A 57671-nucleotide genomic window follows, 5' to 3' on the forward strand; every position below is an offset into this window, starting at 1 on the left:
TTGGATGAAAATCCTACCGGCTCGCTTACGCCATCGTCCAGTGTTACCAGCCCCGAAATTGCCCGCGCTTTTGCTAACTCCGCTTACTCCGAGCTTACTACCCTCGATCAGGGTTCGGGTGGCTATGGTGGCAATACGGCAGAATTAATGGAGTTTATGTCTGGTAAAGCATTTGGTAATGCCCAAACCGAAAGCTTCAGGTTTTACAACCTTACCTACGATGCACAATCGTTTTATATTGACACCTGGTGGCAAGGGCTTTTTTATGGTGTAGCCAACTGCAACCTGGCTTTGCAAAAAATTGCTGATATACCTATGGATACGGCCACTAAAGCAAACCTGCTGGCAGAAGTACACACGTTAAGAGCTTTCTACTACTTCTATCTCGTAAGGATGTATGGTGATGTACCCATTATAACTGATGTGGTATCGGACCTGAACAATGTAAATCCACAGCGCAATCCTGTAAAAGATGTGTACGACCAGGTAATTATCCCTGACCTGCTGACTGCTGAAGCTTCTACGCTGCCCTGGCAGGATAACACCGGAAAGGTATCTATGGGCGCAGTTAAATCGTTATTGGCCGATGTGTATCTGACCTATGCTGGCTACCCGGTTCAGGGCGGCGATCAGTATTATGCAGAATCGGCTAAACGATCAAAAGAAGTAATGGATAACGGTGGCTTTATTTTATTTCCCGAATATACCGACATGATTCAGCCGGCTAATAAAAACAAAGGCGAGTTCATCTGGCAGGTACAGTTTGCTGCAGGGCTGAGTGACAACGATCTTACTGCAAAGGCATTGCCTCAGTACCAGGATATTGCGGTATATTCAGATGAATTTGGCGGGCTGGTGCCTACCACCCAATTTGTAAAAAGCTATCCTGATGGTGATAAACGTGTGCAGGAAAGGCAGTTTTATTATACTAAATATCCAAGAAATGGCACTACTACCGACACCGTTGTTTTAGGCGGATACTACATTTACAAATGGTTTGATGTAAGTGCCGTAACCAATACTGCACACTCCGATCTGAATTATACCATTTACCGGCTGGCAGATGTAATGCTGATGTATGCAGAAGCATCTAACCGCGCAGAAGGCAGTCCTAACGCAACTGCTATTGCAGCTGTAAATGCCATACGCCAAAGAGCCAAATTACCGCCAATCAGCGCCATGAGCCAGGACGAATTTGAAAAAGAGGTATGGACACAACGCTATCTCGAGCTGGCGTATGAAGGCAAGATCTGGTTTGACATGCTTCGCACAAGAAAGGTACGGAATGATATTACCAAACAATTTGATGACTTTGTTGGACATACCACTGTTTGGGGCAAGACGTTTACGCAAAATCAGTTATTATTTCCTATTCCACTTCGCGAAATAAACAACAATCCTAATCTGGTGCAAAACCCAGGATTTTAAGCAGGATTGAACATGATACAATGTTCACATAATTATACTTGATTCTTCTTGATGTAATTTAATATCATTACAACAGGAAGAATCAGGTGCCATTAATGATACTTAACAGCGCCCATAGGTACGCCAACACCTATGGGCACTGTTTTTGGGATAAATTTGTTGATTTTTAGTATAGTCTCCGCCGTGCACTAACTGTTTAGAGAAGGCGTTTGAACCATAAACCTACCCTGCTGTTAGACAAAGTGCACAGAGAACAATTCACGGTGCTTCTTAAAAATTTGGTAACCTGCGGTAAAGAATACCTGGTAAAAGTTAGCCTCCAATAGTGTTAGAACCCTGCGCCCTTACGAGTGTGAGGTACGAAGCAGGAGGCAATCTGTGGATAGTAGAAAGTTCAAAATGAGCCATCAATATTAGTTTTAAGCTCAGCACAAACTGCTTCGCGCTGCCTGCAGAGACGTTTGTTGCACCATTTTAACACTTGAAATCATGTTTAGAACAGGTATAGTTAGTCTTTTGCCACTGTAGTTTCATTCTACCGCAATCCTAAACAGCACCTGAATTGTTTGATGACTAAGAATAGTGTTTCTCAAAAACCGATAAGTCCTCTTCTAATGCTTTACGATTCCAGTTGCCTGTTTCGGCAGCGGCTTCGTAGGTAGATTGAAGAAATTGCAGCAGGTAATTTTCGGGGTCTGCAGATGTTATAACATCCTTATAAGAGAGAAAAAACTCGCCCATTTCATGGCTATAAAATGCTTCCTTTGGTTGTACTGCCATTTTACTAAATGCTTCTGGTGTGGGATAACAATAGGCGTAAAAAACAGGATAAGGGAACTGATCGTTTCCCACCCAAAAACCACAACTGCTCACTTCATGTGAATAGGCTTCCTGCATTACCCGTAGTGGTATATTAGGCGAGCCGCCGGGGTGCAGGGGTGCTCTACGGCCTGAAAAACGTGTAACTGCCAAATCAAAAGCGCCCCAGAATATATGTACCGGGCTGCATTTTCCTATAAACTTTGCTCTGAACTTTGTAAATACAACATGAATATGTATCCAGGCTTGCCACAGTGCATGCATTTGTTCCGGATTGTATTCTCTATGGGTATTATCCATTGCAAACGGAATTACCGGATCCAGCTCGTTTGGACTGGCATAAATAGTTGCTTCAATACCCAGCTTATTTAATTTCTCCATAAATACCTTATAAAAATCAGCAACCGGGCGGGCATATAATTGCATAGTATCTTGCTTTCCGGTACTGGTAGTAATAGATAAGGTATGTTGTATGAAATCAAAATCTATTTGGAATAGTCCCTCACTATAAGGCACACTGCCAGTAGTTATTCCACTTGCGGAGAGATACAAGGTTACATGCCAGGAATGATTAATCCAGGGCATCTTTACAAGCCGTACCTTACCTACAATTTGCGCCCATAACTGTACAGTAGCTACTGTGTCTTTCAGCGCTTCGTATGTCAATTCCGGCCAACTATTGCTCATGTTGTACGTTTTAGTATTCAACAAATGCATCATCTTCATAACAAAACAGCCATCTTTCGTGTGGCTGTGCAGAGGCAACCACCGGATGTTGCGTTGCATGATAATGTGTGGTCATGTGTTTGTTGGGTGAGCTATCGCAGCATAAAGTAACACCGCAGGTTTGGCAAGTTCTTAAATGCACCCAGGTATCTCCTGCTTTAATGCATTCCTCACATACGAGTTGTTGGGGATGTTTAATTTCTTGTATGCTTTTTATATGTCCGCAAATTTGTTCTGTATTCATTATATTTGTTTTTGGTTGTATAATATTTTATTTTTTTAAAAATACGGTTTATACTACAGTGGCAACAATCAACAACACAACAAAAGTGTAACAATCAAACTGAATTAAATAAAGAAACTAATAACGAAGTAATAAACATAATAATATCCTGAAAGCACCTTGTGTTAAAGATACAATAGTCTGGTTGTACAATCCTTCAATAAATTATGAGACTTTGCAATCTCAGCAGGGTCTTCCAGCGGAAACCCAAACGAAAATAGTTTAACACCCAAAAGAAGTGATAGGATGCAACTAAATAATCATACCCTGTTGAAATAAAAATAGCCTTGTATAATTATACAAGGCTATCGAAAGCGGCTGTGGAGCTGAGGGGAGTCGAACCCCTGTCCAAACATCATTACCATAAGCTTTCTACATGCTTAGTCCATTATTATTTGTCGGGATGTGGCAGGAAACAGACCAACCAACCACTTCCTTAGCTGAATGTATCTTTTGCAGCAGTCACAGCCTTCTGCTGCAGCAGCCTGTGTTTGTTTTGAGTCGGCGGCAAAACCTGGCAACAGGCAAGCCTGTTTTGCGGCCCAAATGACTAACTAATCACTGATTAGGCAGCCATGGCATACTGTGTATTGCCATTTAATGTTTGAATCTTCAGATTTAAGTGCTAATGATACAACGCACTGCATGCTTACACCTACCGCAACGTATGCTGTCAAAACCAGGTACAGCCCCGGTTGAATATGCAAACGTACATTTGCAGTTTTTTGGGACAGCAAATTTACATCATTTATTTCTTTTTTTAAATATTGAGTGGCACCGGCATGAATAATTATGATTCTGTTATAGCAATTTACCAGCAGCGGATAGCGACATTTAAGAAGGCATTACAACAAATTAATAAAAAGCGCACACGCATTGCCTGGCTGCGCTTTACCGTGGTTGTGATAACCCTGTTTGCAGTCATTTATGGATGGAAAAGCCAACATGCCACTTCTTTATTAATAGAAGTGCTTGCCGGCATGAGTGTGTTTTTATTCATTGTATCAAAAGATATGAACGCAAAAGCCGCTGCCGAAAACCTGCAGCGGTTGATTGACATTAATGAAGCGGAAATAGCCATTCTCAACGGCAATTATGCCAACAGAGAAACCGGAGTTTCCTTTTTGCCAGCACACCACAGCTACGCCAATGATTTAGACATTTTTGGTGAATATTCCATTTATCAGTACCTCAACCGCTGTACATCGGAACAAGGCAAAAACTTGTTGGCACAACGGCTGCTGCAACCGCTTATAAAACCGGAAGTTGAACAGGAACAGCAAGCTGTAAGAGAAGCAATCAACACCATAGACTGGCGACAACAATGGTGTGCCGACGGAATAGAAAGTGCGCTCACAATAGCTACGCAGCAAAGAATAGCAGCCTGGATGCAACAACCGCCGGTATATGACGCACCAATATGGAAGTGGCTAAGGATTGTTTTCCCCGTGGTAAGTTTGAGTACGATATTGCTGTATGTGTATGATGTAATTCCTGCAGCTATTTTATATGCAGCTATCTTTATTTTTTTCCTGTTTGCCTCTTCGTTAAGTAAAAAAATAAATTCGGTTTGGGTGTTATTATCACGCATCGCTAACGAAATGAGTACGCTGCAAAAACTCCTGGCATTAATAGAAAAACAAACTTTTACCAATGAAAAATGCAGGGCTGTAAAAAGCGCACTTACAAGTGAAAATGGCGACTATGCTTCCTCACAGGTTAAAGAATTAAAAAGTATTCTCAACCGCTTTGATGTACGATTGAATGTTTTTGCCTTCTTTATTTTAAATACATTTTTCTTGTGGGATCTGCAACAAGTGCTCCTGCTAAATAAATGGAAGAAAAGCAATGAAAATACAATACATAAATGGTTTGCTGCTATTGCCGAAACAGAAGTATTAGTGAGCATTGCTACACTTGCATTCAATCAGCCGCACTGGTGCTTCCCACAAATTGCGGATGCACATTTTACGTTGGAAGGCACTGGGATTGGGCATCCGCTAATTGCACAAACAAAAAGAATTGATAATAATTTTGCAATACAGGGCAGCGGTAAAGTAGCCATTATTACGGGTTCCAATATGGGTGGCAAAAGCACTTTTCTGCGTAGTGCAGGTGTGAACATGGTGCTGGCGTTTATGGGTGCGCCGGTATGCGCTAATACGTTTGCAGTTTCGGTGGTACACCTCATGAGCAGTATGCGGGTAACGGATAATTTAGCTGAGAGCACTTCAACTTTTTACGCAGAACTGAAGAAACTGCAAACCATTATTCAGGCTGTAAAAAGAAAAGAACAAATATTTATTTTACTGGATGAAATACTGCGCGGCACCAACTCTTTAGACCGGCATACCGGCTCGGCGGCCTTGATAAAACAATTATTGCATTACGATGCCGTTGCCGTTATTGCCACGCATGATGTAGAGCTCGCCAACCTGGAAACTAAGTATCCGCAAGCGATTGCCAACTACCATTTTGATGTGCAGGTAGCGGGCAATGACTTGTATTTCGATTACAAACTAAAACACGGCATTTGCCAAAGTATGAATGCTTCTATTTTAATGAAGAATATTGGTATTGAAATGGAGTGATTTTTTTTCACCGCGGAGAACAGGAGTAAATGGAGGTTTCGCGGAGAGAGTAGAAGACAGTGCAAAAAACCTTGTTGAAACAGAGGTTATATTAACTATAAAAAACAGAGGTTTTGCAGCATAAAAACATGCTCTGCGAAACCTCTTTAAACTTTTGTTCCCTGTCTGCCGACAGGCAGGTCTGCGGTAAAAGAAAAAGCTTATTTAAACAACCGCCAGAAATCCAGCCCTAACGCATACGCCATCAGGCCAAGCAGTAACACCATGCCCACCATTTGCGAAATTTCCATAAAGCGGTCACTCGGTTTGCGCCCGGAAACCAATTCGGCTACCGTAAACAGTGCATGACCACCATCCAAACCTGGAATAGGTAAAATATTCATCAAGGCTAAAACTAAAGAAAAGAATGCAGTAATGCTCCAGAAGCTTTGCCAATCCCACTCCGACGGAAACATTTTACCAATGCTTATTACACTGCCCAATGACTCATTCGTATTCACTTTTCCACTAAAAATGAGCTTTAACTGCAGCCAGTAAGACACCAGCGTTTCCCAGCTTTTTTTAAAGCCTGCCGGAATAGATTCTAAGAAGGTATAATTAATGGTTTTAACCTGAAAAAATTTAGATGGCTCACCGTTGCTAATACCTATCATACCCGATGCAGGCACATGCAACTGTACAGTACTGGTATCATTTCCGCGCAAAATTTTCAGGTGAATGGTTTTATTTTTATTATGCTGAAGAAGAATTCTAAAGTCATTCAAAAAAGCAACACTCGTATCATTTACACTCAATATCTGGTCACCTTTCCGCAGTCCTGCTTTATAAGCGGCAGTCGTATCACCCGAAATACTGTCTATAGGAGCCAGCGGCACCCTGATATCAATAAAGTTGATGTCTTTATAGCTAATCAGTTTGCCCGGAAAATCTTCGGGAATAACAATGTTTACCGGCTGCCCGTTGCGTTGCACCTGCACCGTTTTGGCAGAATTTAGAACAACCGCCAATGGTATTTTACTAAAGCGATCAATATATTCACCATCGGCACTTACCACTTTATCGCCGTTTTTAAAACCTACGCTTTGCGCCAGCGAATCGGCAGCAATACCATACGTCATTTGGTTGGTAGGAATATATTCTTCGCCCCAGTGCCATAGCATCATGGCATAAATAAAAAAGCCTAATAATAAATTAACCACCACACCGGCAACCATAATAATCAATCGCTGCCAGGCGGGCTTGCTCCTGAATTCATACGGCTTGGGTGGCTGTTTCATTTGCTCTTTATCCATGCTTTCGTCTATCATGCCGGATATCTTTACATAGCCTCCAAACGGTACCCAGCCAATACCATATTCCGTTTCACCAATCTTCTTTTTCCAGAGCGAAAACCAGGGATTAAAGAATAAATAAAACTTTTCTACCCGGCATTTAAAAATGCGGGCAGCTACAAAATGTCCCAGCTCGTGCAGGGTAACTAATATTGAAAAAGAAAGAATGAACTGTAATGTTTTTACACCTGCTACTGTCCAGTCTATAGCTAATAATGTTGTCATTGTAAAATACGCAATCTTGTTAAATGCTTGATAGTTTGCGGCAATGCCGAAAAAAATCGTGCAATGATAATCATTTATGAAGCAGCAATAAAGAAGGATGTTGGATGAAGGGAAAATTTAAGATTTTCTATTTGAACTATAATGGCACAAAGAATAATTGATAAGGAAAAAGTACGTCTTGTACCTCTGTGCCCCTTGTGATTCTGCGATTCTGTGGTTCAAAAAGCAGTTCAAATTATTTTTTTGCCTCTGTGGGCACTCTTCACCAACCGATATTTATTTGCCGGTGAAGAACACCGGCAAAGGCTTTAAGAAAAGAAAAAACTTTGTGTAACTTCCTTTCTTCATGGTTCCAAAAAACTTACATCTGAATCATAGAAGCCGCAAAGCTGCGGGCTTCACCATCGGTATAATAATATTCTTCCAGCGTAGGATGGTTGATATACTGCACCTTACCCATAGCCTGCTCCACTACTTCGGTAATATCCATAAAGCCAATACGGTTGCGGAGAAAAGCATATACTGCAATCTCGTTGGCAGCATTTAAAATACAAGGCATGTTGCCGCCTTTGTGCATGGCTTCAATTGCCAAAGGAAGATTGCGAAAGGTCTTTGTATCCGGCTCTTCAAATGTAAGGGTAGCCGGGTTTTTAAAATTATAACGCGGAAAGTCACTCTTGATGCGCCTGGGAAAACTCAATGCATATTGTATCGGCAGCTTCATATCGGGCAAGCCCATTTGCGCTTTGATGCTGCCATCTTCGTACTGCACCATACTATGGATAATACTTTGCGGGTGTATCAGCACTTCTATTTGCCTGGGGTCCAGGTTGAACAGCCATTTTGCTTCAATCATCTCCAAACCTTTATTCATCAGCGTGGCAGAGTCGATTGTTATTTTGGCGCCCATGCTCCAGTTGGGGTGCTGCAAAGCGTGATCGCGCTTTACATTCATTAAATAATTAGGTTTTTTACCCCTGAACGGACCGCCACTGGCAGTAAGAATTATTTTTTCAATTTTATTCCGCCCCTCTCCTATCAAACATTGAAAAATAGCCGAATGTTCACTATCTACAGGTATTACCGGAACTTTTTTTTCATACGCTTTACGCATCACAATATCCCCGGCTACCACCAATGTTTCTTTATTGGCAAGCGCAATTGTTTTACCTGCATCAATGGCATTGAGTGTAGATTGCAAACCGGCATACCCTACAATGGCTGCCAGCATCAAATCGTAGCAATCTATAGAGGCTACTTCATTAATAGATTGTTCACCGGCAAACACTTTTACATCAGTTTTTGCCAGCGCATCCTTTACCATTTTATATTTCCGATCATCCCCAATTACCGCTATGTTGGGCTTAAATTTCAATGATTGTTCTATCAGGAGTTCGGCATTGGTATGCGCAGTTAATACTTCGGCACTAAATTTATCGCTGTGTGCCTCTATTACTTCCAGCGCCTGCCGCCCAATAGAACCTGTAGAACCAAATATGGCTATGCGTTTAATCATCAACTGGTTTTAGAAAAATGGGGTAAAGATAAATAATAACCGGCCTGCATTAGCAAAACCATTGCCAGCTTTGTCCAGCTTACCCTTTTTTAAAAGCAGTGCAAAATAAGACAAGGATGATTAACATTTATCTAAAAAACAGGTGGTATTATTTAAACTGTTTACTGTAATTTCGGGCGCCCCGAAAGGAGTTGCTAACTTTTGCCCGCCATTATCATTTTTTAAAGATAACCAATGGATGTATCTGCCAACAATGCGCTACAGCATTTTAGAAACCTTGTAGGAGTCAGGTTTCAATTGTACAACAGTTTATTTACTTCGCTGCCATTTCACCGTATCGAAAAAACCGGTGTGTTGCTCTCGCTTTTTTTAATTCAGTGCGAAGAAGGTTTTAAAAAGAACCAAAGCCCGGTAGAAATTATTGATTCTTTTTTGCAACAATACACCGGCTACCAGCAAACAAGGGAACAGTTGGATTTGCTCTTTCGTTTCGTGCAATATGCCGAAAGACAAGTAGTATTGTTTGATGCACTGGAAGATGCAGCCTTTACCCAGATTAATGATATGAATGGTTCGGGTACGGTAAAACAGTTGCAGTCTGTTGTGTACCAGTCTGATAAAGAAGACGAACTGGAGAATAAGCTGAAAGATTTTGGCGTTCGCATTGTGCTTACGGCGCATCCTACTCAGTTTTATCCCGGCGAAGTGTTAGGCATTATTCACGATTTGTCTAAAGCATTAATGAATGAAAATGCGGCACTCATCAATTCTTATTTACAGCAATTGGGCAAAACGCCGTTTTTGCGTAAGCAGAAACCAACGCCGTATGATGAAGCAGTAAGCCTGATATGGTACCTGGAAAATGTATTTTACCCTGCCTCCGGCAAAATATTAGCGGAGATGAAAAATTATTTTCCACATGCGGTATCATCAAAAAATCCGGTAATACAAATGGGCTTTTGGCCCGGCGGCGACCGCGACGGCAACCCGTTTGTGACTGCCGAAACCACGCTAAAAGTTGCCGAGGCCTTGCGGGGTGCTATTGTAAAATGTTACTACCAGGATGTGCGCAAACTCAAGCGTCGCCTCACTTTTAAAGGTGTGGAAAATGTAATTGCAGAGTTAGAGAGAAAATTATATGCTAATTTGTTTCTCACAGCCGACCGCACTGACCTGAATAAAGAAGATATTTTGGAAATGCTGCGCCAGGTAAAAAACACCATTAAATACGAACACAATGGGTTATTCCAGTATGCAGTAGAAAACCTGATTAGTAAAATAGAAATCTTCGGGTTTTATTTTGCTGCACTGGATGTGCGGCAGGATAGCTCGATACACGAAAAAGTGCTGCAACATATTGCAGAACGGACAGACCTTTTACCCGACAATTACCAATCGCTCCCGGAAGCGGAAAGGATAAATGCCTTGCTAAATATCAGCAGCGAAGTAGATACGAACGTGCTGGATAACGAAGTGGAAAAAGATGTAATTGCTGCAATGCGGGTCATTAAAACTATTCAGCAGGCGAATGGCGAACCCGCTTGTAATCGCTATGTCATCAGCCATGCCGTAAGCGCATTGAGTATTATAGAAGTGTTTGGATTGTTTTTATTGAGTGGCTGGCAAAAAGAATCGCTCACGGTGGATATTGTTCCACTTTTTGAAACGATAGATGATTTGCAAGCTGCAGCGCCGGTAATGGAAAGCTTGTATCAAAATGAAATCTATCGCAATCATTTACGCAGGCGCGGCGATACGCAAACCATCATGCTCGGCTTTAGCGACGGCACCAAAGACGGCGGCTACCTCATGGCAAACTTTAGTATTTACAAGGCCAAAGAGCAATTAACTGCCGTTAGCAAAAAGTACGATATAGATGTGATTTTCTTTGATGGCCGTGGTGGCCCTCCTTCGCGCGGCGGTGGCAAAACGCATAAGTTTTATGCCTCGATGGGACATAATATTTCCAATAAAGAAATACAGCTTACCATACAGGGACAAACCGTAAGCTCCAACTTTGGTACAATTGATTCTGCGCAATACAACATCGAGCAGTTGATTCATGCGGGTATTATCAATGATATTTCTTTGAGCAGAAAACTAACACTTAACGAAAGTGAAGAAGTGTTGCTGCAACAATTATCTGAGGTGAGTTATGAAGCCTATTCTGAACTTAAAAATCATCCATATTTTATTGATTATCTCAGCCAGGCAAGTCCGCTGCGTTTTTATGCCGAAACAAATATTGGCAGCCGTCCAACCAAGCGGGGCGGTTCCCGGCTATCGCTGGATAGTTTACGGGCTATTCCTTATGTTGGCGCCTGGAGCCAGTTGAAGCAAAATGTAACCGGCTATTACGGCGTGGGTACAGCTTTGCAAAAGCTGGAAGAACAAGGTAAATGGAAAGAAGTGCAGCAGTTGTATAGAAACTCCTTATTTTTCAAAACGCTGATTGATAATTGTGAGATGGTGATGAAGAAATGCTTTTTCCCGCTTACTGCTTTCTTAAGTAAAGATGAGCGGTTTGGCGAAATATGGAAGATGGCTTATGAAGAATTTGAACTCACCATTAAATATGTATTGCGCTTATCAGGCAATACAGAGTTGATGGAAGATTATCCAGTGGAAAAATTGTCTATTCAAATGCGGGAACGTATTGTGCTGCCGCTGGCAACCATTCAGCAATATTGCATCAGTAAATTGCGCGAGCACGAACAGAAAGGCACACCATCACCATTGAAAGACATTTACGAAAAGCTCATTATCCGGTGCTCTTTCGGAATTATCAATGCGGGAAGAAACAGTGTGTAAGAACGGAGGCTGCAGCTTTGAGTTACGAATTGTGAGCTGGTATGGCTTAATTTAATTGGAAAAATAGCAAATGAATAGTTTGGCTTAAGCATTATCTCTTAAACCAAACTATTGAATAGCGTTATAAAAAGCAAGCGGCTCTTGTATCAGGAGCAGCTTGCTTTTTTATTTGCCATAAAACCCATTAAAAACAGAATATAGTTAAAAATGGTAAGTGGCGGCCAGTATTCCGCTTAAAGTGGTTTTAGCTGGGCTGCCATCGTGTTGAACAAACACTTCTTCTTTAGCAGCATCCAGCCGCAGTTCGGGGATAATGGTCAGGTTGCCTATTTTGAAATTAGGGGAAAGCGTTACATCAAAAATACTGGTTGCCGGTGCACTTGCCACCTGCTTTTGATTATCAAAATATTCACCCCGCAATGTAATGCCGAAAGTACTGGTTGGATCAAAATTCAAATACAAAGCCGAACCCCACCAATTATTGGCATTGCCGTTTTCTGGCTTTACCAATTGCACCGTACCATTATAACCAATGCTAAACCGGTCGGTAATTTTTCCGTTCAGTACCAAATCAAACTGGGTGAGGCCATAGCTGCCACCATAAGAACCCTGGTAATTGATGTAAGCTTTCAATTGATCATTATTTGTGCCGGTGCTGAACTGTGCAATGGCGTACTTGCGCGATGATAATGTTGTTGCCTGATCGGTTGGGTTGGTTACACCCACCATCAAAGCACTCTTATTACCCAAACCGATATCCGCTTTTAAACCCGTATGTGAGAACGGACCGTACGAAAACAGGTAGCTCATGCTGTAGTTGCGGTTTAAATAGGCATCTACCAATTCGTAGCCAATGTGCGTAGCCCATTTACCCATAGTTAGTTTAAATTTGTCACTTATTGCATAGCTTACATTTAATTGCTTTACTGCTGCAAGGGTAGTATAGCCATTTTTGCCCGAACCAATGTTGCCGTCTGGATAATTGAATTCTTCTGCTCTTCTTCCAAATCCTACATCAATAAAAGCACTGGCTTTGCCAAAATTATGCGTAGCCTGTATGCTTGCCATGCCCAGCTCAAAAGCATTTTGTGAATTTGTAAAACTGGTGTAATTGTTTGTTACCGGGTGCCCACCAGCATCTGTAGTGTTGGCAAAATTGTAGCGGTAATACATATCGAGCGAGCCGGTAATTTTTACACCTGCCACTTCCACGCCCGAAGTATTTGTTTTAGTCGCAGTGGTGTCTTGTGCATAACATACATGAAAGCCAGCCAGCACGGACAAACAAAGAGCGGTTCTTTTCATAAGAAATAGTTTTTAGGTTAATGATAAAAGAATACAATTTCCAGGCAGGCAATATCAGAAGCATAAAATGCATGATATGTTCAAAAGCATCATCGTAAACACATTAGCAGATGGGAAGCATAAGTAAATGCACAACCAGTTAAATATATTTTGTTTTAATCACCAGATTTAGGATAGTAAGCCATCCGCCGATTGAGGAAATAGCCAGAAACCGGTAAATGGAAAACAGGCGATTTAAAAAGCAAGAGAAGCATTCCATAATTTAGGAATGCTTTTCCGAGTAGAAGGGTCGTTTAGATGTTAAAGGCTCTCAATCTCAGCTTCCTTTTCGTACACCATACCATTGGTAGCTGTTACGATGAGTGTACCCTGTGTATATTTTTCATTATGCTGACTTTCATCCAAGCCAGCTTCCTCTTCCGCTTCGCTCACGCGCAATGGCAGAATGAAGTTGATGAATTTGAAAATAAGAAACGAGGCTGTAAAGCTGTAGGCTACTACTATCAGCAAAGCCTTACACTGGATAAAAAAGAAATCGAAATTGCCATAAAACCAGCCATCATTACCGGCAGCGTTTACTGTTTTAGTGGCAAAAATGCCGGTGAGCAACATACCAACCATACCACCAATGCCATGACAGGGAAATACATCCAGCGTATCATCCAATACGGTTTTCTGCTTAAGATGAACGGCAATATTGGAAATAAGTGCCGCTACAAAACCAATGAAGATACTTTGCGGAATAGCTACAAATCCAGCACCCGGTGTAATAGCCACCAAGCCTACAACTGCACCGATACAAAAGCCCAGCACCGAGGGCTTCTTGCCACGAATAGCGTCAAAAAACATCCACGACAAACCAGCAGCACCAGCAGCTGTATTGGTAGCTGCAAAAGCCGAAACAGACAACATATTGGCACCTAATGCCGAGCCGGCATTAAACCCAAACCACCCAAACCACAGCAGTCCCGTACCAATTAATACGTACGGTATATTTGCCGGCGGTACTTCTCTATGCTCCATGTGCACTTTCCGGCGCTTGAGTACCAATGCACCCGCCAGTGCTGCACAACCTGCCGAAATATGAACTACCGTACCACCAGCAAAGTCGAGCACGCCCATTTTGTACAAAAAGCCCTGTGGATGCCACGACCAGTGTGCCAAGGGCGCATACACCAGCAAGCTGAAAAGACAAATAAATAAAATATAAGAAGTAAAACGAATACGTTCGGCCACAGCGCCTACTACCAAGCCTGGTGTAATTATGGCAAACATCAACTGAAACAATGAAAAAAGCAGTAGCGGAATCGTCATGGGCGTACCGCCTTGCAATACGGGCGCACCGGAGAACACATTTTTAAAGAACAGAAAGGTAGTTGGATTGCCAATTACTCCGCCAATGGTATCGCCAAAGCAAAGACTAAAGCCTACCACTACCCAGAGTACGCTTACTACGCCGGCTGCTACCACGCTTTTCATCATAGTGGATAGTACGTTTTTACGGTGCACCATACCACCGTAAAAGAAAGCTAGCCCCGGAGTCATTAAAAACACCAGTGCGGTAGCTACAATAATCCAGGCAGTATCTGCCGAGTTGTATTCGACACCTGCTTTTGGCACATAAGAAGGAATAAAAAGCGACGCGACAGAGATTACAGCTAAGACCAAAAAAGGTGCAATTTGTTTGAAGGTTTGCCTTGCCATAGGATGATTTTTAAAAAATAACTCAGAAATATTTATAGCAAGGTATAATTTTTTAGGATAAATTATAAAATAATAATACATATTTTTTATTATTATGTATTATTATGATGACTTTATTGCAGAAAACCTGTCGGGTGCTAATCTTATATTTAAGATATAAAAGCCATTAAGGTACCCGTCCGCATATCGGAACAGAGGGAAATCAACCATTCTAATTGACAAACAGCAGTTACAAAGTATTTTAGCTTTTGGTTATATCTTCCTATACTTTTGTTTCGAAGTCCAAATTTTTATATCCTTTTTTTACAAACTGCAAGCAATAAAAAAGGCAGCCTTAAGGCTGCCTTTTTACAATATGTATAGTAATTTAATATTACTGTGCTACCAAAATACTTTTTTCTTTGCTTTCCAGCAATGAATAACCCATTAAAAATTCATCTGCTCTGCGTGCACATTCCCTGCCTTCGCTGATTGCCCAAACTACCAATGATTGTCCCCGGCGCATGTCACCACAGGAAAATATCTTAGGAATGCTGGTTTGATAATCCTTTTCAGTTGCTTTTACATTACCTCTTTCATCCAGTTCTACTTCTAATTGCTCCAACATACCTTTTTGTTGTGGGCCTGTAAAACCCATTGCCAGCAGTGCCAACTGGCAAGGCATTTCTCTTTCGCTGCCCGGTACTTCTACAAACTGTGCCGGACGACCGTCTTCCGCTATTTTCCATTCTAAGTCCACTACTTTTAAAGCCTGCAGATTGCCTTTCTCGTCCCGTAAAAATGCCTTGGTAGCAATTGCCCAATGCCTGTTGGCACCTTCCTCGTGCGAAGATGTGGTTTTCAACAGCATTGGGTAAGTTGGCCAAGGCATATATTGTGTACGGCTATGTGGCGGTTGGGGCATCAGCTCAAATTGTGTAACCGAGAGGGCACCTTGCCGGTTGGATGTACCCACGCAGTCGCTGCCTGTATCGCCGCCGCCAATCACAATTACGTGTTTGCCTTTGGCGGATAAATCTTCCTTAATCAAATTGCTCTCTGAGGGCGCATCGCCCAACGGATTTCTGCCAGCCACCCTTTTATTCTGCTGTTTCAAAAATTCCATTGCAAAATAAACGCCTTTAGCATCCCTGCCGGTTACCGGCAAATTGCGGGGTACAGTAGAGCCGCCGGCTAATATAATCGCATGGTTTTCGCGCAGCAAATCATTCACACTTACATTTACCCCTACATGCGCATTGTATTTAAATATCACGCCCTCTTCTTCCAGGAGCGCAACACGGCGGTCAATCACCCATTTTTCCAGCTTGAAATCAGGAATACCATAGCGAAGTAAACCACCAGCAGCATCGTCCCTTTCGTAAACGGTCACTGTATGCCCCGCATGGTTCAATTGTGCTGCTGCTGCCAGTCCCGCAGGACCAGAACCTACTATTGCAATCTTTTTTCCGGTACGCACATTGGGCTTGCGGGCTTTTACCAAGCCTTTGCTGAAAGCGATTTCAATAATATGCTTCTCAATTTCTTCGATGGTAATCGGTGGTTGATTGATGCCCAGTACGCAAGCACTTTCGCAGGGCGCCGGGCAAATGCGTCCGGTAAACTCCGGAAAGTTATTCGTTAAGCTTAGTATTTCGTAAGCTTCTTGCCAGTTTTTGCGATACACGGCGTCGTTAAACTCCGGAATAATATTGCCGAGCGGACAACCATGATGGCAAAACGGTACACCACAATCCATACAGCGCGAGGCTTGCTGATTCAGCTTCTCTGCCGGGAACAATTCTATAAATTCCCGGTAATCGTTTATACGCTCATCTACCGGGCGCTTTGCCGGTAATTCTCTGGTAAATTCTAAAAAACCTGTTATTTTACCCATGTATCAACGTTGATTTTTGCGCTTCGCAAAATGTTTATAAAGTTTGTACAAAACAAGGCTTTCAACTTGTTACTTAATTTTTACCCCTTGTAATCTCATGCTCACCTTGCAGCTTGATACCTGCCTTTTACAGCCTTAATCTTTCAGTTCTTCACCCATTTCCGCCAGCATTTTTTTCCTTTTTTCTTCCAATGCCTTCTTGTAATCGGTTGGGAAAACCTTTACAAAATGCTGCAACTGGTTATCAAAATCGCTCAGAATAAAGTTGGCTATTGTGCTGCCAGTGTAAGTATAATGTTTACTAATCATCTCCTGCAATTGCTGAGTATCTTCTTCTGTCAGCGATTCGAGGTTCACCATTTCTTTGTTGCACAGGGTATCAAACTGACCAGTCACATCGTACACAAAGGCAATACCACCGCTCATGCCCGCTGCAAAGTTGCGTCCCATAGCGCCAAGTATTACAACGGTACCACCAGTCATGTACTCGCAACCATGATCACCCACACCTTCAACTACCACTTGTGCACCTGAGTTGCGCACGCAAAAACGCTCACCGGCTTTACCTCTTATATAAGCTTCGCCGGAGGTAGCGCCGTAAAAAGCTACATTGCCAATAATGATATTTTCTTCCGGCACAAACGTAGCTTGCTTAGAAGGATATACAATTAGTTTAGCACCGCTTAAACCTTTACCAAAGTAATCGTTGGCACCACCCTCCAGTTCCAGCGTTACACCTTTAGTATTAAAAGCACCAAAGCTTTGTCCGGCTGTCCCGGTGAGTTTAAAGTGAATGGTATCGTCTGGTAAACCTTCTCCCTTATAAATTTTAGTAATTTCATTAGAGAGTATAGTACCGGCTGTTCTGTCGGTATTTTTTATTTTAAAAGAGGCGGTAACTTCTTCACCATTTTCCAGAGCGGGCTTTGCCGCTTCCAGGAAACGCCAGTCCAATACATTTTTCAGGCCGTGGTCCTGCTCTTCTATTTTGTAGAGGCCGGTTTGAGCTGATGCCGGATCTTTATATAAAATTGAGGATAAATCCAATTTGCTGTATTTCCAGTGCGATACATTCTGGCGTATTTTCAGGATATCTACCTGCCCAATCATTTCATTCACTGTTCTAAAGCCAAGTTCAGCCATAATCTCACGCAATTCCTGTGTGATAAATCTGAAGAAATTAACCACATGCTCCGGATCACCGGTAAAGCGCTTGCGCAGTTCAGGATTTTGAGTTGCCACGCCTACCGGACATGTATTCAGATGACACTTGCGCATCATAATACAACCTTCTACTATTAAAGCAGCAGTAGCAACCCCCCATTCTTCAGCACCGAGCAATGCGGCAATCGCAATATCACGCCCGGTTTTCATTTGTCCATCCGCCTGCACCGTTACACGGCTCCTCAGTTTATTTTTTACCAGTGTCTGATGCGTTTCTGCCAGTCCTAATTCCCACGGCAAACCAGCGTGCTTAATAGAACTGATTGGCGATGCACCGGTACCACCATCCATACCGGCAATCAATACCACATCTGCTTTTGCCTTGGTAACGCCGGCAGCAATGGTACCTACGCCAGCTTTAGATACTAGTTTTACATTGATGCGCGCAGCACGATTGGCATTTTTCAAATCAAATATTAACTGTGCCAAATCCTCAATAGAATAGATATCGTGGTGCGGTGGTGGCGAAATTAAGCCTACACCCGGCGTAGAGTGGCGCGTTTTACCAATCCAATCATCTACTTTATGTCCGGGCAATTGTCCACCTTCTCCCGGCTTTGCGCCTTGCGCCATTTTTATCTGCAATTCATCGGCTTCCGTTAAATAATAGCTCGTTACGCCAAAGCGTGCAGAAGCTACCTGTTTGATAGCCGAACGCATAGAATCACCATTAGGCAAACGCTGGTAACGTATTTCATCTTCGCCACCTTCGCCGGTATTGCTTTTACCACCGAGACGGTTCATTGCAATGGCCAATGTAGTATGTGCTTCCCACGAAATAGAGCCGAAGCTCATAGCTCCGGTGGCAAAACGCTTGTAAATGTTTTCTGCCGGTTCTACTTCATCAATAGAAATAGAGGGACGATTGGGAGCAAATTCAAACAGGCTGCGCAGGGTTACTGCTTTTTCCGATTGATCATTTACCAGCTTACTGTATTTTTTAAATACATTGTAATCATTCATCCTGGTAGAATACTGTAACAGATGAATGGTTTGCGGATTAAACAAGTGGAATTCCCCTTTGCGCTTCCACTGGTAAACACCACCTTCGGGCAAGCGGCTGACGTCCACATCTTTTTTGCGGAAAGCAAAGAAATGTTTAGCTAATACTTCTTTGGCAATTTCATCCAGGCCCATACCTTCTATGCGCGAAGTAGCACCGGCAAAGTAGCGGTTTACCACATCTTTATTAATACCAATAATCTCAAAAATCTGCGCACCCTGGTAAGACTGTAAAGTAGAAATACCCATTTTGGAGAATACCTTCAGCAAACCATCACACACCGATTTTACATAGTTCTTTTTTAAAGTTTCTACGTCCAGGTTTGTTTGCAGCTTGCCACTCAATTTTATATCGCGGATAGTAGAAAGTGCGAGATAAGGATTGATAGCTGTAGCGCCAAAACCAAGCAGGCAGGCAAAATGGTGAACTTCCCACACATCGCCGGCTTCTACTACCAATCCTACACGGCCACGTAACCCTTTGCGGATAAGGTGGTGATGCACTGCAGATACTGCAAGCAATGAAGGAATAGGTGCATGCTCGCTGTCTATTGCCCTGTCTGATAATACTAATACTTCAAAGCCATCATTTACAGCATCAACTGCATAGCGGCAAAGGCGGTCTATACCAGCTTTTAGGGAACCGGTTTTTCCATCTGCCCGGAAATATGTTTGTAAAGTTTTTGCCTGGAAAATGCCGGTATCTATACTACGCAGTTTTTCAAGCTCATGATTATTTAAGATGGGATGCTTGAGTGCAACGGAATGGCAGGTAAGCGGATCTTCTTCCAGCAGGTTGCCATTATTACCTACAAATGTAGCCAGCGACATTACCATACGTTCACGAATCGGGTCAATGGGTGGATTGGTAACCTGTGCAAACAACTGTTTGAAATAGCTGCTTAAATGTTGCGGCTGATCGCTTAATACCGCCAGCGGTACATCGGTACCCATAGAGCCAATCGGCTCTTTGCCATCGGCAGCCATTGGGGTAATAATAGTCTCCAAATCTTCAATAGAATAACCAAATGCTTTCTGGTATTTGAAAATCTGGTCATGTTCCAGATGCGTAAACTGTACGCGTGGCTCCGGCAGTTCTTCCAGTTTGATTTTATATTTATTCAGCCAATCGCCATACGGCTTTTGTGAACATATAGTATGTTTTAATTCATCATCACTAATGATTCTGCCTTGCTCCATATCCACCACAAACATTTTTCCCGGCTGCAGGCGCCCAAACTCTTTTACCAAGGTGGGATCTATTGGCAATACGCCAGTTTCGGAAGCCATAATTACACGATCATCGTGTGTTACGCAGTAGCGCGACGGGCGCAGACCGTTTCTATCCAGTGTGGCACCTATTATTTTACCATTGGTAAATGAAATAGAAGCTGGTCCATCCCAAGGCTCCATCAGGCAGGCATGATATTCATAAAATGCCTGTTTAAGCGGGTCCATTTGCGTGTTACCGTCCCATGCTTCCGGTATCAGCATCATCATTACGTGTGGCAAAGAGCGACCACATAAAGTGAGCAATTCTATCATATTGTCCAGACAAGCAGAATCGGATTGTCCTTCAAAAATGATAGGCAACAGCATGTCTAATTCTTCTTTACTGAAGTAAGAAGAAATAAAGCCTTTTTCATTGGTCTTCAGCCAATTCAGATTGCCTTGCAGCGTATTGATTTCGCCATTGTGTGCTATATAGCGGAATGGCTGTGCCAGGTTCCAGGAAGGAAAAGTATTGGTAGCAAAACGTGAATGCACCAACCCGAAAGCTGATACTACCCGTTTATTATTTAAATCGGTGAAATAACCACGCACCTGCTCGGAGGTGAGTTGTCCCTTATACGAAACTGTTTTGTAAGAAAGTGAAGCTATGTAAAAAGCAGTGGCGCCTTTACGCACTGTATCCTGAATGGTATGTGTAGCATAATTGCGCAGCACAAATAACTTGCGCTCAAATGCCTCAGGGTCAGTAATATGGTCAGGACAGGCAATAAACACCTGCTCCATTTCCGGCTCCACGCTTAATGCTGTAAAACCAATTCCATCAGGATTTACCGGCACACGGCGATAGGTAAGCACCTCCAGCCCCAGCGTCTCAGCAGCACGGTTAAAGCTCTCACGGCATTCTTCGCGCAGTCGTATTTCTTTTGGAAAAAAAATAACACCTACCCCATACTTACCATAAGAGGGCAGGTGAACACCGAGTTTTAAACATTCATCGAAAAAAAACTCGTGCGGCATCTGAAGCATAATGCCCGCACCATCGCCGGTATTGCTCTCGCAACCGCAGGCACCACGGTGCCCCATGTTCTCCAACACGGTCAGTGCATCCGAAATAATCTGGTGAGATTTATGGCCTTTTATGTTGGCAACAAATCCAATTCCGCACGCATCATGCTCAAAAGCAGGATCATATAAACCTGCCAATGGCTTTTCTGAATAGCTTCTATTCATGCATCAAAGACATTTAATTGTTAATTACTATAAGGGCAGGCAATCGCATAAAATTAGACAAAAAAATGAAAAAACATCATTTATGGTGTTTAATCGTTTCAATAAAATGTTAATACATTTAAAATCAGGAAAACAAAAAATAGAAATTATTCATTTTTAAGGCACTGTACTTAGAAAATATTAATTATGATACGGCATAAAAATCCCTTGTTTGGAAAATTTGTAAACTTTTTAAATTGTGAAGAATTTTATAGCACCCGGAGGGATAGACTGAAGCGTGAATTTTTTTACACGAATTTGCATAGCACATAGATAACATAGCAGTGGCATGGATGAGAAGGGTGTGTATTAAGCGAGTTAATCAGATGAATCATTGGCTGTTTATCAATACAATCCTTCAAAATAAATATGTACTACAGTCAATGTCATCCGTGTACTATAGATACACATCTTCAATCATATAAAACTCGGCAGGACCGTTGTATCGCAATGTAATTGCCAGCACATCAAATTGTATAAAATTCCATTGCGGGTTTTGGTATTGATATTCTTCGGCAGCATTCATCAGGTTGTCCATTTTTTTCTTACTGATGCTTTCTTCAGGTTTGCCATAGGCTGAAGAAGTGCGTGTTTTTATTTCTATAAAATGCAAGAATTTTCCTTTATTAGCAATAATATCCACCTCCCAATTCTTAAAGCGCCAGTTGCGGTGCAGGATGGTATAGCCATGTGCTATTAAATAATCTACAGCCATATCTTCTCCTTTATTGCCTGTAACTTTGTTGTTCATTGGTTGTTGTTTAATATTGCAAACTTATGAGCCTGGTACAAGATAAAATATTACTGCTAAGAGGCAAAGTGCAACCCTACGCATGGGGTGGTCACCATTTTATTGCAAACTGGCTAGGCACCGGAAATACGCAGCATCAACCTTTTGCAGAGTATTGGATGGGGGCGCATCCCTCTGCCTCTTCATTGGTGGTTACCCGCAATGGCGAGTTATCGTTACACCAATTAATTCACGATTACCCGGAAGAGTTTCTGAGCACACATGTGCGCCAGCATTTTAATGAATTACCATATCTTTTTAAAATACTGGATGTAAAAGATATGCTGAGCATACAGGTACATCCTACCAAGGAAGCAGCTGCCAAAGGCTTTCACGAAGAAGAAGCAGCAGGCATTACCTTAGGCGCGCCTAACCGCAATTATAAAGATAAAAACCATAAGCCCGAAGTGATGGTGGCATTAAGCGACTTTTGGCTCCTGCATGGTTTTTTACCCGAAGAAAAATTGTTGCATGTATTGCAAACCGTACCAGAATTTGCAGGGTTGGAAGCTATATTTAAAGAGGGTGATTACAAGGCGTTGTACCAGCACGTAATGAGTATGCCTCAGGAGGAGGTAAACGAAATGCTTCTTCCACTGGTGCAGCGGGAATTGGAAAGAAAGAAAAATGGCAAGCTAACCAAGGCAGACCCGGGCTGGTGGGTAGCCAAATTGTTTGAAGGCAGTGACCAAATTGATGATATTGACCGTGGCGTGTTCTCTATTTATTTTTTTAATATTGTGGAAGTACACGAGGGCGAGGCTATCTTTCAGGGGGCAGGCATACCGCACGCTTACCTCGAAGGACAGAATGTAGAGTTGATGGCAAACAGTGACAATGTACTACGTGGCGGACTCACGCCCAAGCACGTAGATGTACCGGAGCTGCTAAAACATACCGCTTTCAAAGGTGTTGAGCCCAACGTAATGAAAGGCGAGGAAGTAAGCCCTGCTGTTACGGCTTATCCTTGCCCGGTGCCTGATTTTGGTATTCAAAAAATTGAGTTATCCACAAATGAAAGTATAGAAAGTAAGGCAAGTTCTTTAGAGATTTGGGTATTGATAAAAGGTATAGCTAATTTTGAATGGGATGGTAAAAGTATAGTGGCAGGTAAAGGGCAGGCTGTGGCTATATTGCCTAATGATAAATTTACCGTAACAGCACAGGAAAATACTTTGATATATAAGGCATTTGTGCCGGAAGCGGAATAAATAAAATTTAAACACTTAATGATATGAAGATTACTAAACGAATTGTTGTTGCGCTGGTATTATTAACTGCCGTATGCGCATTGTACCGTATTATTCCGGGCCGTCCATGGGGCTTTGCACCGCAGATTGCAATGGCTGTTTTTGGCGGGGCAATTTTCATAAACAACAAAAAATGGGCATTTGCAGCGCCTTTACTGTCTATGTTTTTGAGTGATGTGTTGTATGAGGTATTGTACCATGCAGGCATAAGCGTTATGCCGGGCTTTTATGAAGGACAATGGCAGAATTATCTTTTATTCGGACTGCTTACAACAGTTGGTTTTTTAGTAAAGAAAATAAATGTGTTGAATGTGTTGCTGGCTTCCATTGCGGCACCTACCGTTTATTTTATCATATCCAACTTTTTGGTGTGGACAGCCGGTGCAGGATGGAGCCGCCCAAAAACATTGAGCGGACTGATGATGTGCTATAACGATGGATTACCGTTTTATCCAAATAGTTTGTATTCAACTGTGTTCTTCTCGATAGTATTGTTCGGTGGATATTACTTGATACAAAAAAGTATTGCAAATAAATCAAACCAGTTAGCTTAAACAGCTTTTAAAGCATAAAGAAAAAGAGAAGCACCCTGCCAGTTGGCAGGGTGCTTCTCTTTTTCTTTATCCAAAGTCCGTACATTATGAGAGGTCTTTGTGCTCCTATGTATCATTGCCATGGCGGGAAGGTAGGACTGTGATTCAAAATGGATTCATTTACGTTATAAAGCAGATGCTTCGTGCGTTTCGTACCATTCATCTATCAATAAATTATTACCATCTGCTGCAGTAGTTGCCAATACATCGCAGCGGTTGTTGTAAGGATTAGTTGCATGCCCCTTCACCCATTTAATAGTAATGGTAAAAGCTTTAGCCAGCTGATAAAAGCGCATCCATAAATCCTTATTTTTTTTGCCACCTTTAAAATCTGTTTTTATCCAGTTGTCCAGCCACTTCTTTTCTATACTGTTTACTACATACTGGCTATCAGTATAAATAGTAACGGGAATATGTTTTTGTTTCAGTGCTTCCAACGCAGTAATAACTGCCAGCAACTCCATACGGTTGTTGGTAGTAAGGCGATAACCAGCAGATAACTCCTTTTGTTTGTTGCCATACATCAAAATAACGCCATAACCACCACGCCCCGGATTGCCTCTTGCCGCACCATCGGTATAGATCACTAATTTATTTTCCTGCATATTTTTTATTAATAACTCGCTGCGGGTGCATGTAAGATCGGCGTTATTTTTTGCTGTACCAGAATTCGGAATAACAAAGGCAATGAGCAGTCGCAACATTAAATATAAAAAGCAACCCAGCACTTCTTTTAAAAAACTTTGCACTACTCAGCAACAACAGGCTTATTTTCCTCTGTAAAAAAAGTACCTTTTAAATACGTTACCACTTCGCCACGCATTAAGACCCTTTCCCCTCTCAACTCACAATCCAGATAACCTTTGCGTTTTGAAAGCTGGGTGCTTTTCAATTGGTTTTTACCTAATTGTTTTGCCCAATAAGGAATGATAATGGTATGTGCGGAGCCGGTAACCGGATCTTCATTAATGCCACTTTGCGGATAAAAACAACGCGCCACCACATCGCTCGCTTCTCCTTTGGCAGTGCAAATAACACCACGTGCTTTTACCTTGGCCAACTCACTAAAAGCCGGTTGCAAATCTTCCACCGCCTGTTGCGATGGTAAGACCACCATGTAATCGAAGGAGCTTTTAAAAACAGGTGCATGCGCTATTTTTAAACCTTCAAACAATCCTTCCGGCATGTCCGTTACTTCTTCACAGGTATTCGCCGGAAAGTCAAGCTGGTATTTATTTTCGCCCACTTTTGTAACCACCAGTTTTCCACTGGCAGAGAGAAAAACAATTTCTTCTTTATCGTAACTAAGTTCGGTGTACATAATGTGTGCAGCCGCTAAGGTAGCGTGTCCGCAAAGCTTCACTTCAACTGTTGGGGTAAACCAGCGGACAGTAAAAGCTCCATCTTGTTGCGGTACAAAAAACACCGTTTCACTTAAGTTATTTTCCGCTGCAATCTGTTGCATTAATTCATCTGGCAGCCAATCGGTAAGCGGACAAACAGCCGCCGGATTACCGCTGAATAATTTGTGCGTAAAAGCATCGGCTATATAAACAGGTAGGCGCATAAATTGATATATTAACAGAGGTGCAAAATAAAAGCAGAATAAGATAGCATCCTTTATTTTCTGTAAAAAGAAATAAACAGCACGCCATCATTTTAAAACAACACAATGAAGCAGTTTTTTAAGTACAACGGCTTATCTATCGTCATGTTGCTCCTGTTTGTATTATCATTAAGTGCACAAATTATCCTGGGCTTTAAGGCCCGCAACGATGAAATAAAGGACCAGCATGGCAAGCCTTTTACACTTAGCGAATACCTCGCTTCGGGGCATTTTATTGAAGCTACTTTTGAGAATTGGGAAAGCGAGTTTTTGCAAATGGCTGCCTTTGTGTTGCTATCCGTTTCTCTATATCAAAAAGGATCGGCAGAGTCGAAAGATCCTGACAAAGAGGAAGAAACAGATAAGGAACCGGAGCCTAAAGAAGATGCACCTTGGCCGGTGAAGAAAGGAGGCTTTGTGCTTACACTCTACAAAAACTCTTTAAGTATTACCTTCTTTTTGCTATTCTTAATATCGTTCGTCATACATTTCTATGGCAGTCTTTTAAATTACAATGACGATCAGATATTAATGGGACTACCTGTTACAAAGGCATCAGATTATATAGGTAACAGCCAGTTTTGGTTTGAGTCGTTTGAGAACTGGCAAAGCGAGTTTTTATCAGTGTTTTGCATGGTTGTACTGAGTATTTTCTTAAGACAAAAAGGCTCACCGCAATCAAAACCGGTAGATGCACCGGACAGTCAAACCGGGGCATGAATTTTTTGTGAATGATGGACGTGCGAGTAGCAAATTGCCAATTGCGAATAAGTTAGAATAAAGATGTACCCTTAATACTCTTTTTGTACATCGTACATCAAATACCTAGCACTTCTTTCAACTTGGCATAACCGGATTTACTTACGGGTAATTTGGCGCCAGTAGTTAATTGCATAATATGGCTTTCTTTTTCATACGCATCAATGCGGCTGATGAGTTGCACATTTACTATGTAAGAACGATGAATACGCACAAACTGTTGCGAAGGCAATAACTTCTCAAAAGATGTCATCGTTTTGTTTTTTAAAAAGTCACCTTCGGCAGTATAGATTTTTACGTAATCATCGGCTGCTTCAAAGTATTGTATTTGTGCAACGGGAATAATTTTTATTTTATTACCATCTTTCACTACTACCCTGTTGCTCTGGTTCGGACTGCTCGCGACCGTTTCCAGCAAAGCTTTAGCAGGTTGTTGTTTTGCGGCTACGTTGTGCTGGCTTATAAATTTCTGGATTGCTTTATCAAAACGTTCTTTGCTGAATGGCTTTAATAAGTAATCTATCGCATGCGTTTCAAAAGCTTTCATTGCATATTCATCAAAAGCTGTTGTAAAAATCACGGCAGGCGGCTCATCCAGCAATTCCAACATCTCAAAGCCGTTAATCTTTGGCATTTGTATATCTAAAAAAATCAAATCGGGGTTGTATTGCTGAATGATTTTCACTCCTTCGAAACCATTGTTACATTCCGCTATTACTTCAAAAACAGGATACGCATTCAGGTATGCTGTTACAATACTCCGGGCTAAAGGTTCATCATCTATAATTACAACTTTCATAATAAAAATACATTAAAGGTTTAGCTGCGGAATGGTCAATTTTACGGTAAACGTTTGATCAGCTTTGATGGTTTCTAACAAGTCGTACCTGCCAAATAATAAATACAATCTTCGCCGGATAGATGCCAGTCCAAAGCCGGTGCCGGTTACAGCTTGCAAATCTTCTTCATCGTAAGGATTGGAAATATGCACTACCAACGTGTTGTCTGTTGCCGTAGCAGTTATCACAATTTCTGTTTCATCCAAGGTATTATACAAACCAAACTTGATAGCATTTTCAACAGCAGGTTGCAATAGCAAAGCAGGTAATTTTTTTTCAGCAGATACTTCAGTATAATCCACCTTTACTTCGAGGCGATGACCAAAGCGAACCTTTTCTATATCGAGGTACAACTGCAAATGCTGCAACTCTTCCTGTAAGGTAATAAACTGTACTTCATCCCGCTTTAAAGTACCACGCAAAAAATCGGATAGCTGCTGAATCATCGTTCTTGCTTTTTCTGCATCCACTATGGTAAGCGCACTGATAGAGTTTAAACTATTGAATAAAAAATGTGGCTGCAACTGGTGCCTTAGTTTATACAATTCTGCATCTTTCAACATTTGTTCCGCGGCTGTTTTTCTATATTGTATCTCGTTTTGTTCCTGCAGTGCATACCACAGCAAACTAAGCATGCTCATGCAACCTATTAATAAAAAAACAACACAATACCGTATAAGCCAGGAACCATACAATAGTGCTATATAACTTTCATTCCGCTGAAAGAGCCAATGCAATAAAAATGTGGCAATGCCTGTGCACATCACACTTAACACGGCACTTACTATAAGGACATACCAGTATTTTTCGCGCCGGGGCAAATAGTAGCGCATGTTGTTGTAAATAAGCAGGCAGGCACCGCTGGTAAGCACGTTTGTTATTACACTATCCACAATTACTATTGAAAAGAATGCATAATAATTATACAATACGTATATATGCAGCATGCACCACAACAGCCACCAGGCAGTAAATGCCAGCTTATACTTTTTTGTTTGTAGCATGAAGAGCGAAAAAAGTGTTAGTTTTTATGTATACAAACCGTGCTGCTTTGTGCCAGTAAGTATGCAGCTTTTGTTTGAACGATATTGATGTAGCTATCTGCATTATCCTGCTCGTTAATGCATGAATACAATTCGGCACCGTCAAAAAAGTTATCTATTTTATTCATTTCACTTACATCAATAAATTTCCATTGCACCAGTCTTTCTTTATTGTTATAAAAAGTTTCCTGTTCGCGATGCCCAAGCAGTTGTGCTTTTACGAGCGCATGCATATCATCGTTTGCCTCTATGATGCGCAATTGCTCATCGAACTGTGCGGTATGCAATCCATCACCGCAAATAATCTGATAAACAAGTTTTACGAGATACCAATTCATAGGAATGATTTTTATAAATGAATAATGGTTTTTATGTATAGGGGTAAGTGGCTAAGTGTGCGTTTATTAATGGTGACTAAACAGTTGTGGACTTGTAAGTAAGGGAATGAGAGAATAAAGTGGCAGGTGAAAAGTAACATATAGCTCATTTATCACTCACAACTCATACCATTCACCTCTTACATCTATTTCGCAGCCATAGGATAGCTTTTGATTTCGACACCGCCAAACACTGCTACACCATCCAGCACCAGCACTTTGCCGCTTTGCAAAGCAGGATAAACAAAGCGCTTATCTTCTACGCCACCAAATATAGCAGTAGCATGACTTTGCACTTCCCAATCTGCCGGAACAACCAGTTTAACACCACCAAAAACAGCAGTAACATCCAATACTACAGTACCTTGTATGTCTGCCTGCGTAAGATCTATCTCGGCACCGCCCATAAAAGCAGTAATATCGCCACCCTGAAAGTTTTTGGACAGTATTCCCCTTCTTACACCGGCAAATACAGCCGTAATATCTATCAAGTTATCGAGGCTTGCTGGTGCTGCAGCAGGGGTGCCATAATCGTTATCCTGCCAGTTATCCATTCTTATTCTTTTTGGTTTCAATAAGAAAAACAAGCCTAAGATCATAATGGCAACCGGCCATATATACGTGCGGATATTGAGCAACGGAAAAGCATCATCTATCAATGAAGCACTGCCAATAAAAACAAGTATCAGCCAAAACGGATGTCTGAAGCGATGTTTGATGCCAATAAAAAGACCTAATATAATTAGAAATGTTTCCCAGCTAAAAACCCATCCGGGTATAGGTGTTCCCAATTTGGAAGCTAGTAAAATGCCGCCGGCAAGCAGCAAGAATGCACCTGTAAATACACGTCCCTCGTGGCGCATGGTACGTTTTGTACGATTTGTAGCCCTGATATCTTCGTTGTTCATTGTGTTAATTTGATTCGGTAATACAAATTTATACTGGTAATAAAATGGCAAAAAGCACCTTTAGGTAAATGACAGCCAGCTACCGGCGAACAGGGTACAAATAATCGGTGAATGATTTTTTACCGGCTGAAATACATACATTTGAAAGGCTAAATTTTGATATATCACATTCCGCTATGAGTAAACCAATTTTTACCTGCGCTCCTATATTTTTATAACGTTTTATTTATCCTGCATCAGGGTTTCGTTTGTTGGTTGGCAGCAGATAAAGACTGGTTTAAAAATGGCAATTCTATCGTGTTTATTTTATAACTACTGCATTATGCTATACACCATTAAAAGGCTTATTGCTATTGCTTTTTTCTTTTTTGCTTTTTGCATTACTGCTGCAGCACAACGTACCGATATAAGGGGTTTTGGAGATGTGACTACGACTTATCAAAACAAAAAAATGTCGTTTGGTTTTGATGAGCAGGATTTATTTATCACCTCGCAGCTTACCGACCGTATTTCTTTTTTAGGCGAAACTGTTTTCAAGCCCGATTCGTCGTCTCATTCGGGCTTTGATGTAAGCATCGAAAGGATAATCATTAAATATAATTATGCAGGCAACAACAACCTGCTCATCGGTAAGCATCATACCCCCATCAATTACTGGAATGATACCTATCATCATGGCAGGGTTTTCTTTCCTACTATTTTTCGCCCCCTCCTATTCGATGCGGGTTATATTCCGTTGCATACTACGGGTATCAGTCTGGAAGGTCATGATTTAGGCAAGCTGCAATTTGGTTATAATCTGATGGTGGGTAACGGGCTTGGCTCGCAGGATGTATTGGACAATGATAAAAGCAAATCGGTAACAGCTTTGGTGTATATAAAACCGGTGGACAGGCTGCGTATTGGCGCCAGTTATTACCACGATGTGATACAAAAAGGCGCTGAAGTACACAACCATCCTGCCACGCTAAACTGGAAAGTAAAGCAACATTTATTCACAGGCTCTGTAGCTTATTTTGGTAAAAAGTATGAGCTGCTTGCCGAAAGCACAATGGGACTGAACCATACCGACAGCACCGGTACAACGCGCTCTTTTGCATCCTATGTTTACACAGGCTATCACATTACCGAAAAGCTCATCCCTTATGTACGTATAGATAACCTTGCCTTCCAGGATGATGAAGTGTACTTTAATAAAGATAACACCACCGCCTTCCTTGCAGGTATCCGTTATCAAATCAATTTTTTAACGGTGGTCAAGCTGGAATACATGCATCAACATTCAAGATATAATGGCGACATCAACAAAGTGACCGCGCAGTTTGCCATTGGCTTTTAACCCTACACATTTAATCAACAGAACTAAACGTAGCATGAAATATATAATGATCGCTCTTTTGCTGCTGGTAACACATCTTGCAAAGTCGCAGGATGGGCAGCTTGCTGTTATCAGCAATCAAAAGGGTGCTCCGCCAGCTTTAGATTTAGAAGAGCTGAAATCTATTTTTATGGGAGAGCGGCAGCGCTGGCGCAATGGCACCAAGGTGGTGATAGCACTGATGAAGCCCAACACAGAAACGGGAAAAATCATCAGCAATAAACTGTACAATATGAGCAGCGATGAAGTAAATAAATTTTGGCTGGCACTGGTATTTCAGGGCAAGGCAGATTCGCCGGTATCCTTTGAGTCGGCTGCTGCTCTGGAGAGTTTTGTAGCCAGCAATCCGGGCGCTATTGGCATTGTGGCGCAGAGCGATTTGCCGGCAGATGCGCAGGTAACATTGATTGATGGTAAGAGAGCTTTTTAAAAGCATAGTATTGAATAGACTTTTTCAAAAACAGCAAAGCATGTTTTTTACTTTAAAAACAAAAATCTGGCTTACCATACTTTCCATCGTATTGATGTTTACCTTTTTTACACTGATTTATTTTCCTGCACAGCAAGGCAATTTCCTTTATAAAAATTATAACAACGAAGTACAAAACCTGGCAAATACAGTTGCTTTGGGCGTACAGATTGCACTGGACGATCAAAATTATAAAGCGGTGCAAACAGCTATGGAATATGTAAAGGGAAACCCGGGGCTTAAATTTGTAAGCCTTGTACAAAAAGATACTGTTTGGGATGCAACACATACAAAGCCAGACATTAAAGAAATGGTTTTTAAAACCTTTCCTGATAATGCACAACCTCTCCTGTATGCACCGGCAAATAACGATTCTATTATTATTAAAAGAGCACCTTTTAATGATAAAATGATGAGTGGAGAAATTGTACTGGGTTTTACTACAAAAGAAATAGAGCAAAGCAAAAAAAATATCCGAACCACCTCCTTAATAGTGAGTGCTTTTATTTTTTTGATAGGATTGTTTATAGGCCTTTTATTGTCGCGCAAAATTTCTAAACCCGTAATTGCCCTGCGCAATGCAGCCAGGAAAGTGGGTGAAGGCGATTTAACACAACGTGTGCAAGCATACAGCAACGACGAAATTGGCGATCTTACCAATGCGTTTAACACAATGGTAATCGACCTCAGCAAAACAAGAAATGAGCTACGCACATCTAACCGTTCCCTATTGGAAAGCAATGCGGCACTGAGCAATACACTGAATGAACTGAAAGCCACACAGGCACAGTTGATTCAATCAGAAAAAATGGCTTCATTAGGCGAACTGACAGCAGGCATTGCGCACGAGATACAAAACCCGCTAAACTTTGTCAACAACTTTTCGGAAGTAAGTATAGAGCTGGCTGAGGAACTGAAAGAAGCGTTGCAGCAACTCGCCGATACTACACAACTGCACGAAAGTATTACTACTATTGCAGATGACTTGATACAAAACCAGCAAAAAATAAACTATCATGGCAAGCGTGCCGATGCTATTGTAAAAGGCATGCTGCAGCACAGCCGCAAGAGCACCGGACAAAAAGAACTCACCGACATTAATCAACTGGCAGATGAATACCTGCGCCTCAGCTATCATGGCTTGCGGGCTAAAGACAAAACATTTAATGCTGCCATACAAACCTATTTTGATGAAAACCTGCAAAAAATAAATGTCATTCCGCAAGATATTGGCCGTGTTTTATTGAATCTTTATACCAATGCTTTTTATGCTGTAACTAAAAGGAAAAAGGCCCTTCAATCGCCCGATAAATCTGCCCGGGTTCAGCCGGAAAGCAAAACATACGAACCTACTGTAACGGTAACTACCAAAAACATTTTTACTGCTACACCTGGCGCCGACAGCCCTTCCGTCACAGGCATTGAAATACACGTGAGAGACAATGGTAATGGCATCTCGGCCGAACATGTAAGTAAAATTTTCCAGCCTTTTTTCACTACTAAGCCTACCGGCGAAGGCACTGGACTGGGATTATCATTAAGCTACGATATTATTACCAAAGGGCATGGCGGCACATTAACAGTACAATCGCAGGAAGGTGAATACGCCGAGTTTATCATTACTTTGCCTGTAGGTTAGTAATAATTAAAATGGATATAAATGCTTATGAAATTACATCTCACACTGTTAAAAATACTTATATGAAACACTTGCTGCTTACGCTTGCACTTATTTTTTTTATGTTTTATATACGTGCGCAAAACAAAAAAATTGACAGCCTCAACAACCTGATTGCCCTATCAAAAACAGATACTGCACGCATCAATTTATTAAATGCAAAGGCAAACGCATATACCGAAAACAGTCTTGATTCTTCCATCAGCATTGCAAAAATGGCAGTAGAAAAAGCAAAGCAGGTACATTATCAAAAAGGCGAAGCAGCGGCTTACAATATATTAGGAACTGCATACACCTATAAAGGTTCGTTTGAACCGGCGCTGTACAATTACAAAATAGCGGAACAATTGTACCGGCAAGCCGCAGATTCGGAAGGTTTAAATAAAGTGTACAGAGGATATGGTATGTACTATGGCATGCAAAGTAAGTACGATAGTTCTATTGTTTTTTTCCAAAAAAATGTTGATTATGATGAAAGGAACGGAAGGGAAAAAGATTTGACCAGCGCCTATCAGAATATTGCTGTTTCTTATACTATGCTTTCCAATTATAAACAGGCTTTATTTTATCAAAGCAAAGCTTTGCATTTGGCTGAAAGCCGCAATGATATTACAGCACAGGCTTATATCAATTTAAATATGGGCATTAGTTATTCAAACGTACATGATTATGCCAGGGCTGAAGCGCTTTATAAGAAAGCAATACAACTTGCACAACAGGCACAGATAAAGAATGTAGAATTATATGGCTATGCTAATATCAGTTCTGCTTACGAAATGCTTCAAAGATATCAGGAAATGTATGACAACGCCACCAAAGCAGTACTATTGGGCAGGCAGTTGGGTGATGATGCCATTGTTGCTTCATCCCTTTCAAGAGCAGCCAAAGCATTGGCATACCAAAAAAACTTTAAAGAGGCAGAAAAGATGTCAATGCAATCTATTGCTATAGCAGATTCTGCAGGCACCCCGATGACTGTTTTTCAGACAATGTCTGATATGGGGTTTATAAAAAAAGTGCAACAGCAATATCAACAGGCAATTCAGTATTATGAAAAAGGATTTGCTGCGTTAAAAGATGCTGATATGTTTGATGAGCAGATAGGCTCGGCTTACAGCGATTTATCAGCCTGTTATGAACAGCAGGGCTTATATAAAAAAGCGTTAGCAGCATTTAAAACTGCCACCCACATCAGTGATTCCATAAGAAGCAGGGAGAACATACGCAAAGCTACCGAATTAAGCATGAACTATGATTTTGCAAAAAAAGAACAGGCAATCAAAGCAGAACAGGACAAACAAAACGCTATAGCCCATGCAAGACAGCTGGCATTGATAATTGGTCTGGGCTGTACAGTAGTATTGATTATTGGGGCAGTAGTGGCTTACCGTAATAAACAAAAGGCTAACGTATTATTGCAACATCAAAAAGGCAAACTGGAAAAAACTCTTACCGAACTCAAAGCCACACAAACACAGTTGATTCAAAGTGAAAAAATGGCTTCCTTAGGTGAACTGACAGCAGGCATTGCACACGAAATACAAAATCCGTTAAACTTCGTTAATAACTTTTCGGAAGTAAGCCAGGAACTGCTGGAAGAAATGGAAGAACAAATAAACGCCGGCAATACACAGGAAGCCAGATCCATTTCTGCTGAAGTAAGACAAAACCTGCAGAAAATACTACATCATGGCAAGCGTGCCGATGCTATTGTAAAAGGTATGCTGCAGCACAGCCGCAAGAGCACCGGGCAAAAAGAACTCACCGACATCAATGCTTTAGCTGATGAATACCTGCGCCTCAGTTATCATGGCTTGCGGGCTAAAGACAAATTATTTACAACGGCACTGCAAACCGACTTTGATAAAAGTGCAGTTAAAATAAATGTTGTTCCGCAAGATGTAGGACGTGCGTTCCTGAACTTATTTACAAATGCATTCTATGCTGTTCGGCAAAAGCAAAAACAGCTAAGCACCGCCAGTTACGAGCCGCTTGTTGCAGTAAGTACAAGAAAGCTGGAAAACGCAGTAGCGATAAGCGTGAGAGATAATGGCAATGGCATTTCGGACGAACATGTAAGTAAAATTTTCCAGCCTTTTTTTACTACCAAGCCTACTGGCGAAGGCACTGGACTGGGATTATCATTAAGCTACGATATTATTACCAAAGAACATGGCGGCACATTAACAGTACAATCGCAGGAAGGAGAATATGCTGAGTTTATTATTACTTTGCCTGCATAAATTATACTAATTTACACATTGTAAATGCTTCCTCTCACCTTATGAGTAACACTAAAAAAATATTGGTAGTAGATGACGAGCAGGATGTTCGTATATTGTTTGAACAACGCTTTCGCAAAGAAATTCGTAGCGGACTGGTAAACTTTGTATTTGCATATTCGGGGGAAGAAGCATTGCGTTATCTTAATCAACACGAACACGAGGCAGTATTAATTCTTTCTGATATAAATATGCCGGGTATGAGCGGACTTGAACTGCTAAAAAAAATAAAGCAGGAACATAAAGAACCGCCACCCGTGGTGATGATGATTACTGCCTATGGTGATAACGAAAACTATCAGACTGCCGTAAACCTGGGCGCCGACGATTTTTTAACCAAGCCACTCGACTTTACTATCTTGAAAGAAAAATTAAACCTTTTAAACTAATGTCAAAGATATTGGTGGTAGATGATGAGACTGACCTGGAAATATTGATAAAACAAAAGTTCCGAAGGCAGATAAGAGAAAGGCAATACGAATTTGTATTTGCCGTAAATGGCGTGGACGCACTAAAAAAGCTGGCAGAAAATTCTGATGTTGATGTAGTGTTCAGCGATATAAATATGCCTGAAATGGATGGACTTACATTGCTTACAAAACTCAACGAAATTAGTCCGCTTACCAAAGCCGTCATTGTATCTGCCTACGGCGATATGGATAATATACGCACGGCTATGAACCGCGGTGCATTTGACTTTGTGTGCAAGCCTGTGAACTTTGATGACCTTGAAGTAACCTTAAATAAAACGATACAGCATGTAAGCCAGCTAAAAGAAACCCTGAAGGCCATCAAAGAAAACAACATCCTGCGCATGTACGTGGATGAAGCGGTGCTGAACTTTATGGACCGTAAGGAGTTTGAAAATTCGTTGATGGTAAATGAAACGTTAGAAGCCACCGTTGCTTTTTTCGACATTTGCGGCTTTACTGCCATTACCGAAACCGAGTCGGCAGATAAAGTAGTAAAAATGCTCAACAAATATTTTGATGTAATGGTTGAACAAATCATTGCGCAGAATGGCTATGTGGACAAATTTATAGGCGATGCTATCATGGCTGTTTTTCGCGGCGATTATCACCTCGACCGGGCTATTGAAGCGAGCCTTGCTGTACGCTCACGAATAGACAAACTGCCAAAAGAAACTACCGGACTCAACTTTACCCCACAAGTATCTATCGGCATCAACAGTGGTGAATTAATTTCAGGCAACATCGGTTCTGCCAACCTCCGCCGCCTGGATTATACCGTGATTGGTGATGTAGTGAATACCGCTCAACGGTTACAGAGTAATGCCAAAGCAGGACAAATTGTTATTTCCGAAAAAGCGTATGAGCAAATTAAAGAGTCTTTCCGTTGTGAAAAGATAGGAGAAGTGGCCTTAAAAAATAAATCCTATCCAGCTGTGATTTATGAAGTATTGGATTAAGAAACAAGGCTTAAGATACAAATCACCAGTGTTCTAAACAAGCATTTTATGTTTGGGAGTAAAGCAATATCGTCACTGCGACTACGAGGAACGAAGCAGGAAGCAGTCTGTGCTCAACCTTACATCAATATAGAAGGCTTAGTTTGATTGTATTACCATCCACAGATTGCTTCACTCCGTTCGCAATGACGTAGCGTAAGATTGCACTTCAGCAGCTTTCGGACACTTATGAATACAAAGCTTAAAGTCCTAAGTTGTGCACAGCCACTCACTACTCACACCACTCTAATGCCTTGATCTTCGTCTTAATATGCCGCCTGAAGCCTCTTTAATTGTATTGGCAAATATGAATGCATTAGGGTCTATATCGTGCAATAGATTTTTCAGTTTGCGCATTTCGAGTCGGGTAATAACGGTAAAGATAATATCCGTATCATTATGCACTTCAAAGTTGCCGGGCAGGTAGCCGCGCTCACCTTTATACACGGTAATGCCTCTGCCTAATTCGTTTACCAGCTTGTCTTTTACTATTTCGCTTCGCGAAGAAATAATAGTAACGCCGGTATATTCTTCAATACCTTCTACTACATAATCCACCGTTTTAGAAGCCGTAAAATAAGTAAGCATGGAGTATAAAGATGTTTGTATGCCAAACTTTAAAGCGGCTATCAAAAAGATAATAACATTGATAGCAAACACAATTTCGGTTACAGAAAAGCTCGATCTTTTTCCCGTGTACATACCCAGCACCTCTATGCCATCCAATACACTGCCGGCGCGGATGGTAAGGCCAATACCAACACCCAGAAAGAAGCCGCCAAAAACAGAAACCAGCGGTTTATCTACTATTACCTTTGGATAAGGGAAATAAGCAAAGCAAACACCCAGCAGCACTACGCATACAAACATTTTAACAGCAAACTCTTTATTGATGACATAACTGCTCATAACGATAAAAGGCAGATTGGCTATTACCAATACTACAGGCAAAGGCACATGATATATTTCGTGAATGAGCAGTGAAATACCACTTACGCCACCATCGAAAAATTTGTTTGGCACCAAAAAACTTTCCAGTGCAAAGCCCGCCATTATAACGCCTACCGTCATCAGCAACAAATCTTTGAAGTGTATAGGCAAGTGAATTTTTCTTACATTTTTCATGGTTAATAATGCCTCATCCGGGCTTTAAGGGTAAACAGATTAGCCAGCTTTTTTTCGTACAATAAGCGATTGGCAGCAGCAGTATAGTAATGGTGTGAAGATAAGAACTGCACCTGCAGTTCATCCCACTCTTCCTGTGAGCCAATCAGGTGCAAAGCACTCATTTCTTTAAACAGTTTTTCTCCAAGATCAAAGAACTTGTCTGTGCCAAGATAATACAAATCTGCATCACACAGGATGTAGGCTAAAGGAGTATGTGCCTGTTGTGGCAGTTTTGTAACCATTATCAGTTCGCAAATGGCTTCAATGGCAGCAGCATCATATTCATACGAAGGCAGTAGTTTCTTTGCAATATCGCAACTTGCATCTTCGTGGTTCTTTACAGTTCTGATAAAGCCAACATCGTGCAGTAGCGCAGCAGTGAGGAGTAACTCCATTTTGTGCTCACATACCTTTTCTGCCGTTGCCAGTTGCCGGGCAGCATTCATTACATACTGTGTATGCTCCTTATTATGATAATATAAATGCGGCGGCAACTTCGTTTCTAAAAGGTCTAATATATAATGCTGCAACTCCTTTGTTTTCATGTATGCAGAAGTATGGTTTTATCGTTATTAATAAAAAAATTATTCTTACAAACTTAGTTCAGCAAATTAAAGTAAAGCATTAATATCGTGAATTGCTGATAAAAAAAACCTCCGGAACAGGAGGTTTTTGATATTCGAACGAAGTTGAACGCTTTGCTTTCACAAGATATTCCTTTAAACACAGAGGAATATGAGTTAAGGTCCGGCGGAACACAGAGAGGACAACTGCTTAGTGCCAGCAAGCGCCTTTATGTCTTTGCTGTTGTAAACTTACACACTCACATTAAAATCGCGCAACGCATCATTTAAACTGGTCTTCAAATCGGTGCTGGGCTTGCGTTTGCCAATTATTAAGGCACAGCTTACGCCAAAGCTTCCTGCCGGAAAATCTTTATTGTACGTACCTGGAATGACCACACTTCTTGCCGGCACAATGCCGCGATACTCGATTGGCTCGCTGCCGCTTACATCAAAAATTTTGGTGGATTGTGTAAGCACTACATTAGCACCTAACACTGCTTCTTTTTGCACAATCACACCTTCCACTACAATACTGCGGCTGCCCAAAAAACAACCATCTTCAATAATCACCGGCGAAGCCTGCAAAGGCTCTAACACACCACCAATACCTACGCCACCGCTCAGGTGCACACCTTTGCCAATTTGTGCGCAGCTTCCAACAGTAGCCCAGGTATCCACCATCGTACCTTCATCTACATACGCACCTATGTTTACATAGCTTGGCATTAATACCACATTTTTTGCAATGTACGCACCATAGCGTGCAACAGCGTGCGGCACTGCACGAACACCTAATTCTTTATAATTGCTCTTGAGCAACATTTTATCGTAAAACTCAAATGGCGGTAAGCTAAAGGTTTGCATTTGCTGAATGCCAAAATACAGGAGAATGGCTTGCTTTACCCACTCGTTTACTACCCAGCCGTCTTCTGTTGGAGAAGCCGTGCGCAGGCGGCCTTTGTCCACTTCTTCTATTACGGCTTTTACGGCATCGGTGTATTTTGTTTCCTTTAAAAGTTCCCGGTTGTTCCAGGCTTCCAATATTAATTCTTTCATAAGCCACACCCCTGAAAGGGGATTTTTAATAGTGATTATATGTTTGTTTTTAAATCTTATAGCTACCTGCAATATTCCTATTTTAAATGCAGCTGCGCAAAGATAGGTTGCTGATATACTTGAACGAAAGCAGGTAAATATTTTGTAACGATACAATTCTCCTATATACAAACGATGCAATGCCGCAAGCACTGCATCGTTATATTTTTGTACAAAAAACAGCTTACAGTAAATAGTATAGAATTGAGGTAACTAAATTTTTTAACAGGAAACTAATCCTTATGTAACCTCCATTCACTCCTGATCTCCGCTGTAAAAGCAAAAAATTACTTCAACTTCATATCAGCAATAATGCCTTTAATGCGGTCTTCCAGCTTAGCTTTTGTAGCTTCATATTCGTCATCGCTTTCGAGTATAGTATGCACGCTGAAATAGAACTTTATTTTAGGCTCTGTACCCGATGGACGTGCTGATATTTTGGTGCCATCAGCTAATATAAATTGCAGCACATTACTCTTGGGCAATTTAATATCCCTCTCTTCTCCGGTTACCAAATTTTTGCCTTTGCTTGTTTGATAATCCAATACTTCCAGCACCGGCGAACCATTGATCTCTGTTGGCGGATTATTGCGGTAACCTTGCATCATTTCTGCAATTTCCTCCTGCCCACGCATACCTTTTTTGGTGATGGAAATAAGGTTTTCGAGCCAGAAGCCGTAATTTCTATATAGCTCCAGCAACTTCTCAAAAGGCGTCATGCCTTTGTTTTTGAGATAAGCAGTCATCTCGCAGAGGAAAGCCACAGCCGATACCGCATCTTTATCGCGCAACTGGTCACCAATCATCAAACCAAAACTTTCTTCACCACCTATAATATAATTTTCTTTGCCTTCTTTTTCTTTTATCAACTCTGCAATCCACTTAAAACCGGTGAGCACATTATAGCAGGCTACGCCATTTTGTTTGGCTATTTCATCAATCAATTCGGTAGTAACAATCGTTTTTATTACCATATCATTAGGCTTTGCCAAGCCTTGTGCTTTACGTGCTTCAATCATGTATGCACAGGCAAGTACAGCTGTTTGGTTACCATTCAGCAGCACCCAATTACCCTTATTATCTTTTACACCAATACCTACACGGTCACTGTCGGGATCGGTGCCTAATAAAATATCTGCGTCTATTTCTCTGGCTTTCTTCAAGCCTATGCTCATAGCTTCACTTTCTTCTGGATTTGGATATACCACAGTTGGAAAATTGCCATCAGGTGTTGATTGTTCTTCTACAATTGTAACGTTGGTAAAACCAAATGCTTTCAATACCTGCGGAACCAGCATAATGCCCGTACCATGGATAGGCGTATAAACAATTTTAAGGTCGTGCTGTTTTGATATATCATGCGGCAATACACTCAGGCTTTTTACCATGTTGATGTAAGCCTCATCCATGTCTTTACCAATAATGGTAATATTGTTTTCACCACCGGTGAATTTCACATCATCCACGCTGGCAATCGCTTCTACTTCTTTTATTACATTTTTATCGTGTGGCGGCACCAGTTGCCCGCCATCATTCCAATAAGCTTTATAGCCGTTGTATTCTTTGGGGTTGTGCGATGCGGTACAAATAACACCACCATCGCATTTAAGACTACGAATAGCAAATGAGATTTCAGGCGTTGGACGCAATGCATCAAACAAGTACACCTTAATGCCATTGGCAGCAAAAACGTTGGCAGTGGTTTCGGCAAAAAAGCGACTGTTATTGCGACTGTCGTGCCCTACTACCATTATTATTTCCTTATCGCCATACGTCTTTTTAAGATAGTTGGCAAAGCCTTGCGTAGCCATGCCAATGGTATATTTGTTTACACGATTGGTACCCACGCCCATAATGCCGCGCAAGCCGCCGGTGCCAAACTCGAGGTTGCGGTAAAAAGCATCGGTAAGCTCATCGGGATTGTTTTGTTGCAGTTGTTGCACTGCATTTTTAGTATCCTGGTCGTAGTTACCAGTGAGCCAGGTATTTACTTTTTCCTGTATAGCAGCATCCATTGTGTGTATATTAAGTGGTTAAAAGAGATTGGTAGAAAAACAAAAAGTATGCAAGTATAATTAAATTGCTGTGTTTAGAATAAAGTTTTATGAAGTAATGGCAGAATAAGACATTGCTTATGAATGAAATAGATGGAAGCTGCAATTATGCGTAGTTAAATTGATAAGGAGCAATACTGCTCATCATTCCGCGATTGCCGCCCGGTATGAAAATTTATTTACTAAAAGTTTGCGGGCGCTTTATGCGAAAGCTGAGGAATAATATATCTGCAAATAATTGTTAGAAATTGCTTATTCAACTGTTGTATTTACTTTGATTATACTATTATCTACAAATTGTGCCCAAGTCCACCGCCGGCTACAAGTGAATGCAAGTGTAAAATGGCAGCTTTGCGGAATGACGGACAGCTTGCGTTCTCTGATTTATCACTAACATTTATTTACCAAAATTATATTACTATTGTATAACTGCTCAACTATGAAATCAATTATTACTTTACTGTGGGCTATTTTATTCTTTCCAACTACTAACTACTGCCAGCTATCGCCTGTTGCAAGCGAAAACAATATCCTCATTTGCTGCCAGGCAACGGCACCAGATAATGAGTTTTCAGGATTACTAAAATGGAGAAACTTTGTATTACTCATTCCGCAGCATGTTTCGGATACAGATATGCACAACATTATAGCCATTGATACATTAAGCATTGATTCGGTTTTACAACATCAGGCTGATTCTGTTTATCATTACACTACAATAATTTTTGATACTTCACTCCACAACATTATTCATTCCATTCAGCAAACCATTGGCAAACACAACAAATATGGTGGCTTTGAAGCGGCTGTTGCAGTTGATGATTCCATATTCTTTACGGTAGAAACAGACAGTTTGTGTTACGTGGTAAAGGGAGTTATTAAGGAAAAAGAAGATAAATATCGCGTGGTATTTAAACCAAAAGACATACTAGCTCTGCAAAAGCCAAACTATCGCTTTGATAATGCCGGTTTTGAAAGTTTAACTTATTTGCCCGCAAGTAAAAAGCTGGTTGCTTTGTACGAAAACAATAATCTTTCAAACGCAGTAACAGGTTATACTTTTAATACCGATTTTACACACAAGCAGTCTTTACAATTTAATAAGCCATTGCTCTTTCGCTTAACAGATATAACAGCCATTAAAGACAGTGCAGGCAATGATGCATTGCTGGGGATGAATTTCTTTTATAATGACTTTAAAAAAGATACTGGCAGAAAAGCCACCGAGTTTAATTATTATTTCACAGGCGACACAAATAAAGTTTATACAAGTAAACAATTGACAGCAGCACAAAGTCAACTGCATGGCGGCAACCTATTAAAAGATTGTTTTTCCAGAGTCATCAGCCTGCATATACACAACAATACCGTAAGCTGGCAGGAGGAAGAAATTATTAGTTATCAATGTGATAACTGGGAAGGAATAACATCATACAAAAAAGGAGTACTATTAATGGTGGACGGAAAGCCACCGGGTGTAAATTGCAGGCTTTCCTATTTTGAACTGGATAATCAACCATAATATTTTTGGAACATAACAGCATGGCAACAGCACTATTGGCGCGCTTACCTATACAACGGGTACACCGTATAGCCGTAAGTAGTTTTTTCTTTCTCTTTGGATTGTGCTTTGCTACCTGGGCAAGCCGTATTCCCGATATTAAATTAGAACTGCAATTGAGCGATGGTGAGCTCGGCGGTGTGTTGTTTGCATTGCCGGTTGGATTGATGACGAGCCTCCCTATATCGGGCTGGATTGTGGGTAAATATGGCAGCCGTATAGCATTAACTGTTGGCGCTGTTTTATATCCAATTACACTTATCTTTTTAGGATTAGCAGCCACACGCTGGCAACTTGCTGCCGCATTGTTTGTATTTGGATTGTGGGGAAACATGTGCAACATTGCCGCCAACACACAAGCAGTAGGCGTAGAAGGTATGTATGGCCGTTCTATCATGGCATCGTTTCACGGCGTATGGAGCCTGGCGGGCTTTTCGGGCGCATTGATTGGTTCGGTAATCATTGCAGCACATATTATTCCGCCGGTGCATTTTGCTATTATTACGGCTGTTGCGCTCTCGCTCAATTTATTATTCTTTAAACAATTGTTACCTGCCGATAACCGTGCGGCATCGCAACCCATTTTTGCAAAGCCGGATGCTACTTTATTGAAGCTGGGTCTTATTGCTTTTTGCAGCATGGTGGCCGAAGGCACTATGTTTGACTGGAGCGGTGTATATTTTCAAAAAGTAGTAGCAGCACCAAAAGAGTTGGAAACGCTGGGTTATGTGGCGTTTATGAGTACGATGGCAACCGGGCGTTTTGTAGCGGATTGGTTAACGAACAAGATTGGGAAAAAAACAACCTTGCAGATCAGTGGCTTATTGATTACTACCGGCCTGACGATTGCAATTATTTTCCCGTTTTTAATACCGGCAACTATTGGATTTTTATTGGTGGGCTTTGGCGTTTCATCTATTGTACCATTAATTTATGGTGTTGCGGGTAAAAGCAAAACCATGTCTGCCGGTGTGGCTATTGCGGCGGTTTCGACCATTGGTTTTTTAGGCTTCTTATTAGGTCCGCCCACAATTGGTTTTATAGCGCAAGTCTCCAGTTTAAAATGGTCGTTTACATTGATAGCGGCTCTGGCTTTTTGCAATATCATTTTGGCAGCAAAGGTGGAATTTGAGTAACAGCGACTGTCTTAAACAGAACTGCTTATTTGTATGCTTTAGTTGTATTAGTTGTAAAGGACTTTTCCGAAGGAGATTCCGTGTTGTATTAATAACATTGTCGCCATTTTAAACGTAAGGTTTCAGCGATGTTATGAAGATTTTGCTACAAGGAATAACTTTTTCTATCATCCCGTTTACGAAAAGGTTTAATTACCTTTTTGTATTTCTCCTGTTATCTGAAATTAAGCGATACTGCAAATCGTACTAAAAATTGTGTACAAACCACAATTTACAAGTTATCGAAATTAATCCATCGAATTGTAGTTATACAGAATGTTAGCGCCAGCGCGCCTCGAAGTAAGCGATAAAGAGGTTTCTTCCGGAATATTCTAAACTGCTGTAAGTATAGGCAATAAGGAAAGGCAAGATATGCTTTTGTTTATTTGAGCACGAAACAGAAGCATATTTGAGATATGCTTTTTTCTTATTCTTCAGGGTATTCCACGCTAATGCCCTGAAGAACGGGAACAAAAGCTGATAATGATTGATAGCCGGGTGTTTAATGTTTCTAATCCCGCTATTGCAAATACACGTATTAGTGGTAATGCATTAATAAGTTTTAAGCTTCAATTTGTCGTTTATGAATTGCTTGATAAACAGCCTGGAAACAAACGGCAAAAACATAAGATTGGTAAAGGTATTTCGCAACCATATACCTAATTTGCTTTTAGGAACCAACGACCTTGCAAAGGTCTGGGCTATGTTCTGCTTACGCTCAATAAACGGTTTGAAAATATTTTCGTATCGCTCAAATGCAGCTTTATAATTTCCGTTTTCTTCTTTTAACTCCCCCGCAAGTATATATGCGCCCACCATAGCAAGCGTTGAACCTTGCCCTGATAACAATGACGGACAATCGCAAGCATCACCAACCAATGTTATACGGTCTTTAGACCAATAGCTCATCCGAATTTGACTTACCACATCAAAATAGAAATCGGGAGCCGTATTTATTTTTGAAAGCAATTCGGCGCATTTCCAGCCCGCATTTTCAAATTCACTTCTCAAAATCTCTTTTTGCGTTTCTACATCATGATGATTATAAGATAATTTTGACGGCGAAGTAAAAATGAAAAACGTTGCAGCTTTACGCCCATTAAGAGAATAAACGGCTGCATGTTTACATGGAATATTGTATGTCAGAAATAAGTGCCATGAGAAACGCTATCTTCAATAGTGAATGAAGCGGTGTAATAGCCATAGTATTTTTCAAACTGTGCTTCGCTTCCAAAAACAAGGCTTCGCACATTTGAATGTAATCCGTCAGCGCCAACAATCAGGTCAAATAAACGGGTGCTGCCACTACGTAAGTGTACGGTTACTCCTTCATCATGCTGTTCAATTTTATGAATTAGGTCTCCAAAGATAATTTCAATGTCCTTATCAAGATGGTAGTAAATTACTTTTGATAAATCGCTGCGAAGTAATGTCAACGCACGCCCGTTCATCATCTTTTTAAGTTCTTTATAATTCATTCCGCCCCTTCGTTTGTTATTCTCATCAACAAAAGCGACCTCTGATATATTCAAATCAACTTTCTCCAGGTCAGGCACAATCTTCATTCTTTCTGCCACGTCAAATCCTGCACCCCAGAAATCAATAGCATAGCCACCTTTCCTGAGTTTGGGTGCGACTTCTATAATGGTCGGGTTAAAGCCAAATTTTTTTAGCCAGTAAGCAAGAGTCAAGCCTGCTATTCCTGCACCTGATATTAAAACGTTTTTATTGTCCATTATTGGATTGATGTTTTAGCATTGCCACATTGTAGCATTGGCAGTGTGGCGGAATTTAAAAAAGCTCTGATTTCCTCTGCGGCCTGTTGCCAAATAAATCTTGAGGACATGTCATTTACAATTGCACACAACGTTACCTATTGCCGAAGTACCGGAATAGCGTTTCTTCTGCCCTGTAAGCTATTCTATTGTTGAATAATTATTCTTCAGCCGGCATTTTACCAATGCAATTGTTGTATGCGATTTTATTTCCTATAACTCCTGAATTTTAGCTTTTTCTTCTTTATAAGGTAAGTTCGATTAATTCATCACCTCCTACAACGCACTATTCCCGGTACTATAATTTTCTGTTTTCAAAAAACAAGGAAATCTTTCCCTCGCTTACATAGGCAATTCAAATGGCAGTCCGGTTCATTTCTGCAAACGCATCAGTGAATTACTTTTTCAACGACAGAATATAGGTAACCATTGTTTTCGCATCTTCAAATGAAAGCTCGGGATGTGGGTCCATTACCGCAGATCCCCAGCTTCCACGTCCGCCGATGATTACTTTATGGGCAAGCATCTCAATATAAACTTTGTTTACAGGGTATCTTTTTGCTATATCTCTAAAAGCCGGCCCCACTGATCGCTGGTCTTCTTTATGACAGGTATAACAATCTGAATAAGCGATCAGAACTTCACCCTTATCGGCTACTTCAACAGGTATGCTATCATTTATACCTGGTATTTGTTTTATGTAATCGATCGTTTTCCTCTTATTCTCTTGTTTAGGTTTATTGTCACAACTAAGCAGATAAAATGTGGCAGATAATAAGCATCCGATTAAAAGTGTGTTTTTCTTTCTAAACATATAAATTCTACGCCTCATTAGAGTCAATTTTTTATAACCTGGCTATACTTTTTGCTCTTTTGTGCCTGTCATTGGCTTCGCGTTGAAAGTAAATATATTTTCTTATTTAATTTTTGGGAAGTGATTTTTGTCATGATGAAAGTCAAAGAATGAAGTAGCAGGCAACGAGTGCAGGCTTGGTGTTCGAGGTGGCACAGAATATATACTAAGACTGTGTTTGATAGTCGTGAGAAATTCCTTTTCCAGCCTTTTGTTTTAAAAATGTGAGATATTTTATAGTTGACTTATGTAAGTCTTGATATTCTTCTTTTTTGCTACCAAATAATAAGAACGGTCAATAAACAAAGGCAAGTCGTTAATGAGAAAAATATTAAAAGCTCCATATAATTCAAGTAGAGATTCTTCATTAAAAAAGTCAGAGAAGTAAATTTTCATAAATTGTTAGAATCTGATAGTATTTCTGCTAACTCCCAAATATACGCAACATTCACCAACAACCTGCGCCGGTCCAACCAGATGCACGCTGATTTGCGCGCAACTGTTTTCTTAGCTCCACTCAGTCCCGCTCCAGCTGCGCCTGCATCCGCTGTATTCTGTCTTCCAGCTTTTCTGAAGTCAGATTCTCCCGCATGCTGTCCACTTTTATAGGGAAACAAAACGGTGTAAGCCTGTCCGGAAAAGTCAGTATAATGTTTTCGCTCACAATACGCTGCAAGGCATTGCGCAGGCGCACTTCCTCCATCTGCTGGTCAAACACTTCCTGGTAAGCCTGCCGCAAGAGCAAATTGGTAGCGTCGTATTCGCTGAATACATTAAACAGCAAAGACGCCGATGCCTGCAAATGCCGCGCTTTTTTATGTTCGCCGGGATAGCCCTGAAAAATTAATCCCCCAATTACGGCAATGTCTCTAAACTTACGCCGCGCCATCTCTACACTATTTACGCTCGCCTGTATATCCTGCATTAAATGTTGGATAGAAAATAACTCATATACATTCGCATCATCTACCGGAATGGGTTGGTCGCTTAACAGTTCAAAGCCATAATCGTTCATAGCAATAGAAAAAGTAATAGGGGTAATACGACTGATGCGATATGCTATCAAAGCAGCCATTGCCTCGTGCACCAACCTGCCTTCAAACGGATATACAAAGAGGTGATAACCATCGCGCGTAACAATTTGCTCAATTAATAACTCGCCGGCTTTGGGTATATGCGAAAGTTGCTGTTGTAATTCAAATAATGGTTGTAATACAGAGATTTCTACCGGCTTTTTACCTCTTGTAAGTGCGGCATTAAATGCCTGTCTAAGCATCACACCCAAATTGGCTGAGAGCGGCATCCTGCCACCATTCCAGCTTGGTACAATAGACTTTTTGGCATTGGATTTTTTGGTAATCACCGTCATGTCTTTAATGCCCACTAATTCCAATGTTCGACCAGCCAATGCAAATACATCGCCCGGTGATAAGCGGCTGATAAAATATTCCTCTATCATACCCACATAGCTGCCGCCGAGCAGTTTTACTTTCAGCATGGCATCGCTTACAATCGTACCAATGTGCATGCGGTGCCGCATGGCTATACCGCGGTTTTTTATTCTATAAATACCGTCCTCTCCTATCTCTACTTTTTTATACTCATCATATTGTGCCAATGCATCGCCACCTTTAGTAATGTAGTGAAGAATATGCAGGTATTCTTCTTCTGTAATTTCGCTAAAGCAATAGGTGGTTTTAATTTCATCATAAATTTCATCCGGCTTAAAGCCTTCGCCAACAGCAATAGTGCAGAGATATTGCGTCAACACATCAAAGCACAGCAACATCGGTTCGCGGCTTTCAATGATTTCCGCTTTAATAGCAGCCTTCAAAGCCGCAGCTTCTACTAATTCTAAAGAATGGGTGGGTAAAAAATAAATACGGCTTACCTCGCCTGGCCCATGTCCGCTACGACCGGCACGTTGCAAAAAACGCGCAACCCCTTTGGGTGAACCAACCTGAATGACTGTATCTACCGGACGAAAATCAACGCCTAAATCAAGGCTTGCTGTACAAACAACCGCTTTTAATTTTTGCACATGCAATGCTTCTTCTACCCAGTTGCGCAACTCGTGCTCTATGCTGCCATGATGCAAGGCAATAGCACCCGCTAATTGTGGCGCAATATCCAGCAGCTTTTGGTACCATCGCTCGCTCATGCCCCGCGTATTGATGAAGATCAACGTAGTATTACTTTGCTCAATAATAGGAATGATTTGTTCAGCCAGTGTAAGCCCCAAATGCCCGGCCCAGGGATAACGTTCTATTTCATCCGGTAAGATAGATTCTACATGAATTTGCTTATTGAGATTAGCTTTTACAATTACACTTCCGTTAAGTTGCAATGGCGAAAGCAACACTTCCATAGCCTGTTCCAGATTGCCAATGGTGGCGCTAATGCCCCAGAGAGAGAGATGACAATTGGGAGATGACAGATGAGGGTTATTGGTCGCTGATTTCCGGTTGCTGGCTGCCGGTTGCTGGTAACTGGCACCAGGTATCTGGCATCCTGCATCGGGCTTGCTGCAATTCACGATGCGGCTAATTGCCAACTCCACGAGTACGCCGCGCTTGCTGCCAATGAGTTCGTGCCATTCATCAATAGCTATGATTTTAAGTGTTTTAAAGAATCCGGGATAGCCTTTTTGGGTAAGTAAAAGATGCAGGCTTTCGGGTGTAATAATGAGTACTTCGGGCATATTGCGCTTTTGCTTTTGGCGTTCGCCCGCATCCGTATCGCCATTGCGAATGCCAATACGCCATTGCATGCCCAACTCATTTATCACCTGCTCCATTGCACGGCCAATATCTTTTGCCAATGCACGCAAAGGCGTAACCCACAGTAGCTGCAAGCCATTATTTTTCCTGCGTAAATAATCAGTTGGATGTAGGTTGATGAACTGAATAACAGTGCCCAAAAACACCGAAAAAGTTTTGCCGCAACCGGTGGGTGCATTCATCAATCCGCTTTTGCCATTAAGGATATGCTGCCACGTTTCTTCCTGAAATGGAAATGGATAAAAGTCTTTACCGGCGAGCCATTGACGAACAACCTGGTAGCCTGGCGTGGAATGTAGGGCAAGCGAATTGTTAGGCATAAACAATCCGTCCTCCTGCACAGACTACCCGTATGAAAACTATGTTATACACAGTTTCAAAAATAAACATTTAAAAGGCTTTGAGATAATGTGCTGGTGCAATTAACAAAGCAGATTAATTTAATAAAGTAAAAAAGCAAGTAGCACATTATTCTGCAAATTGCCGCCTATGCGTACTTATATTAATTTGGTCTTTGCGGGCGCGTTGTGCATAATGACAACAACTCACAAATGCCACCATTCCGAACAAGGATAAACACCATCAATAACCACCGGCTCGCCAATCATTGGCGTGGTTACCTGCACCCCTTTTTCCTTTGCCGCTTTGGTAAGCCGTTTAATAGGCTCATCCCACGGATGCAAGGCGATATCAAACTTAGCCCAATGTACCGGCATCAACACTTTTGCATTCAGATCTATGCAAGCCTGCACAGCTTCCTCGGGAAACTGGTGTATTTGCGGCCACGCTACATTATATTGACCGTTTTCTAAAACAGCCATATCAAAGGGACCATACTTCGCTCCTATTTCCTTGAAATGATTACCATACCCGCTGTCTGCACCAATGTATATATTGTACTCATTCGTCTTTAAAATAAAAGAAGACCATAGCGTAGTAAACCGCCTGAAAGACCGGCCGGAAAAATGCCGCGCCGGTGCGGCAATCAACTGCAAATTATCCGTAATAGTTACACTTTGCCACCAGTCTAATTCAGTAATATTTTGTTGATTATAGCCCCAATACACCAAATGCGATGCAACACCCAGCGATGTATAAATGTGCTTTACTTTCGGGCGTAGTTTAGTCACTGTTTCATAGTCCAGATGATCGTAATGGTCGTGTGTAATGAGCAATACGTCAATAGCGGGCATATCATCAATACTATAAACATTTGTACCTGCAAAGCTTTTATTCATAAAAGAAAAAGGCGCCGCATAACCGCTGAATACCGGATCAACTAAAATATTGATGCTGTTAACACGGATGAAATAAGAGGAATGTCCAAACCAAACAATCACCGGCTTATCAGAGATACTTTGTTTCAAATCGGTTTTTACAGCAGGCAAAGGCTTTGGCGGCTTATTGCTTTTTGGTTTATTAATAAAATGCCAGAGCGTTTTTACTATAGATGCATCTTCGGCTAAAGTGGCTGTTGGTACCACATTTTGAAACTGATTATTCCTGTAGTTGGGCGATTGTTTCAGGGTATCCAATTCCTTTCCTGCGGGATCTTTACCAAACGATGCAAACATGTAACGGAGTTTGGGCTTAAAGATATACGACTATTGGTGAATACCCAACAATGAGCTTTGAATAATCTGTATACTGAATAAAATACCTTAGCAAAAAATATGCTATGCCTAATGTTGACGCTATCCAGACTGTAAGCATTTACAAATTATTTGTTCCGCTGAAAGAGCCCTTTGTTATATCGCTTGGACCTATATATCATGTGCAAAATATTGTTGTTGTTATTAAAACAAAAAATGGCATTACCGGCTTTGGAGAGTGCAGTCCGTACATGACCATCAATGGCGAGAGTGTAGATACCTGCTTTATTGTAGGGCAATACTTTGCCAAAGTATTGAAAGGTAAAAACGCATTGGATATAGCAGCCTGTTGCACCATAATGGATAAAACCATTTATGCCAATTACAGCATCAAGAGTGCGTTTGATATGGCGCTGCACGATGTTGCTGCACAACATGCCAACGTGCCGTTGTATCAGTTTTTAGGTGGTAAAAAGGATAAAATACTAACCACGGATATGACGGTGAGTATTGGCATACCCGAAAAAATGCAACAGGACGCCATGCAGTTTAAGGCAACAGGCTTTCCTGCTATCAAAGTAAAATTAGGCGAAGATCTGGAGAGCGATGTTGCAAGAATAAAAGCTATCCGCGAAGGCATTGGCAGTGCTATTCCCTTACGGATAGATGCCAACCAGGGCTGGCAAACGCCTGATAATGCGATTGCTATTTTGAATGCTTTAGCGCCTTACAACATAGAGCATTGCGAAGAGCCAATTGCTCGCTGGCGTTTTATGGAACTCAGTAAGGTATCGGCAATGAGTCCAATCCCCATTATGGCAGATGAAAGCTGCGGTGACCACCATGATGCAGCACGATTGATTGCATTGAATGCGTGCCCGATGTTTAATATTAAACTGGGCAAAACAGGTGGCTTATTAAATGCTATGAAAATAGTACAACTGGCTGCTACAGCCAACATGCACTTGCAAATTGGTGGTTTTATGGAATCGAGACTGGGTATGACGGCAAGTGCACATTTGGCATTGAGTGATGGGCATATTGTGCATTGCGATTTTGATACGCCGCTGATGTTTACCGAAGATCCGGTACGGGATGGAATTTTATATAAAGAAAAGGGTGTAATAGAAGTTCCGGACGTACCGGGATTGGGGGCTGCAATTAAAGACGAATATTTAGAAAAAGCAGAGCAGGTAACTATTGAGTAACTTGCCTGGAAAATAAGTTGAATCAAAACGCTGCCATCGTTCCTCTTCGCCTTGTCCGAAATGAAATAACAGGCGGCACTGTAATTGACAGGTGTATTTTAAACTTAATAAACATGATTACAGGCATTCCTAAAAACTATCATATTATTGCAGATATTGGTTATATACCGCTTGTATGGATGGCACCTAAGCTCTTCCGCTTTGAAGAAGAAAAAACTGCTGCAACGCTCTGCCAGCTATCCAGTGCAGCAGATGTGGCTTACAGTTTAATAACCGATGCCCCGTGGGGTGCAGTAAAGTTGATTTCTTACAAAACACATGCGCTTATAGATGTTGCGCAGGGAGTGGTAGCGCTTACTGCTTCCCTCGCACTTCCTGTCAGGAATAAACGGGCAAGAAATACATTGCTGGCAATGGGCGTCACAGGCCTGGTGGTTGGTACTTTGTCGTGGATAGGCAGTAAGAGAAACAAGTAAATAGCGCTATTCATTTAATCCATTACCTGCATGTTATTTCAAATCTGTTGCATTTGTATAAATACTACATCTTTATACAAATAAATTCCTTCTTCTTACCGGCTACTGTTATTTTTACATACTTATGGAGCATCCGGTTATACATTCCAAACTACCCGAAGTAGGTACCACTATTTTTACGGTAATGAGCCAGTTGGCATTGCAGCACAACGCCATTAATCTTGGTCAGGGCTTTCCCGATTTCAACATGAATGAACGCCTGATACAGCATGTGCACGAAGCCATGCTGACAGGGCAAAACCAATATACGCACATGAATGGATTGCCATTACTGCGCGAACGGATTGCCAACAAAGTAAACCAACTGTATAATGCAACCATTAATCCGGATACTCAAATTACCGTTACACCCGGCGCTACTTATGCTATCTATACCGCATTCACCACTATACTGCAGCCGGGTGATGAAGTGATTGTGTTTGAGCCGGCGTATGACAGTTATATTCCCAACATTATTGTCAATGGTGCAAAGCCGGTTATTATACCGTTACAATTTCCTTCTTATGCAATTGATTGGGAAGAAGTAAAAAAGAAGATCACCGCCAAAACAAAAGCCATCATTATCAACTCGCCGCACAATCCTACCGGCACAGTGCTGAGCAATAACGATTTGCTGCAACTACAATCCATTGTAAATAACACCAATATAGTTGTAATAAGCGATGAAGTATATGAACACCTTGTTTATGACGGACTGCAACACGAAAGTGTGTTGAAGTATCCTGAACTGATGCAACGGAGCTTTGTATGTTTTTCATTTGGCAAAACGTACAGTTGCACCGGCTGGAAAATGGGCTACTGCATTGCACCGGAAGGCTTGATGAGTGAGTTTAGAAAGATACATCAGTACAATGCCTTTAGCACCAACACACCCATGCAGGCCGGACTGGCAATGATGCTGGAAGATGCTACCGCTTATCTCTCTTTAAGCAACAGTATGCAACAAAAACGGGATTATTTGCTATTGTTGATGCAGGCAACACCTTTTGAGCCGCTTGCCTGCCACGGGAGTTTTTTTCAGTGTTACAGCTATCAACATTTCAGCGATGAAAACGACGCTGAATTAGCTATCCGCCTTACCAGAGAGGTGGGTGTAGCTACCATACCTGCATCTGTTTTTTATACCAATCATACCGACAATAAGGTTTTGCGTTTTTGCTTCGCCAAAAAAGAAGCCACCCTCGCCGAGGCTGCAGCACGACTTAAACAATTGTTTTAACCTAACACACTGGTCTTCTTTTGCAATGGTTTAAGTGCTACTACCTTTTGCTTTTTGTTGGCAAAATAACGTACAAACCAGGCAATAGTAAAAGTAGGAATGAGGTCGGTGCCGGGTAGTAATTCTTCTGCTAAGTTAAACACAGCGCCAAAAGCGGCTTTTTTGCCAAATACTATAAAAAAGATGATGGCCGAAACAGGCGCCCAGGCTGCATCTATTATTTCGCCCCAGCCGGGCAGAAGATAGGAGCTGCAACCTATCACATCCATCAATACACAAAAGGCTAAAGAAGGCTGTTTTTTCATGATAATATATAAACAATTTACCTACCATTTTTATTGCCTGCGATAATGACAGTTTTTATCACTGCGAAGGCGCAAAGAGTAAAATGCTATTCATCAAATCCCTTCATAGCTTGGAAATGTTGGCTTTAAAAACAATTAACGGATAAAACAGGAGATGCAGTTATCTTGGTGGCAATTTGATATTCGTAATCTCATGGTAATAAGTCCCTTTGTTTTATTCAAGCTAAAAAATTATCATTTAAAGTAAATAACAAAACAGCAAACTATAAAAATTGCTTTAAAGCCGTTAAAATTTGACAAAGACTGGTTTGAATGCGCCGAGTTACGGAAATTTGTTGCAGTATTATGAATCCAATATCAACTATGTCATTACAAACATTAGACATTTCTGAACACGAGAGACTTCGCGAACTATATCACACCGAAATACTTGATACACCAAGCGAAAGCGATTTTGATGATATCGTAAGGCTTACGGCGCAAACCTTCAATATGCCGGTTGCGCTGATCACATTTGTGGATAGCGACCGCGTGTGGGTAAAAGCCAGTGTGGATACACCTATCTGCGAAGCAAAACGCAACGAAGCCGTTTGCCATTATACCATCGCACAGGAAGAAGTATTGGAAGTGCCCGATTTAAGAGAAGATACCCGCTTCCGTCATCTTTCACAGTTACAGGCTGTATCTGCCTACAGATATTATGCAGGCGCGCCGCTTGCTACCAGCAGGGGTTATAAAATAGGTTCGCTGTGTGTATTGGATAAAAAGCCAAGACACCTTACGCATGACCAGAAAGCAGCACTCCAGGTGCTTGCCAGGCATGTGATAAGCCTTATAGAACTGCGCGTGCGCAACCGCGAAATGGCACAACTGAGCGAAATGCAAAACAAGATCATCAGCATTATTGGTCACGATATCCGTAATCCGCTGGCTTCCTTCAGGGTAATGCTGGATTTACTGGATGATAAATCCAAAGATTTTGATGAAGAAGAAGCAGCCGAAATGAATGATTTGCTGCGCAAGCAAATGGATAGCACACTCGACTTGCTAAACAACCTGGTACAGTGGGGTAAGCTGCATGTGCGTTTAAACAAATCTGCGCCCGACAGTGTAGATATGCATAAACTTGTTAACCGGGTAATGCGCCCGCTGGAATTTTCGGTTACTTTAAAGGGCAATAAGTTTATCAACGATATTCCTGAAGAAACGTATTTACTTGCCGATGAACAGGCGCTGGAATTTGTACTGCGCAACCTGCTTACCAATGCCAATAAGTTTACCGATAAAGGCAACATTACCGTAGCACACCAATTTGCCGATAATCAGCATTTATTGAGTGTAAGGGATACCGGTACTGGCATGGATGAACAACAGATAAAACAGGTGCTGTACGAGAACGGTAATTATTATACTATTGGTACCAATGCCGAGAAAGGCAGCGGCTTAGGCTTATCGCTGGTGCGGGAGTTTTTGAGTAAAATAAATAGTTCGCTTGCAATACAAAGTACAGTAGGTGAGGGTACAACAGTTTCTTTTAATATCTATAATTAAAATAAGCCTGTTTGTATCGAATTAATACAGTTAAGTAGGAGGGCATCCAAATGAACATAAGTAGAAGGTGTTGAATGTGTCGGAACAGTTTTGAAAGAATCTGCTGTATGTATTACAAATAAAAAATCTGTAGTGAGCGAAAGCTTGCTACAGATTTTTTATTTGAGGTTGCTTAAGTTCAATTGCTTGAACTACAAAAACTACAAGAACATAGAGTCTCACAAAAAATTTAACTCCCGGTATCATGCAGGTGAAGCATACTTCGTGCAATTTGATTATTGCGAACCCCATAGCCCCCGTCTTCCAAACTTTTAAACAGTTTCTTAAAAAAACTTTTGGTAATCATGCAAATATGCTGAATCTTTAAAACCTAAACGATTATATGCCATGACTAACAATCCAACAGCACTTGCTATTAAAGACACTACGGCTAATCCAGCACCTTTAGGTTTATTAGGTTTTGGGATGACGACTGTTCTACTCAACCTGCACAATGCAGGCTTTTACAGCGTCAATTCTATGATTATAGGTATGGGCATTTTTATGGGCGGCATTGCCCAAATTTTTGCCGGACTGCAGGAGTGGAAAAAGAACAATACGTTTGGCGCTACCGCTTTTACGGCTTATGGTTCTTTCTGGCTGTCGCTGGTAGCTTTATGGCTGATACCCAAAACCAGCTTTGGCGCAGCCTACGCCAGCGATGAAAAAAGTGTTGGCTTTTACCTGTTACTATGGGGTATTTTCACTTTATTCATGTTTATCGGCACCTTACGTTCCAACAGGATGTTGCAGGTAGTTTTCTTTACACTAACTATTTTATTTTTCCTGCTGGCTGCTGCCGATTTTACCGGCAATGAAACGCTGCACATCATTGCAGGCTACGAAGGTATTTTTTGCGGCCTGAGTGCTTTTTATGGCTGCGTAGCGCAGGTATTGAACGAAGTATATGGCAAAACGGTATTGCCGCTGGGCGTAAAAAGAACAACAGTGAAGATTGAGTAAAGATATTCTTATAGGATAACTGATGTTACTGATAGTTAATAGCTGGTCTTTCTGATTTACCCAGCATATGTGATGTTGCTATTAGAAAATTATTATTGCTGAAAATGTAATAATAGTTATCAGTAAAATATAAATTCTGAAAGCTATAATAATTGTTCATGATAAGCCCGGAAGAAGTAAAAAAGTGTGCACTTTCTTTTGAAGGCACTGATGAAAAACCGCATTTTCATCGTATTGCTTTTACTGTAAATAAAAGAATATTTGCCACACTTTCTTATGAAGACAAAACAGTGAACCTGATGTTTAATCCACAACTGCAAGTGCTGTTTTGTCCGCCCAGCAGCGAGGTGATTTTTCCAATACCAAACGGCTGGGGTAAAAAGGGGGCTACAACCATCAATCTTGATAAAGCAACCAAAAAACTGGTACAATCGGCACTGCAGGAAGCA

General features: G+C 41.3%; 45 protein-coding genes and 1 other RNA gene (2 of these 46 cut by a window edge). 20 read left to right on the top strand and 26 right to left on the bottom strand.

Annotated elements, in window-relative coordinates:
* A protein-coding gene (locus FC093_RS14040) for a RagB/SusD family nutrient uptake outer membrane protein (protein ID WP_137262430.1) crosses the window boundary here: on the top strand, nt 1–1428 show its 3' portion. 75 nt of this gene lie to the left of the window's left edge; only the last 1428 of its 1503 coding nucleotides appear in the window; the start codon falls outside the window, past its left edge; it ends in the stop codon at nt 1426–1428.
* Between the two features lie 573 nt (nt 1429–2001).
* Here the strand turns inward: FC093_RS14040 and FC093_RS14045 are convergent.
* The 3 genes from FC093_RS14045 to ssrA form a co-directional block, all read right to left on the bottom strand.
* Complete coding sequence (locus FC093_RS14045) at nt 2002–2934, bottom strand: DUF5996 family protein (RefSeq protein WP_170971090.1); 933 nt, start codon at nt 2932–2934, stop codon at nt 2002–2004.
* A gap of 10 nt (nt 2935–2944) precedes the next feature.
* Complete coding sequence (locus FC093_RS14050; protein ID WP_137262431.1) at nt 2945–3217, bottom strand: UBP-type zinc finger domain-containing protein; 273 nt, start codon at nt 3215–3217, stop codon at nt 2945–2947.
* Between the two features lie 357 nt (nt 3218–3574).
* Nucleotides 3575–3949: a transfer-messenger RNA gene (ssrA, locus tag FC093_RS14055) on the bottom strand.
* An 89-nt stretch (nt 3950–4038) separates the two neighbouring features.
* Between ssrA and FC093_RS14060 the strand changes: the two genes are divergently transcribed.
* Nucleotides 4039–5847: a MutS-related protein gene (locus FC093_RS14060; protein WP_137262432.1), complete on the top strand. Its 1809-nt coding sequence runs from the start codon at nt 4039–4041 to the stop codon at nt 5845–5847.
* 200 nt (nt 5848–6047) lie between these two features.
* Here the strand turns inward: FC093_RS14060 and rseP are convergent, their stop codons facing one another.
* Together rseP and FC093_RS14070 are read right to left on the bottom strand one after the other, a co-directional pair.
* Nucleotides 6048–7403 carry an RIP metalloprotease RseP gene (rseP, locus tag FC093_RS14065; protein WP_137262433.1) on the bottom strand — a complete coding sequence of 452 codons (1356 nt, stop codon included), beginning with the start codon at nt 7401–7403 and terminating at the stop codon, nt 6048–6050.
* A 361-nt stretch (nt 7404–7764) separates the two neighbouring features.
* A complete protein-coding gene (locus FC093_RS14070; protein ID WP_137262434.1) occupies nt 7765–8919 on the bottom strand; it encodes a 1-deoxy-D-xylulose-5-phosphate reductoisomerase in 1155 nt (384 codons plus the stop codon).
* Between the two features lie 234 nt (nt 8920–9153).
* Here FC093_RS14070 and FC093_RS14075 point away from each other — a divergent pair, with 234 nt between their 5' ends.
* A complete protein-coding gene (locus tag FC093_RS14075; RefSeq protein ID WP_137262435.1) occupies nt 9154–11730 on the top strand; it encodes a phosphoenolpyruvate carboxylase in 2577 nt (858 codons plus the stop codon).
* A gap of 201 nt (nt 11731–11931) precedes the next feature.
* Here FC093_RS14075 and FC093_RS14080 read toward each other — a convergent pair whose 3' ends face one another.
* The 5 genes from FC093_RS14080 to FC093_RS14100 form a co-directional block, all read right to left on the bottom strand.
* On the bottom strand, nt 11932–13035 hold the full coding sequence (locus tag FC093_RS14080) for an outer membrane beta-barrel protein (RefSeq protein ID WP_137262436.1): 1104 nt from the start codon (nt 13033–13035) through the stop codon (nt 11932–11934).
* A 300-nt stretch (nt 13036–13335) separates the two neighbouring features.
* The gene (locus FC093_RS14085) at nt 13336–14739 is read right to left on the bottom strand and encodes an ammonium transporter (protein WP_137262437.1); all 1404 of its coding nucleotides are present in this window, start codon (nt 14737–14739) and stop codon (nt 13336–13338) included.
* Nucleotides 14740–15112: 373 nt separating this feature from the next.
* Entirely contained in the window at nt 15113–16615 is a 1503-nt protein-coding gene (locus FC093_RS14090) for a glutamate synthase subunit beta (RefSeq protein ID WP_137262438.1), read from the bottom strand.
* 135 nt (nt 16616–16750) lie between these two features.
* A complete protein-coding gene (gene gltB / locus FC093_RS14095) occupies nt 16751–21304 on the bottom strand; it encodes a glutamate synthase large subunit (protein ID WP_137262439.1) in 4554 nt (1517 codons plus the stop codon).
* Between the two features lie 436 nt (nt 21305–21740).
* Nucleotides 21741–22094 (bottom strand): YraN family protein, encoded by a 354-nt coding sequence (locus FC093_RS14100; RefSeq protein ID WP_137262440.1) that lies wholly within the window; start codon nt 22092–22094, stop codon nt 21741–21743.
* Between the two features lie 26 nt (nt 22095–22120).
* Here FC093_RS14100 and manA point away from each other — a divergent pair, with 26 nt between their 5' ends.
* Both manA and FC093_RS14110 read left to right on the top strand, forming a co-directional pair.
* Entirely contained in the window at nt 22121–23344 is a 1224-nt protein-coding gene (gene manA, locus FC093_RS14105; protein ID WP_137262441.1) for a mannose-6-phosphate isomerase, class I, read from the top strand.
* A gap of 23 nt (nt 23345–23367) precedes the next feature.
* The gene (locus tag FC093_RS14110; protein ID WP_137262442.1) at nt 23368–23937 is read left to right on the top strand and encodes a DUF6580 family putative transport protein; all 570 of its coding nucleotides are present in this window, start codon (nt 23368–23370) and stop codon (nt 23935–23937) included.
* Nucleotides 23938–24101: 164 nt separating this feature from the next.
* Here the strand turns inward: FC093_RS14110 and rnhA are convergent, their stop codons facing one another.
* Together rnhA and FC093_RS14120 are read right to left on the bottom strand one after the other, a co-directional pair.
* On the bottom strand, nt 24102–24581 hold the full coding sequence (rnhA, locus tag FC093_RS14115) for a ribonuclease HI (protein WP_137262443.1): 480 nt from the start codon (nt 24579–24581) through the stop codon (nt 24102–24104).
* Nucleotides 24582–24724: 143 nt separating this feature from the next.
* Nucleotides 24725–25543 (bottom strand): PhzF family phenazine biosynthesis protein, encoded by an 819-nt coding sequence (locus FC093_RS14120; protein WP_137262444.1) that lies wholly within the window; start codon nt 25541–25543, stop codon nt 24725–24727.
* A gap of 105 nt (nt 25544–25648) precedes the next feature.
* Here FC093_RS14120 and FC093_RS14125 point away from each other — a divergent pair, with 105 nt between their 5' ends.
* Nucleotides 25649–26302: a DUF6766 family protein gene (locus tag FC093_RS14125; RefSeq protein WP_137262445.1), complete on the top strand. Its 654-nt coding sequence runs from the start codon at nt 25649–25651 to the stop codon at nt 26300–26302.
* 97 nt (nt 26303–26399) lie between these two features.
* On the opposite strand, the gene FC093_RS14130 is transcribed toward FC093_RS14125, so the two are convergent.
* The 4 genes from FC093_RS14130 to FC093_RS14145 form a co-directional block, all read right to left on the bottom strand.
* Nucleotides 26400–27140 carry a LytR/AlgR family response regulator transcription factor gene (locus tag FC093_RS14130; RefSeq protein ID WP_240743308.1) on the bottom strand — a complete coding sequence of 247 codons (741 nt, stop codon included), beginning with the start codon at nt 27138–27140 and terminating at the stop codon, nt 26400–26402.
* Between the two features lie 12 nt (nt 27141–27152).
* Nucleotides 27153–28184: a sensor histidine kinase gene (locus FC093_RS14135; RefSeq protein WP_206106576.1), complete on the bottom strand. Its 1032-nt coding sequence runs from the start codon at nt 28182–28184 to the stop codon at nt 27153–27155.
* A 17-nt stretch (nt 28185–28201) separates the two neighbouring features.
* The gene (locus FC093_RS14140; protein WP_137262447.1) at nt 28202–28561 is read right to left on the bottom strand and encodes a DUF4288 domain-containing protein; all 360 of its coding nucleotides are present in this window, start codon (nt 28559–28561) and stop codon (nt 28202–28204) included.
* A gap of 185 nt (nt 28562–28746) precedes the next feature.
* Complete coding sequence (locus tag FC093_RS14145; protein ID WP_137262448.1) at nt 28747–29508, bottom strand: LiaF transmembrane domain-containing protein; 762 nt, start codon at nt 29506–29508, stop codon at nt 28747–28749.
* 322 nt (nt 29509–29830) lie between these two features.
* On the opposite strand from FC093_RS14145, the gene FC093_RS14150 reads away from it, so the two are divergent.
* The 6 genes from FC093_RS14150 (at nt 29831) to FC093_RS14175 (ending at nt 36744) form a co-directional block, all read left to right on the top strand.
* Complete coding sequence (locus FC093_RS14150; protein ID WP_137262449.1) at nt 29831–30847, top strand: hypothetical protein; 1017 nt, start codon at nt 29831–29833, stop codon at nt 30845–30847.
* A gap of 34 nt (nt 30848–30881) precedes the next feature.
* Nucleotides 30882–31316 (top strand): hypothetical protein, encoded by a 435-nt coding sequence (locus FC093_RS14155; protein WP_137262450.1) that lies wholly within the window; start codon nt 30882–30884, stop codon nt 31314–31316.
* A 40-nt stretch (nt 31317–31356) separates the two neighbouring features.
* Complete coding sequence (locus FC093_RS14160) at nt 31357–32994, top strand: sensor histidine kinase (RefSeq protein WP_137262451.1); 1638 nt, start codon at nt 31357–31359, stop codon at nt 32992–32994.
* A 62-nt stretch (nt 32995–33056) separates the two neighbouring features.
* On the top strand, nt 33057–35276 hold the full coding sequence (locus tag FC093_RS14165; RefSeq protein WP_170971091.1) for a tetratricopeptide repeat-containing sensor histidine kinase: 2220 nt from the start codon (nt 33057–33059) through the stop codon (nt 35274–35276).
* 41 nt (nt 35277–35317) lie between these two features.
* Nucleotides 35318–35704, top strand: a complete 387-nt coding sequence (locus FC093_RS14170) for a response regulator (RefSeq protein ID WP_137262453.1) — start codon at nt 35318–35320, stop codon at nt 35702–35704.
* Nucleotides 35704–36744 carry an adenylate/guanylate cyclase domain-containing protein gene (locus FC093_RS14175; protein WP_137262454.1) on the top strand — a complete coding sequence of 347 codons (1041 nt, stop codon included), beginning with the start codon at nt 35704–35706 and terminating at the stop codon, nt 36742–36744. The genes FC093_RS14170 and FC093_RS14175 overlap by 1 nt, the downstream gene beginning before the upstream one ends.
* 285 nt (nt 36745–37029) lie before the next feature.
* Here the strand turns inward: FC093_RS14175 and FC093_RS14180 are convergent, their stop codons facing one another.
* The 4 genes from FC093_RS14180 to FC093_RS14195 all read right to left on the bottom strand — a co-directional run bounded on the left by FC093_RS14180 (nt 37030) and on the right by FC093_RS14195 (nt 41626).
* Nucleotides 37030–37908: a YitT family protein gene (locus tag FC093_RS14180; protein ID WP_137262455.1), complete on the bottom strand. Its 879-nt coding sequence runs from the start codon at nt 37906–37908 to the stop codon at nt 37030–37032.
* Nucleotides 37909–37910: 2 nt separating this feature from the next.
* Nucleotides 37911–38495 carry an HD domain-containing protein gene (locus FC093_RS14185; RefSeq protein WP_137262456.1) on the bottom strand — a complete coding sequence of 195 codons (585 nt, stop codon included), beginning with the start codon at nt 38493–38495 and terminating at the stop codon, nt 37911–37913.
* Between the two features lie 270 nt (nt 38496–38765).
* Entirely contained in the window at nt 38766–39572 is an 807-nt protein-coding gene (locus FC093_RS14190; protein ID WP_170971092.1) for a 2,3,4,5-tetrahydropyridine-2,6-dicarboxylate N-succinyltransferase, read from the bottom strand.
* 326 nt (nt 39573–39898) lie between these two features.
* The gene (locus FC093_RS14195) at nt 39899–41626 is read right to left on the bottom strand and encodes a phospho-sugar mutase (protein WP_137262457.1); all 1728 of its coding nucleotides are present in this window, start codon (nt 41624–41626) and stop codon (nt 39899–39901) included.
* 478 nt (nt 41627–42104) lie between these two features.
* Between FC093_RS14195 and FC093_RS14200 the strand changes: the two genes are divergently transcribed.
* Entirely contained in the window at nt 42105–43187 is a 1083-nt protein-coding gene (locus FC093_RS14200; protein WP_137262458.1) for a hypothetical protein, read from the top strand.
* A gap of 20 nt (nt 43188–43207) precedes the next feature.
* Nucleotides 43208–44362 carry an MFS transporter gene (locus FC093_RS14205; protein ID WP_137262459.1) on the top strand — a complete coding sequence of 385 codons (1155 nt, stop codon included), beginning with the start codon at nt 43208–43210 and terminating at the stop codon, nt 44360–44362.
* Nucleotides 44363–44953: 591 nt separating this feature from the next.
* On the opposite strand, the gene FC093_RS14210 is transcribed toward FC093_RS14205, so the two are convergent.
* The 5 genes from FC093_RS14210 to FC093_RS14230 all read right to left on the bottom strand — a co-directional run bounded on the left by FC093_RS14210 (nt 44954) and on the right by FC093_RS14230 (nt 51383).
* Nucleotides 44954–45412, bottom strand: coding sequence for a Rossmann-fold NAD(P)-binding domain-containing protein (locus FC093_RS14210; RefSeq protein WP_137262460.1), 459 nt, complete (start codon nt 45410–45412; stop codon nt 44954–44956).
* A 131-nt stretch (nt 45413–45543) separates the two neighbouring features.
* Nucleotides 45544–46137, bottom strand: coding sequence for an FAD-dependent monooxygenase (locus FC093_RS14215; RefSeq protein ID WP_137262461.1), 594 nt, complete (start codon nt 46135–46137; stop codon nt 45544–45546).
* Nucleotides 46138–46573: 436 nt separating this feature from the next.
* Entirely contained in the window at nt 46574–47008 is a 435-nt protein-coding gene (locus FC093_RS14220; RefSeq protein ID WP_240743309.1) for a c-type cytochrome, read from the bottom strand.
* 538 nt (nt 47009–47546) lie between these two features.
* Nucleotides 47547–50129 carry a ligase-associated DNA damage response DEXH box helicase gene (locus tag FC093_RS14225; RefSeq protein ID WP_137262462.1) on the bottom strand — a complete coding sequence of 861 codons (2583 nt, stop codon included), beginning with the start codon at nt 50127–50129 and terminating at the stop codon, nt 47547–47549.
* Nucleotides 50130–50354: 225 nt separating this feature from the next.
* Nucleotides 50355–51383 carry an MBL fold metallo-hydrolase gene (locus tag FC093_RS14230; RefSeq protein WP_137262463.1) on the bottom strand — a complete coding sequence of 343 codons (1029 nt, stop codon included), beginning with the start codon at nt 51381–51383 and terminating at the stop codon, nt 50355–50357.
* 104 nt (nt 51384–51487) lie between these two features.
* Here FC093_RS14230 and FC093_RS14235 point away from each other — a divergent pair, with 104 nt between their 5' ends.
* From FC093_RS14235 to FC093_RS14245, 3 genes are all read left to right on the top strand, one after another.
* A complete protein-coding gene (locus FC093_RS14235) occupies nt 51488–52609 on the top strand; it encodes a mandelate racemase/muconate lactonizing enzyme family protein (protein WP_137262464.1) in 1122 nt (373 codons plus the stop codon).
* 113 nt (nt 52610–52722) lie between these two features.
* Nucleotides 52723–53085 carry a hypothetical protein gene (locus FC093_RS14240; RefSeq protein ID WP_137262465.1) on the top strand — a complete coding sequence of 121 codons (363 nt, stop codon included), beginning with the start codon at nt 52723–52725 and terminating at the stop codon, nt 53083–53085.
* A gap of 124 nt (nt 53086–53209) precedes the next feature.
* Nucleotides 53210–54364 carry a methionine aminotransferase gene (locus tag FC093_RS14245; RefSeq protein WP_137262466.1) on the top strand — a complete coding sequence of 385 codons (1155 nt, stop codon included), beginning with the start codon at nt 53210–53212 and terminating at the stop codon, nt 54362–54364.
* Here the strand turns inward: FC093_RS14245 and FC093_RS14250 are convergent.
* Nucleotides 54361–54669, bottom strand: a complete 309-nt coding sequence (locus FC093_RS14250; protein WP_137262467.1) for a hypothetical protein — start codon at nt 54667–54669, stop codon at nt 54361–54363. The two genes, FC093_RS14245 and FC093_RS14250, sit on opposite strands and share 4 nt — an antisense overlap.
* Before the next feature lie 363 nt (nt 54670–55032).
* On the opposite strand from FC093_RS14250, the gene FC093_RS14255 reads away from it, so the two are divergent.
* The 3 genes from FC093_RS14255 to FC093_RS14265 form a co-directional block, all read left to right on the top strand.
* A complete protein-coding gene (locus tag FC093_RS14255; protein ID WP_170971093.1) occupies nt 55033–56220 on the top strand; it encodes a GAF domain-containing sensor histidine kinase in 1188 nt (395 codons plus the stop codon).
* A gap of 387 nt (nt 56221–56607) precedes the next feature.
* Nucleotides 56608–57222 carry an acetate uptake transporter gene (locus FC093_RS14260; RefSeq protein ID WP_137262469.1) on the top strand — a complete coding sequence of 205 codons (615 nt, stop codon included), beginning with the start codon at nt 56608–56610 and terminating at the stop codon, nt 57220–57222.
* Nucleotides 57223–57380: 158 nt separating this feature from the next.
* Nucleotides 57381–57671, top strand: the 5' portion of a protein-coding gene (locus FC093_RS14265; protein WP_137262470.1) for an MmcQ/YjbR family DNA-binding protein. Its footprint extends 27 nt past the window's final position; only the first 291 of its 318 coding nucleotides appear in the window; it begins with the start codon at nt 57381–57383; its stop codon lies off the right edge, out of view.

Origin of the sequence: Ilyomonas limi (assembly GCF_005233845.1) — a bacterium.
Classification (GTDB): Bacteria; Bacteroidota; Bacteroidia; order Chitinophagales; family Chitinophagaceae; genus Ilyomonas; species Ilyomonas limi.

Coding starts and splice junctions, on each gene's coding strand:
- FC093_RS14060 (WP_137262432.1), top strand. CDS start 4,039: ATGAATAATTATGATTCTGTTATAGCAATTTACCAGCAGCGGATAGCG.
- FC093_RS14155 (WP_137262450.1), top strand. CDS start 30,882: ATGAAATATATAATGATCGCTCTTTTGCTGCTGGTAACACATCTTGCA.
- FC093_RS14075 (WP_137262435.1), top strand. CDS start 9,154: ATGGATGTATCTGCCAACAATGCGCTACAGCATTTTAGAAACCTTGTA.
- FC093_RS14150 (WP_137262449.1), top strand. CDS start 29,831: ATGCTATACACCATTAAAAGGCTTATTGCTATTGCTTTTTTCTTTTTT.
- FC093_RS14225 (WP_137262462.1), bottom strand. CDS start 50,129: ATGCCTAACAATTCGCTTGCCCTACATTCCACGCCAGGCTACCAGGTT.
- FC093_RS14130 (WP_240743308.1), bottom strand. CDS start 27,140: ATGAAAGTTGTAATTATAGATGATGAACCTTTAGCCCGGAGTATTGTA.
- rseP (WP_137262433.1), bottom strand. CDS start 7,403: ATGACAACATTATTAGCTATAGACTGGACAGTAGCAGGTGTAAAAACA.
- rnhA (WP_137262443.1), bottom strand. CDS start 24,581: ATGCAGGAAAATAAATTAGTGATCTATACCGATGGTGCGGCAAGAGGC.
- FC093_RS14255 (WP_170971093.1), top strand. CDS start 55,033: ATGTCATTACAAACATTAGACATTTCTGAACACGAGAGACTTCGCGAA.
- FC093_RS14085 (WP_137262437.1), bottom strand. CDS start 14,739: ATGGCAAGGCAAACCTTCAAACAAATTGCACCTTTTTTGGTCTTAGCT.
- FC093_RS14230 (WP_137262463.1), bottom strand. CDS start 51,383: ATGTTTGCATCGTTTGGTAAAGATCCCGCAGGAAAGGAATTGGATACC.
- FC093_RS14090 (WP_137262438.1), bottom strand. CDS start 16,615: ATGGGTAAAATAACAGGTTTTTTAGAATTTACCAGAGAATTACCGGCA.
- FC093_RS14220 (WP_240743309.1), bottom strand. CDS start 47,008: ATGAGGCGTAGAATTTATATGTTTAGAAAGAAAAACACACTTTTAATC.
- FC093_RS14140 (WP_137262447.1), bottom strand. CDS start 28,561: ATGAATTGGTATCTCGTAAAACTTGTTTATCAGATTATTTGCGGTGAT.
- manA (WP_137262441.1), top strand. CDS start 22,121: ATGAGCCTGGTACAAGATAAAATATTACTGCTAAGAGGCAAAGTGCAA.
- FC093_RS14080 (WP_137262436.1), bottom strand. CDS start 13,035: ATGAAAAGAACCGCTCTTTGTTTGTCCGTGCTGGCTGGCTTTCATGTA.
- FC093_RS14070 (WP_137262434.1), bottom strand. CDS start 8,919: ATGATTAAACGCATAGCCATATTTGGTTCTACAGGTTCTATTGGGCGG.
- FC093_RS14120 (WP_137262444.1), bottom strand. CDS start 25,543: ATGCGCCTACCTGTTTATATAGCCGATGCTTTTACGCACAAATTATTC.
- FC093_RS14260 (WP_137262469.1), top strand. CDS start 56,608: ATGACTAACAATCCAACAGCACTTGCTATTAAAGACACTACGGCTAAT.
- FC093_RS14185 (WP_137262456.1), bottom strand. CDS start 38,495: ATGAAAACAAAGGAGTTGCAGCATTATATATTAGACCTTTTAGAAACG.
- FC093_RS14170 (WP_137262453.1), top strand. CDS start 35,318: ATGAGTAACACTAAAAAAATATTGGTAGTAGATGACGAGCAGGATGTT.
- FC093_RS14165 (WP_170971091.1), top strand. CDS start 33,057: ATGAAACACTTGCTGCTTACGCTTGCACTTATTTTTTTTATGTTTTAT.
- FC093_RS14145 (WP_137262448.1), bottom strand. CDS start 29,508: ATGAACAACGAAGATATCAGGGCTACAAATCGTACAAAACGTACCATG.
- FC093_RS14200 (WP_137262458.1), top strand. CDS start 42,105: ATGAAATCAATTATTACTTTACTGTGGGCTATTTTATTCTTTCCAACT.
- FC093_RS14110 (WP_137262442.1), top strand. CDS start 23,368: ATGAAGATTACTAAACGAATTGTTGTTGCGCTGGTATTATTAACTGCC.
- FC093_RS14250 (WP_137262467.1), bottom strand. CDS start 54,669: ATGAAAAAACAGCCTTCTTTAGCCTTTTGTGTATTGATGGATGTGATA.
- FC093_RS14190 (WP_170971092.1), bottom strand. CDS start 39,572: ATGAAAGAATTAATATTGGAAGCCTGGAACAACCGGGAACTTTTAAAG.
- FC093_RS14240 (WP_137262465.1), top strand. CDS start 52,723: ATGATTACAGGCATTCCTAAAAACTATCATATTATTGCAGATATTGGT.
- FC093_RS14125 (WP_137262445.1), top strand. CDS start 25,649: ATGAAGCAGTTTTTTAAGTACAACGGCTTATCTATCGTCATGTTGCTC.
- FC093_RS14175 (WP_137262454.1), top strand. CDS start 35,704: ATGTCAAAGATATTGGTGGTAGATGATGAGACTGACCTGGAAATATTG.
- FC093_RS14245 (WP_137262466.1), top strand. CDS start 53,210: ATGGAGCATCCGGTTATACATTCCAAACTACCCGAAGTAGGTACCACT.
- FC093_RS14135 (WP_206106576.1), bottom strand. CDS start 28,184: ATGCTACAAACAAAAAAGTATAAGCTGGCATTTACTGCCTGGTGGCTG.
- FC093_RS14050 (WP_137262431.1), bottom strand. CDS start 3,217: ATGAATACAGAACAAATTTGCGGACATATAAAAAGCATACAAGAAATT.
- FC093_RS14160 (WP_137262451.1), top strand. CDS start 31,357: ATGTTTTTTACTTTAAAAACAAAAATCTGGCTTACCATACTTTCCATC.
- gltB (WP_137262439.1), bottom strand. CDS start 21,304: ATGAATAGAAGCTATTCAGAAAAGCCATTGGCAGGTTTATATGATCCT.
- FC093_RS14180 (WP_137262455.1), bottom strand. CDS start 37,908: ATGAAAAATGTAAGAAAAATTCACTTGCCTATACACTTCAAAGATTTG.
- FC093_RS14215 (WP_137262461.1), bottom strand. CDS start 46,137: ATGGACAATAAAAACGTTTTAATATCAGGTGCAGGAATAGCAGGCTTG.
- FC093_RS14100 (WP_137262440.1), bottom strand. CDS start 22,094: ATGAACAACAAAGTTACAGGCAATAAAGGAGAAGATATGGCTGTAGAT.
- FC093_RS14235 (WP_137262464.1), top strand. CDS start 51,488: ATGCCTAATGTTGACGCTATCCAGACTGTAAGCATTTACAAATTATTT.
- FC093_RS14205 (WP_137262459.1), top strand. CDS start 43,208: ATGGCAACAGCACTATTGGCGCGCTTACCTATACAACGGGTACACCGT.
- FC093_RS14195 (WP_137262457.1), bottom strand. CDS start 41,626: ATGGATGCTGCTATACAGGAAAAAGTAAATACCTGGCTCACTGGTAAC.
- FC093_RS14045 (WP_170971090.1), bottom strand. CDS start 2,934: ATGAGCAATAGTTGGCCGGAATTGACATACGAAGCGCTGAAAGACACA.